General features: G+C 47.6%; 59 protein-coding genes, 3 tRNA genes and 1 other RNA gene. 19 read left to right on the top strand and 44 right to left on the bottom strand.

The window, feature by feature from the left end; genetic code table 11:
* Positions 1 to 255: hypothetical protein (locus tag NXS09_RS05970; RefSeq protein ID WP_259291648.1), on the top strand; the 255-nt coding region annotated here is incomplete at its 5' end.
* A gap of 279 nt (positions 256 to 534) precedes the next feature.
* Here the strand turns inward: NXS09_RS05970 and thiE are convergent.
* The 3 genes from thiE to NXS09_RS05985 form a co-directional block, all read right to left on the bottom strand.
* Positions 535 to 1197 carry a thiamine phosphate synthase gene (gene thiE / locus NXS09_RS05975; RefSeq protein ID WP_259291649.1) on the bottom strand — a complete coding sequence of 221 codons (663 nt, stop codon included), beginning with the start codon at positions 1195 to 1197 and terminating at the stop codon, positions 535 to 537.
* Between the two features lie 28 nt (positions 1198 to 1225).
* Entirely contained in the window at positions 1226 to 2902 is a 1677-nt protein-coding gene (locus tag NXS09_RS05980) for a pentapeptide repeat-containing protein (protein ID WP_259291650.1), read from the bottom strand.
* Between the two features lie 104 nt (positions 2903 to 3006).
* Positions 3007 to 3168 (bottom strand): hypothetical protein, encoded by a 162-nt coding sequence (locus NXS09_RS05985; RefSeq protein WP_259291651.1) that lies wholly within the window; start codon positions 3166 to 3168, stop codon positions 3007 to 3009.
* Here NXS09_RS05985 and NXS09_RS05990 point away from each other — a divergent pair.
* Positions 3143 to 3367: a hypothetical protein gene (locus NXS09_RS05990; RefSeq protein ID WP_259291652.1), complete on the top strand. Its 225-nt coding sequence runs from the start codon at positions 3143 to 3145 to the stop codon at positions 3365 to 3367. The genes NXS09_RS05985 and NXS09_RS05990 overlap by 26 nt on opposite strands.
* 177 nt (positions 3368 to 3544) lie before the next feature.
* Here NXS09_RS05990 and NXS09_RS05995 read toward each other — a convergent pair whose 3' ends face one another.
* Positions 3545 to 3820, bottom strand: a complete 276-nt coding sequence (locus tag NXS09_RS05995; protein ID WP_259291653.1) for a hypothetical protein — start codon at positions 3818 to 3820, stop codon at positions 3545 to 3547.
* Between NXS09_RS05995 and NXS09_RS06000 the strand changes: the two genes are divergently transcribed.
* Entirely contained in the window at positions 3795 to 4019 is a 225-nt protein-coding gene (locus NXS09_RS06000) for a hypothetical protein (RefSeq protein ID WP_259291654.1), read from the top strand. The two genes, NXS09_RS05995 and NXS09_RS06000, sit on opposite strands and share 26 nt — an antisense overlap.
* Positions 4020 to 4100: 81 nt before the next feature.
* Here NXS09_RS06000 and NXS09_RS06005 read toward each other — a convergent pair whose 3' ends face one another.
* Positions 4101 to 4904: a carbon-nitrogen hydrolase family protein gene (locus NXS09_RS06005; protein ID WP_259291655.1), complete on the bottom strand. Its 804-nt coding sequence runs from the start codon at positions 4902 to 4904 to the stop codon at positions 4101 to 4103.
* Positions 4905 to 5008: 104 nt separating this feature from the next.
* Here NXS09_RS06005 and NXS09_RS06010 point away from each other — a divergent pair, with 104 nt between their 5' ends.
* Positions 5009 to 5311 (top strand): porin family protein, encoded by a 303-nt coding sequence (locus NXS09_RS06010; RefSeq protein WP_259291656.1) that lies wholly within the window; start codon positions 5009 to 5011, stop codon positions 5309 to 5311.
* 32 nt (positions 5312 to 5343) lie between these two features.
* Here NXS09_RS06010 and NXS09_RS06015 read toward each other — a convergent pair whose 3' ends face one another.
* Complete coding sequence (locus NXS09_RS06015; RefSeq protein ID WP_259291657.1) at positions 5344 to 5529, bottom strand: hypothetical protein; 186 nt, start codon at positions 5527 to 5529, stop codon at positions 5344 to 5346.
* Between the two features lie 195 nt (positions 5530 to 5724).
* A complete protein-coding gene (gene cyaY, locus NXS09_RS06020) occupies positions 5725 to 6057 on the bottom strand; it encodes an iron donor protein CyaY (protein WP_259291772.1) in 333 nt (110 codons plus the stop codon).
* 75 nt (positions 6058 to 6132) lie between these two features.
* On the opposite strand from cyaY, the gene lptM reads away from it, so the two are divergent.
* The 4 genes from lptM to NXS09_RS06040 all read left to right on the top strand — a co-directional run bounded on the left by lptM (position 6133) and on the right by NXS09_RS06040 (position 8929).
* Positions 6133 to 6294 (top strand): LPS translocon maturation chaperone LptM, encoded by a 162-nt coding sequence (gene lptM / locus NXS09_RS06025; protein WP_259291658.1) that lies wholly within the window; start codon positions 6133 to 6135, stop codon positions 6292 to 6294.
* A 2-nt stretch (positions 6295 to 6296) separates the two neighbouring features.
* Positions 6297 to 7547 carry a diaminopimelate decarboxylase gene (gene lysA, locus NXS09_RS06030; RefSeq protein WP_259291659.1) on the top strand — a complete coding sequence of 417 codons (1251 nt, stop codon included), beginning with the start codon at positions 6297 to 6299 and terminating at the stop codon, positions 7545 to 7547.
* A gap of 66 nt (positions 7548 to 7613) precedes the next feature.
* Entirely contained in the window at positions 7614 to 8210 is a 597-nt protein-coding gene (gene rnhB, locus NXS09_RS06035) for a ribonuclease HII (protein ID WP_259291660.1), read from the top strand.
* A 200-nt stretch (positions 8211 to 8410) separates the two neighbouring features.
* The gene (locus NXS09_RS06040; RefSeq protein ID WP_259291661.1) at positions 8411 to 8929 is read left to right on the top strand and encodes an NADPH-dependent FMN reductase; all 519 of its coding nucleotides are present in this window, start codon (positions 8411 to 8413) and stop codon (positions 8927 to 8929) included.
* 322 nt (positions 8930 to 9251) lie between these two features.
* On the opposite strand, the gene NXS09_RS06045 is transcribed toward NXS09_RS06040, so the two are convergent.
* The 6 genes from NXS09_RS06045 to NXS09_RS06070 form a co-directional block, all read right to left on the bottom strand.
* The gene (locus tag NXS09_RS06045; protein ID WP_259291662.1) at positions 9252 to 10112 is read right to left on the bottom strand and encodes a hypothetical protein; all 861 of its coding nucleotides are present in this window, start codon (positions 10110 to 10112) and stop codon (positions 9252 to 9254) included.
* Positions 10109 to 11851 (bottom strand): bifunctional biotin--[acetyl-CoA-carboxylase] ligase/type III pantothenate kinase, encoded by a 1743-nt coding sequence (locus NXS09_RS06050; protein WP_259291663.1) that lies wholly within the window; start codon positions 11849 to 11851, stop codon positions 10109 to 10111. Before NXS09_RS06050 ends, NXS09_RS06045 begins: the two co-directional genes overlap by 4 nt.
* Positions 11848 to 12357, bottom strand: a complete 510-nt coding sequence (gene rfaE2, locus NXS09_RS06055; RefSeq protein ID WP_259291664.1) for a D-glycero-beta-D-manno-heptose 1-phosphate adenylyltransferase — start codon at positions 12355 to 12357, stop codon at positions 11848 to 11850. Before rfaE2 ends, NXS09_RS06050 begins: the two co-directional genes overlap by 4 nt.
* A 136-nt stretch (positions 12358 to 12493) precedes the next feature.
* Positions 12494 to 12569 (bottom strand) — tRNA-His (locus NXS09_RS06060).
* Positions 12570 to 12590: 21 nt separating this feature from the next.
* Positions 12591 to 12667, bottom strand: a tRNA-Arg gene (locus NXS09_RS06065).
* A gap of 45 nt (positions 12668 to 12712) precedes the next feature.
* Positions 12713 to 12790: transfer RNA gene (locus tag NXS09_RS06070), tRNA-Pro, on the bottom strand.
* 356 nt (positions 12791 to 13146) lie between these two features.
* Between NXS09_RS06070 and folD the strand changes: the two genes are divergently transcribed.
* Positions 13147 to 14004, top strand: a complete 858-nt coding sequence (gene folD / locus NXS09_RS06075; RefSeq protein ID WP_259291665.1) for a bifunctional methylenetetrahydrofolate dehydrogenase/methenyltetrahydrofolate cyclohydrolase FolD — start codon at positions 13147 to 13149, stop codon at positions 14002 to 14004.
* A 71-nt stretch (positions 14005 to 14075) separates the two neighbouring features.
* Here folD and NXS09_RS06080 read toward each other — a convergent pair whose 3' ends face one another.
* From NXS09_RS06080 to NXS09_RS06180, 21 genes are all read right to left on the bottom strand, one after another.
* Positions 14076 to 15239, bottom strand: coding sequence for an LD-carboxypeptidase (locus NXS09_RS06080; RefSeq protein ID WP_259291666.1), 1164 nt, complete (start codon positions 15237 to 15239; stop codon positions 14076 to 14078).
* A 190-nt stretch (positions 15240 to 15429) separates the two neighbouring features.
* A complete protein-coding gene (locus NXS09_RS06085; RefSeq protein ID WP_259291773.1) occupies positions 15430 to 15849 on the bottom strand; it encodes an HIT family protein in 420 nt (139 codons plus the stop codon).
* A 66-nt stretch (positions 15850 to 15915) separates the two neighbouring features.
* Positions 15916 to 17412, bottom strand: coding sequence for a ribonuclease G (gene rng, locus NXS09_RS06090; protein WP_259291667.1), 1497 nt, complete (start codon positions 17410 to 17412; stop codon positions 15916 to 15918).
* Positions 17413 to 17703: 291 nt separating this feature from the next.
* The gene (rsfS, locus tag NXS09_RS06095; RefSeq protein WP_259291668.1) at positions 17704 to 18096 is read right to left on the bottom strand and encodes a ribosome silencing factor; all 393 of its coding nucleotides are present in this window, start codon (positions 18094 to 18096) and stop codon (positions 17704 to 17706) included.
* 73 nt (positions 18097 to 18169) lie between these two features.
* Positions 18170 to 18778 (bottom strand): nicotinate-nucleotide adenylyltransferase, encoded by a 609-nt coding sequence (gene nadD / locus NXS09_RS06100; RefSeq protein ID WP_259291669.1) that lies wholly within the window; start codon positions 18776 to 18778, stop codon positions 18170 to 18172.
* Positions 18779 to 18890: 112 nt separating this feature from the next.
* Positions 18891 to 19469, bottom strand: coding sequence for a beta-class carbonic anhydrase (locus NXS09_RS06105; RefSeq protein ID WP_259291670.1), 579 nt, complete (start codon positions 19467 to 19469; stop codon positions 18891 to 18893).
* Positions 19470 to 19555: 86 nt separating this feature from the next.
* Positions 19556 to 20536: a 4-hydroxythreonine-4-phosphate dehydrogenase PdxA gene (pdxA, locus tag NXS09_RS06110; protein ID WP_259291671.1), complete on the bottom strand. Its 981-nt coding sequence runs from the start codon at positions 20534 to 20536 to the stop codon at positions 19556 to 19558.
* 146 nt (positions 20537 to 20682) lie between these two features.
* Positions 20683 to 21459, bottom strand: a complete 777-nt coding sequence (gene lpxA, locus NXS09_RS06115; RefSeq protein ID WP_259291672.1) for an acyl-ACP--UDP-N-acetylglucosamine O-acyltransferase — start codon at positions 21457 to 21459, stop codon at positions 20683 to 20685.
* A 62-nt stretch (positions 21460 to 21521) separates the two neighbouring features.
* Complete coding sequence (gene fabZ, locus NXS09_RS06120) at positions 21522 to 21977, bottom strand: 3-hydroxyacyl-ACP dehydratase FabZ (protein ID WP_259291673.1); 456 nt, start codon at positions 21975 to 21977, stop codon at positions 21522 to 21524.
* A gap of 5 nt (positions 21978 to 21982) precedes the next feature.
* Complete coding sequence (gene lpxD, locus NXS09_RS06125; RefSeq protein ID WP_259291674.1) at positions 21983 to 23035, bottom strand: UDP-3-O-(3-hydroxymyristoyl)glucosamine N-acyltransferase; 1053 nt, start codon at positions 23033 to 23035, stop codon at positions 21983 to 21985.
* A gap of 51 nt (positions 23036 to 23086) precedes the next feature.
* Positions 23087 to 23587 (bottom strand): OmpH/Skp family outer membrane protein, encoded by a 501-nt coding sequence (locus tag NXS09_RS06130; protein ID WP_434803012.1) that lies wholly within the window; start codon positions 23585 to 23587, stop codon positions 23087 to 23089.
* A 40-nt stretch (positions 23588 to 23627) separates the two neighbouring features.
* Positions 23628 to 26030 (bottom strand): outer membrane protein assembly factor BamA, encoded by a 2403-nt coding sequence (gene bamA, locus NXS09_RS06135; protein ID WP_259291675.1) that lies wholly within the window; start codon positions 26028 to 26030, stop codon positions 23628 to 23630.
* Between the two features lie 4 nt (positions 26031 to 26034).
* Entirely contained in the window at positions 26035 to 27378 is a 1344-nt protein-coding gene (rseP, locus tag NXS09_RS06140; RefSeq protein ID WP_259291676.1) for an RIP metalloprotease RseP, read from the bottom strand.
* Positions 27379 to 27577: 199 nt separating this feature from the next.
* Positions 27578 to 28768, bottom strand: coding sequence for a 1-deoxy-D-xylulose-5-phosphate reductoisomerase (gene ispC, locus NXS09_RS06145; protein ID WP_259291677.1), 1191 nt, complete (start codon positions 28766 to 28768; stop codon positions 27578 to 27580).
* A 322-nt stretch (positions 28769 to 29090) separates the two neighbouring features.
* Positions 29091 to 29888, bottom strand: coding sequence for a phosphatidate cytidylyltransferase (locus NXS09_RS06150; protein WP_259291678.1), 798 nt, complete (start codon positions 29886 to 29888; stop codon positions 29091 to 29093).
* Positions 29882 to 30640 (bottom strand): undecaprenyl pyrophosphate synthase, encoded by a 759-nt coding sequence (gene uppS, locus NXS09_RS06155; RefSeq protein ID WP_259291679.1) that lies wholly within the window; start codon positions 30638 to 30640, stop codon positions 29882 to 29884. The genes NXS09_RS06150 and uppS overlap by 7 nt, the downstream gene beginning before the upstream one ends.
* 132 nt (positions 30641 to 30772) lie before the next feature.
* A complete protein-coding gene (gene frr / locus NXS09_RS06160) occupies positions 30773 to 31330 on the bottom strand; it encodes a ribosome recycling factor (protein ID WP_259291775.1) in 558 nt (185 codons plus the stop codon).
* 352 nt (positions 31331 to 31682) lie between these two features.
* The gene (gene pyrH, locus NXS09_RS06165) at positions 31683 to 32402 is read right to left on the bottom strand and encodes a UMP kinase (RefSeq protein ID WP_151049725.1); all 720 of its coding nucleotides are present in this window, start codon (positions 32400 to 32402) and stop codon (positions 31683 to 31685) included.
* 324 nt (positions 32403 to 32726) lie between these two features.
* Positions 32727 to 33581, bottom strand: coding sequence for a translation elongation factor Ts (gene tsf, locus NXS09_RS06170; protein ID WP_259291680.1), 855 nt, complete (start codon positions 33579 to 33581; stop codon positions 32727 to 32729).
* A gap of 140 nt (positions 33582 to 33721) precedes the next feature.
* A complete protein-coding gene (gene rpsB, locus NXS09_RS06175) occupies positions 33722 to 34447 on the bottom strand; it encodes a 30S ribosomal protein S2 (RefSeq protein ID WP_259291681.1) in 726 nt (241 codons plus the stop codon).
* 162 nt (positions 34448 to 34609) lie between these two features.
* Complete coding sequence (locus NXS09_RS06180; RefSeq protein ID WP_259291682.1) at positions 34610 to 34813, bottom strand: hypothetical protein; 204 nt, start codon at positions 34811 to 34813, stop codon at positions 34610 to 34612.
* Positions 34814 to 34939: 126 nt separating this feature from the next.
* Between NXS09_RS06180 and NXS09_RS06185 the strand changes: the two genes are divergently transcribed.
* From NXS09_RS06185 to NXS09_RS06195, 3 genes are all read left to right on the top strand, one after another.
* Positions 34940 to 36112 carry an NAD(P)-dependent alcohol dehydrogenase gene (locus tag NXS09_RS06185; RefSeq protein ID WP_259291683.1) on the top strand — a complete coding sequence of 391 codons (1173 nt, stop codon included), beginning with the start codon at positions 34940 to 34942 and terminating at the stop codon, positions 36110 to 36112.
* Positions 36113 to 36431: 319 nt separating this feature from the next.
* A complete protein-coding gene (locus NXS09_RS06190; RefSeq protein WP_259291684.1) occupies positions 36432 to 36983 on the top strand; it encodes a gamma carbonic anhydrase family protein in 552 nt (183 codons plus the stop codon).
* Between the two features lie 387 nt (positions 36984 to 37370).
* Positions 37371 to 38786 carry an alanine/glycine:cation symporter family protein gene (locus NXS09_RS06195; RefSeq protein WP_259291685.1) on the top strand — a complete coding sequence of 472 codons (1416 nt, stop codon included), beginning with the start codon at positions 37371 to 37373 and terminating at the stop codon, positions 38784 to 38786.
* Between the two features lie 253 nt (positions 38787 to 39039).
* Here the strand turns inward: NXS09_RS06195 and NXS09_RS06200 are convergent, their stop codons facing one another.
* The 4 genes from NXS09_RS06200 to NXS09_RS06215 all read right to left on the bottom strand — a co-directional run bounded on the left by NXS09_RS06200 (position 39040) and on the right by NXS09_RS06215 (position 41291).
* Complete coding sequence (locus NXS09_RS06200) at positions 39040 to 39459, bottom strand: murein L,D-transpeptidase (protein ID WP_259291686.1); 420 nt, start codon at positions 39457 to 39459, stop codon at positions 39040 to 39042.
* Between the two features lie 8 nt (positions 39460 to 39467).
* A complete protein-coding gene (locus NXS09_RS06205; protein ID WP_259291687.1) occupies positions 39468 to 39929 on the bottom strand; it encodes an outer membrane protein assembly factor BamE in 462 nt (153 codons plus the stop codon).
* Positions 39930 to 39995: 66 nt separating this feature from the next.
* Positions 39996 to 40505 (bottom strand): YadA family autotransporter adhesin, encoded by a 510-nt coding sequence (locus NXS09_RS06210; protein WP_259291688.1) that lies wholly within the window; start codon positions 40503 to 40505, stop codon positions 39996 to 39998.
* 30 nt (positions 40506 to 40535) lie between these two features.
* On the bottom strand, positions 40536 to 41291 hold the full coding sequence (locus tag NXS09_RS06215) for a hypothetical protein (protein ID WP_259291689.1): 756 nt from the start codon (positions 41289 to 41291) through the stop codon (positions 40536 to 40538).
* 780 nt (positions 41292 to 42071) lie between these two features.
* Here NXS09_RS06215 and NXS09_RS06220 point away from each other — a divergent pair.
* The gene (locus NXS09_RS06220; RefSeq protein ID WP_259291690.1) at positions 42072 to 43076 is read left to right on the top strand and encodes a quinone-dependent dihydroorotate dehydrogenase; all 1005 of its coding nucleotides are present in this window, start codon (positions 42072 to 42074) and stop codon (positions 43074 to 43076) included.
* 85 nt (positions 43077 to 43161) lie between these two features.
* Here the strand turns inward: NXS09_RS06220 and rnpB are convergent.
* The 3 genes from rnpB to rsgA all read right to left on the bottom strand — a co-directional run bounded on the left by rnpB (position 43162) and on the right by rsgA (position 45249).
* Positions 43162 to 43526: RNase P RNA component class A (gene rnpB / locus NXS09_RS06225), an RNA gene on the bottom strand.
* 45 nt (positions 43527 to 43571) lie between these two features.
* Positions 43572 to 44303 carry a tRNA pseudouridine(65) synthase TruC gene (truC, locus tag NXS09_RS06230; protein ID WP_259291691.1) on the bottom strand — a complete coding sequence of 244 codons (732 nt, stop codon included), beginning with the start codon at positions 44301 to 44303 and terminating at the stop codon, positions 43572 to 43574.
* A 73-nt stretch (positions 44304 to 44376) separates the two neighbouring features.
* Complete coding sequence (gene rsgA / locus NXS09_RS06235) at positions 44377 to 45249, bottom strand: ribosome small subunit-dependent GTPase A (protein WP_259291692.1); 873 nt, start codon at positions 45247 to 45249, stop codon at positions 44377 to 44379.
* 216 nt (positions 45250 to 45465) lie between these two features.
* On the opposite strand from rsgA, the gene dinG reads away from it, so the two are divergent.
* A complete protein-coding gene (gene dinG, locus NXS09_RS06240; RefSeq protein ID WP_259291693.1) occupies positions 45466 to 47595 on the top strand; it encodes an ATP-dependent DNA helicase DinG in 2130 nt (709 codons plus the stop codon).
* A gap of 39 nt (positions 47596 to 47634) precedes the next feature.
* On the opposite strand, the gene NXS09_RS06245 is transcribed toward dinG, so the two are convergent.
* The 3 genes from NXS09_RS06245 to NXS09_RS06255 all read right to left on the bottom strand — a co-directional run bounded on the left by NXS09_RS06245 (position 47635) and on the right by NXS09_RS06255 (position 52406).
* Positions 47635 to 49257: a pentapeptide repeat-containing protein gene (locus tag NXS09_RS06245; protein WP_259291694.1), complete on the bottom strand. Its 1623-nt coding sequence runs from the start codon at positions 49255 to 49257 to the stop codon at positions 47635 to 47637.
* 36 nt (positions 49258 to 49293) lie between these two features.
* Positions 49294 to 52077 carry a DNA polymerase I gene (polA, locus tag NXS09_RS06250; RefSeq protein ID WP_259291695.1) on the bottom strand — a complete coding sequence of 928 codons (2784 nt, stop codon included), beginning with the start codon at positions 52075 to 52077 and terminating at the stop codon, positions 49294 to 49296.
* A 131-nt stretch (positions 52078 to 52208) separates the two neighbouring features.
* Complete coding sequence (locus tag NXS09_RS06255) at positions 52209 to 52406, bottom strand: CsbD family protein (protein ID WP_151049693.1); 198 nt, start codon at positions 52404 to 52406, stop codon at positions 52209 to 52211.
* Between the two features lie 559 nt (positions 52407 to 52965).
* Between NXS09_RS06255 and NXS09_RS06260 the strand changes: the two genes are divergently transcribed.
* The 5 genes from NXS09_RS06260 (at position 52966) to NXS09_RS06280 (ending at position 56749) form a co-directional block, all read left to right on the top strand.
* Positions 52966 to 53124, top strand: coding sequence for a DUF1328 domain-containing protein (locus tag NXS09_RS06260; protein ID WP_259291696.1), 159 nt, complete (start codon positions 52966 to 52968; stop codon positions 53122 to 53124).
* Between the two features lie 223 nt (positions 53125 to 53347).
* Complete coding sequence (locus tag NXS09_RS06265; protein ID WP_259291697.1) at positions 53348 to 53995, top strand: TIGR01621 family pseudouridine synthase; 648 nt, start codon at positions 53348 to 53350, stop codon at positions 53993 to 53995.
* 206 nt (positions 53996 to 54201) lie between these two features.
* Complete coding sequence (locus NXS09_RS06270; RefSeq protein WP_259291698.1) at positions 54202 to 54897, top strand: DUF8095 domain-containing protein; 696 nt, start codon at positions 54202 to 54204, stop codon at positions 54895 to 54897.
* A 52-nt stretch (positions 54898 to 54949) separates the two neighbouring features.
* Positions 54950 to 55663, top strand: coding sequence for a DUF8095 domain-containing protein (locus NXS09_RS06275; protein WP_259291699.1), 714 nt, complete (start codon positions 54950 to 54952; stop codon positions 55661 to 55663).
* Positions 55664 to 56047: 384 nt separating this feature from the next.
* On the top strand, positions 56048 to 56749 hold the full coding sequence (locus NXS09_RS06280; RefSeq protein WP_259291700.1) for a hypothetical protein: 702 nt from the start codon (positions 56048 to 56050) through the stop codon (positions 56747 to 56749).
* Positions 56750 to 56950 lie beyond the last annotated feature (201 nt).

Below are 56950 nucleotides of genomic sequence, written 5' to 3' on the forward strand. Positions count from 1 at the left end.
CAAACAAACGGGCGGATATACAATCCGCCCCTACACGCCATTCTGAGCTATCGCTTTTTTCCTATTCAATCCACACCGAACACAATTAAAAAACGCCGTAGGGTGTGTGGCATAGCCACGCACGCGGATTTTAAAATCCAAGTAACGCGTGCGTGCCGTCGGCACACACCCTACCCATGCCGATTACCGGATACGGTTTCAACCATTGTAAGCCGTCTGAAAAGTTTTCAGACGGCTATTGTAGGGGCGGATTAAATATCCGCCCGCGCCCGCATCCCAATTCATGTTGCCATTATTCAAACATAGCCCAAACCCAAACAAACGGGCGGATATACAATCCGCCCCTACACGCCATTCTGAGCTATCGCTTTTTTCCTATTCAATCCACACCGAACACAATTAAAAAACGCCGTAGGGTGTGTGGCATAGCCACGCACGCGGTTTGTAAAATCCAAGTAACGCGTGCGTGCCGTCGGCACACACCCTACCCATGCTGAGGCCGTCTGAAAAAAATCTTTCAGACGGCCTGATAAATTATGCTTGCGGCAACAGGCTGCGTACGGCTTCGCCAATATCCGATGCGTGGGTAATGGCTGTAATCACGGCGATGCCGTCGGCGCCGGCAGCGCGGATGGTGTCGGCGGCGTCTGCCTTAATACCGCCGATGGCCACCAGCGGACGGTCGAAACCTTTTTCACGGATGGCACGGACGGTATCAATGCCGACGGTCGGGTTCGGCTGCTCTTTCGATTGTGTGGAAAAAATCGGACCGATGGCGAAATAGCTTAAATCGGGGTTGTCGCGGTTTTTTTCGATTTCCGCCCAAGTATTGTTCGACAAACCCAACATCAGCTTGCCACGGCACAAGGCGGCGGCTTCTTCGACGGGCATGTCTTTTTGGCCGATATGCACACCGTCTGCGCCTAAGGCCAATGCCATCTCTATGTCGTCATCAATAAAAAACGGCACTTGATAGCGGCGGCACAAGTCGCGGCATTGTACCGCCAGTTGCTCGATACGCGCCGTATCCTGAATGGCGTTTTTACCTTTTTCGCGCAATTGAAAGCAGGTAATCCCTGCGGCTAATGCCTGTTCCAATACCGAAAGCAGGTTTTGTTCGGGTGTGCCGGATAGGTGGTTACAATCTTGCGTACCGGCGACTAGGTAGAGTTTTAGGAAAGAGCGGGGATTTTGCATTTTTTGAGTCCTTGGGGGATAGGGTTAGCTATATTTTCAATGAATCATTTATCTGAATGATTTCAATATTCCAGTCAGGATTTAATTCTTGGAATTGTTTTAATAATTCAGATTGACTCTCTTTTGCTATATTTAAACTATGGGTAAAAGAATCAACTGGTCGTTGTTTTTGAAATTTAAAGTAAACAGGCCACTCTTCAGAGGATATATTTATATCATCTGGTGTCAGTATCCAGTCAGTATTGGGTAGATTAAATTTTTTTTGTATGTATATTGCATCGTGCTGTTTCAATAATGTACCTGTCCAAGAAACTACTTGATCTAAATGTAAAGTTTCTAATATATCCGCATTGACTAAATCAGCCGCTTGTAAATTGGCTCCTTCTAAGTCTGCTCCTTGTAATTGAGTTTTTTGTAAGTTGGCATTCTTCAAATTAGCGCCTTGTAATTGAGCTATTGGTAACTGAGCACCTTGTAACTGGGCACCTTGTAACTGGGCATCTCTTAAGTCAGCATTGTGTAAGTGAGCCTTTTGTAATCGAACATAATTTAGTATAGCTCCTTGAAAATGAGCTGACCTTGAAAATATTGATTTTAAAATTGCTCCTTGTAAGTTAGCACCTTCTAAATGAGTTCCTTCTAAATTAGCATCTTCTAGATTAGCCATTTGTAATTTAGCGCCTTCTAAATGAGCCTCTTCTAAATAAGCACCTTTAAAATTAGCTTTTTGTAAATCAGTTTTTTGCAAATTAACTTTTTTTAAAAAAGCACCTTGTAATTGAATGCCTATACAATTTTTTTTATAAAATAATTGTTTGACCTTCTCTGTATCCAAGCCGAGTAAGTCTAAGTCTACATAAGGTAAATACAGATTAGGAAATACCTCCGGATGGAGGTGAAGATGTTTTCCTCCTTCGGCTAATAATACTTCGGTTAAAGCAATTGCCAATGAGCTTTTACGTAAACCCCGCAGTTTTTTGAGATTATCTTCCAATAAGGGGGCAGATGGGTCAGTTTTTAAATTTTCTTGTTCCTCAACCTGTTTAAATAAAGCCAACCATGCCGCTGTTAGCAGATTTAATGCCGGACGGCGAAAGTCATCGCCATGTTCACCACAAAAAAACGGTTTGAGCATATAGACTGCTGCGACTTGTAAGCCTACCGCGCCATCTTCACGGCTATGGCTGGGTAGATGGCGTTGATTACCTGCTTGGCCGTATTTCCGAGCAGTTTCAAGTTCTTCTAAAGCCGTGTTTGATATAGATTGGGTAGATTCTGAAGTAGGGTTTTCAATATTCGGCTGTTGTCCTGTTTGTTTGGTTTTTTCGGTAATTTCTTCTTCAACCAAATGCAAACCGCTTACCCATTCGGCGATTTTATGAAACTCTTTTAGATTAACGTCTTTGCGTTGGCTTTCAAGCTGTTTGATGGTGTTTTGGTCTCGGAAATGCCAAATACAAAAAGCAATAGGGGCGGAAAGAATAAGTGCGAACAGCGTCCAGAAGCCATTACTTCCGGCGGCTTTTCCCCAAAAGTCATCCACTGTGCATGATAGTACCCATAAAAAAATAAACAGAGATAACGCTAAGCAAGAGGCTATGATAATAATCACCTCTTCCCGCTGGCGTTTGAATAGCCAAGATAATAGTTTTTGTAATGGCTTCGATGGTTGGCTATTTTCAGATTGTTCGGATTGCTTGCTCATATTTATCTTTGATTTTTGAGGTGAATAAAAGAACCATGCACTATATTTTTCAGACGGCCTGCTTAAAAGGTTCGTATGGCGGTGATGATTATTGGGCAGGGTGATTATATAAAGGTTTGATGGTTTTGTGGGTTTGCTTTTTGCGGCCGGGCAATGGGCGGCATGGTTTGGGTGCGCGGGCGGATATGTAATCCGCCCCTACAATAGCCGTCTGAAAACTTTTCAGACGGCTTACAATGGTTGAAACCGTATCCGGTAATCGGCATGGGTAGGGTGTGTGCCGACGGCACGCACGCGTTGGTTGGTTTTTTAAAACCGTGTGCGTGGCTTTCGTCATACACCCTACACCTGTTTTTTAATCGTGTTTGGTTTTGGTTTGCTATGGAAGTAGCGATGGATTGGGACGGTTGTAGGGGCGGATTGTATATCCGCCCGTTTGTTTGGGTTAGGGCAATGTTTGGATAATGGCGGCATGGTTTGGGTGTGGGCGGATATGTAATCCGCCCCTACAAAGGCCGTCTGAAAACAATCTTATCTTTCAGACGGCCTTGATTATTCTATGGAAAGGTATAAGCCAATGTCGGTCGGATTCTTGAATCCGACATTGATACATCATCACCATGATGAAATATTTCAACAATATTAACCGTTTTGTCGGATACAAGTATCCGACCTACGTTTGTTACAGGTGTTTTTAACAGTGTTCGGCTTTGGTTGGATAGGCGAAATAGTGGTAGTTCGGGATTGTTTGTAGGGGCGGATTGCATATCCGCCCTTTTGTTTGGATTTGGGCAATGTTTGGATAAGGTCGGCATGGTGTGGATACGGGCGGATATTTAATCCGCCCCTACAAAGGCCGTCTGAAAGATTGTTTTCAGACGGCTTGAAATGATTGAAACCGTATCCGGTAATCGGCATGTGTAGGGTGTGTGCCGACGGCACGCACGCGTTGGTTGGTTTTTTAAAACCGTGTGCGTGGCTTTCGTCATACACCCTACACCTGTTTTTTAATCGTGTTTGGTTTTGGTTTGCTATGGAAGTAGCGATGGATTGGGACGGTTGTAGGGGCGGATTGTATATCCGCCCGTTTGTTTGGGTTAGGGCAATGTTTGGATAAGGTCGGCATGATGTGGATACGGGCGGATATTTAATCCGCCCCTACAATAGCCGTTTATTGGGTTTTATTGGCTCAAGCGGTTTATAAAATGCGGTGCATGATGGCGGGCAGGCGGTTGCGGACGCTTTTTAAGCGGGCGGCGTCGAGTTCGGCCATAACCATGCCTTCGCCTTCGGGCAATACGTCGAGGATTTCGCCCCACGGGTCGATAATCATGCTGTGGCCGTATGTGCGCCGCCCGTTTTGGTGTACGCCGCCTTGTGCGGAGGCGATAACGTAGCATTGGTTTTCAACGGCGCGGGCGCGCAGCAGCAGTTCCCAATGTGCTTTGCCGGTGGTGTAGGTAAAGGCGGCGGGCAGCATGAGGATGTCGAAAGGCTGTTGGATGCGGAAAAATTCGGGAAAGCGCAAATCGTAGCAGATGCCGGCGGCAAGGTGGATATCGTCGGCACTCAGGTGCGGCGGGGTGTGGCCGGCGAGTATGGTGTCGGCTTCGTCGTAGCGTTCGCCCAAGCCGGAATAGCCGAAGAGGTGCATTTTATTGTAGCTGCCGATTAATGCGCCGGTGCGGTCGTATACCTGCATGGTGTTTAATACTTTGCCGGGGTCGGGGCTTTGTAGGGGGATGGAGCCGCCGAATAAGACGATATTGTTTTCTTGTGCGGTTTGGCTGAGGGCGGTTTGCAGCGGGCCGTTGCCGTCTGCTTCGGCAAAGGCGAGTTTGTCGCTGTCTTTTTCGCCCATAATCGGCCAGTATTCGGGCAGCAATACCCATGCGGCGCCGCGTTCGGCGGCTTCTTTAACGAGGCGGTGCATGGTTTGGATATTGGCTTGGGGGTCGGTACCGGAAACCATTTGTATGGCGGCAACGCGAATGGTGTGCATGAGGGTTCTCCTTGTTTGTTTCAGACGGCCTTTTCATTTTTTAATGACTTTTAAACCGTGCTTCTGTTAGACTTTTCATGCGTTATTTTAAATGAGAACGGTTAATGAAAAAATGTATTTTAATCTTCTGTGCTGCGTTGCCGCTGGCGGCGTGGGCGGATGTGCGTCTTTACGGTGATATCCGCAGCGGTGTGACCACATCGCGCATTACTATGGACGGCGAACGCCGTTCCGGTACGTCTATTGATGATTTCGGCAGCTATATCGGTATGCGCGGTTCGCATCCGATTGGCGGTAATAATAATGTTATCTGGCAGTTTGAGCAGGGCGCGCCGGTGAGCAATAGCAGCGGATCGATGCGGGATTATTTCCGCAAGAAAAAAGAGAATAGTATGTTTAGCCGTTGATTGGGGTTGAAATGCTATTGGTACGGGCGGATTTAATATCCGCTCTTTTGTTTGGGTTTGGGCAATGTTTGGAAATGGCGGCATGAATTGGGATGAGGGTGTGGGCGGATATGTAATCCGCCCCTACAAAGGCCGTCTGAAAACAATCTTTCAGACGGCTTGAAATGATTGAAACCGTATCCGGTAATCGGCATGTGTAGGGTGTGTGCCAACGGCACGCACGCGTTGGTTGGATTTTAAAATCCGCGTGCGTGGCTTTCGCCACACACCCTACTGTGTTTTTAAGCGTATTCGGTGTGGATTGAATAGGAAAAAAGCGATAGCTCAGAATGGCGTGTAGGGGTGGATTAAATATCCGCCCCTACAAAGGCCGTCTGAAAACAATCTTTCAGACGGCCTAAACCATTTCATTCTTATTGGAAAGTATAAGGCTCGATAACAACATCTTCCCCGGCCGCTGCGCTGAGTGCCTGATTCAATACGCTGAAAAATTCGCTGCCGTCGCGCGTGGCCAGCCATCGGCCGTTGTTTTCGGCGAAATGGTAGCCGCCGCTTTTGGCTGCAATCCATAATTCCTGATTGGGGGTGTGGCGGTTGACAATAATTTGTGTGCCGTCGTCGGCTTCGATGGTTAATACATTGCCGCTTAGCAAGCAATCGAAACTCCAACCGCCTTCGTCTATTTGGTCTTCAATATGGTTAAATAAGGCATCGGTTTGCTGTAAAAATTCGCTTTCGTTCATGATGGGCTTTGTGCACAAGGGCTTTTTTGTTTAAGATACCGCATCTTGCCACATTAACGCATACAACGAAAGAGTATCATGAGAACCGCTGTATTTTTGCTGGCAGCCGCCTATTTATTGGCCGGCTGCGGTTATAAAAACGATTTATACCTGCCCGAAGAAGGCGATAAAGCCCGCTTCGGCGTGATTCAAACCGGATTGCAATTTGAATCCAGAGAACCTACCGCACCCACACAATAATCATGACCACACACCACAACCCCACCACGTTAACCAAACTGGCCGACACATTCGGCACCCCGCTTTATGTTTACCAACAATCGGCGCTCACCGATGCCTACCGCGCCTATACCGATGCTTTTGCGGCATTAACCCCTTTGGTTTGCTATGCGGTGAAAGCCAACGGTAATCTGAGCATTCTCAAGCATTTTGCCGCGCTCGGCAGCGGCTTTGATATTGTATCCGGCGGCGAATTGGCGCGGGTGTTGGCGGCCGGCGGCGATGCGGGCAAAACCATTTTTTCAGGTGTCGGCAAAAGCGAAGCGGAAATCGAATTTGCATTAAATGCAGGTGTTTTGTGCTTCAATGTCGAAAGCCTGCCCGAACTCGACCGCATTCAGGCCGTGGCCGAACGTTTGGGCAAAAAAGCGCCGATTTCATTGCGTATTAACCCCGATGTCGATGCCAAAACCCATCCTTATATTTCCACCGGATTAAAAGCCAATAAATTCGGCATTGCCTATACCGATGCTTTGGCGGCATACCGCCACGCGGCCGCGTTGAGTCATTTGGATATTGTCGGTATCGACTGCCATATCGGTTCGCAACTCACCGATTTAAGCCCGTTGGTAGAAGCATGCGAGCGCATTTTATTGTTGGTCGATCAATTGGCCGCCGAAGGCATTGTGCTGAAACATATTGATTTAGGCGGCGGTGTCGGTATTGTGTACGACAATGAAGAAGTACCCGACTTGGCAGCCTATGCCGATGCGGTTGCCAAGCTATTGGGCGGCCGCGAGCTGAAATTAATGCTGGAGCCGGGTCGCAGCTTGGTTGGCAATGCGGGCGTATTGCTGACCCGTGTCGAATTTATCAAGCACGGCGAAGAAAAGAATTTTGTGATTGTCGATGCGGCCATGAACGATTTAATGCGCCCCGCCCTTTATGATGCCTACCACCGCATTGAAACGGTTGGCGATAGCAATGGCGAAGCGTTTACCGCCGATGTGGTCGGCCCGATTTGCGAAACGGGCGACTTCTTAGGCCAAAACCGCCGCCTTGCCTGCCAAGCAGGCGATTTGCTGATGGTGCATAGTACCGGTGCATACAGCAGCAGCATGGCCAGCAACTACAACACCCGCAACCGCGCCGCCGAAGTATTGATAAACGGCTCGGATGTGCGGCTTATCCGCCAACGGGAAACCATTGAACAGCAATTGGCCAATGAGCAGGCTTGCTTAGACAGCCAACCCCAAGCGCTTGCTGATAACTAAAACTAAGGCCGTCTGAAACCGCCAACGGCTTGGTTCAACCACGCCAAGCCGCACGAAAGCCCCGATATGACCCAAACCCTAATCGCCGGTGTGGACGAAGCAGGCCGCGGCCCCTTAGTGGGCAGCGTGTTTGCCGCCGCCGTGATTCTGCCGCCGGATTATGAATTGCCCGGCCTAACCGATTCTAAAAAGCTGAGCGAAAAAAAACGCGACCAACTGGCCGTGCAGATTAAAGAACAGGCGCTGGCTTGGGCGGTCGCTTCTGCCGATGTAGACGAAATTGCCGAGCTGAATATCTTGCATGCCACCATGTTGGCCATGACCCGCGCCATACACGGCCTAGCCACGCCGCCGCAAAAAGTATTGATAGACGGCAACCGTATCCCGAAAAACTTAAATATCGAAGCCGAAGCGATTGTAAAAGGCGACAGCAAGGTTTTAGCCATATCGGCGGCTTCGGTGCTGGCCAAAACCGCCCGCGATGCGGAAATGTATGCCTTAGCCGAGCGTTATCCGCAATATGGTTTCGAGCGGCACAAGGGCTACGGCACGGCGGCGCATCTGGCGGCATTGGCCGAATTCGGTATTTTAAAAGAACACCGCTTGGGCTTCGCCCCTATCAAAGCATTGGCGGCGCAAGGCCGTTTGTTTGCCGATGATTAGCCAAACGAAACCATATAGGCCGTCTGAATAGGCCGTCTGAATAAATCGGCGGATAATTTGACAATATTGTCTGGTTATGCGCAAAATTTATACTTTACGCAAAAATCCGACCACAAATGGGTTTGCGCCATCGTACAGGCGGCAAACATTTGAATCAGCTTTATTTTTATGTACGACTATCTTTAAGGAATAACATCATAATGACTATTATCGCTTTCGCAGGCAGCAACAGTTCCACTTCCCTCAATCAGGCATTGGTAAATTATGTATCCGGTTTTTCATCCGATATCGAAGTGATTTGTTTAAAAGACTATCCCACGCCCTTATACAGCATGGATATTGAAAAAGCCGACGGCGTGCCGCAGGAAACTGTAGCTTTATATGAAAAATTGCAACCTGCCGACAAGCTGATTATCAGCGTATCGGAACACAACGGCAATATGACGGCCTTTTTTAAAAGCCACCTTGATTGGTTGTCACGCAAAGAGCGTACCTTTTTAAAAGATAAAAAAGTATTGCTGTTGAGCGCTTCACCCGGCCCGGGCGGTGCGGCTCATGCTTTGGAAATCGCCAAAACCACCCTGCCCCATTTCGGTGCCGAAATTGTTGATACCTACAGCATCAAAAAATTCAATGATGTTTTCCAAGACGGCAAAATTACCGACGAAACCATTGCCAATGAGCTTAAAGCATTGGTGAACAAACTGATCAACAGCTAATCATTTCAGCCCAATAATAGGCCGTCTGAAACCATCTTTCAGACGGCCTAAATAATTCCGGCCATATACAGTAATCAATATATGTAGGGTATTTGGCTATGGTATTTGGTGTTTATTGAATCTTGAAAAGATGGATAGATCAGGGCTGTTGGTAGGGGCGGATTAAATATCCGCCCGCATCCATCCCCAAAGCCATAGTGCCATTATTCAAACATTGCCCAAGCCCAAACAAACGGGGGATATTTAATCCGCCCCTACAAAAGGCCGTCTGAAAGATTATTTTCAGACGGCCTGTTTTATATAACTGCTTTGTGCGATTGATTTATTTGCACACCCCACGGCTTAATTTGCCATAGCGTTTGACAATATTTTGAATAGAAGCCGCATTTTTATCATCGATATTCATAAACACGACCTGCATTTTCGCCACGCTGAGCGAATTGTTTGCCGACGACGCACTTTGATCGTCCTGCTCGTCGATACGCGTTCCGCCGAAGCCCGCCGTTGCCAAACGTGAAATCAATACTTGGGCGGCCGAACGGCTGCGGGTAACGCCCACACTGATATCGCCTTCGTAAAACGTACCGCTGAAGCCTTTGGCGGCCAGATTATCCAACTGCGCCATCGCATCGCCGCCGGAAGGCACCAGTACGCGGTAGGTTTTTTGCGATTGGGCGGCGGCTTTGGGTTTGTCGCTGCGTTTTTCTACCGTACGCGAAGCCACATGCGGCCATTGTTTCAGCAGCCCTTTAATACGGTGGTAATCGTCTTCTTCCAAGGTGATGCTGGCATTGCTGGTACATTGGCGGTTTCTATTCGCTACCTCCGCTTCTTTGCGCTCGCGCTCGCGTTTGGCTTTTTCTTCCTGCTCTTTTTTCTCTTTGGCGGCTTGCTCTTCTTTGGCCTTTTTATCCATTTCGGCCAACAGCAATTCGTCGTCTACCGGCTCCGAAGCGGCAACGGCAGCCGTAGATTCGCTTTCATTTATCCAATCCAAAGCAGCGGTTTCAGATGCTTCTTTGCCCACCTCAATCATAGGCGGTGCCAATTCTTGTTGCGCTTCGGCAACAATAGGGATAGTCGGCGCGACGGTGGTTTTTTGTTTGTCCGCAATGCGGCCGGCAACCGTTGCGCCGAAAACAATAATATTCAATGCCACCAATACAGCAAAAAGCCATTTCATGGTTGTTGTATCCAGTTCAATAAGCCGAAAATGACAAGATTATCTACAATTTTCACCGTGTTGTCCAAAACAAACGACGGGGGTAACGCCTGTACGACTTTCGGTGCGCCGCCGCCGGTAATGATTACGTCCACCGGTTTTTCCATCCCGACTTTTTCGCGTAAGCGCGCGTGCATCAGCAATAGCGAACCGCATACCGCATCCATCATGCCGCTGGCCAAAGCGTTGGCGGTGGTGGTCGGGAACGGATAAACCCTGCCGTGCGGGCGGTTTAGATTGGCGGTTTTGAGTGCCATCGATTCTTTCATCAGGTGGAAACCGGGCATAATGGTGCCGCCCAGATAATGATTATTATCGGTGAGGGCATCAATGGTAACCGCCGTACCGCAACTCATCACCACGCATGCATTGGCAGTAAAACGGCGGCTGCCTAAAGCATTAAACCAACGGTCGGAGCCGTGTTCTTCAACATTGCGGTAATGGTTGCGTATGCCCAATGCCTGCGGCATCGAAGCTAGCCATTGCACCGGTTTGGGTAGCTGTTCGGCCACTTGCGCTTTTTTTACTTCGCCGCTCACAATACAACCGATAATCCGCACCGTATCATCGCCGCGTTCCTGCCATTCCATACCCAACGGGGCAAGATTGCGGTAAGGCGCGCGCCCGGTATGCCCGATAACGCCGTTTTCCACCCATGCCCATTTTAACTGGCTGTTGCCCGCATCCAAGAGCAGATAACGCTGGGAAGCGGCCGTCTGAACGGGCTGGGGGCGCTCATCGGGGCGCAGGCTGATTTCACCGCTCACCACCAAGCGTTCGCCTTGTTCGGTTTGCAAGCGCAACGCGCCCTGCTCGGTGACGCCGGCCACTACGCCCTCGTAAAGGGTTTCGCCGTTTTGAAACAGGCGCACATGGTGGTTGTGGTCGCGGTTGGCAGCCTGATAAGCCGCCATCAACGGCGCGAAACCGTGACGGCCGAATTGGGTTAAAACGCTGTCTAATTCGTCTAATACGGCCGACAATAATTCGTCAACGCTTAACGGCGCCGTCTGAAGCACCGCCTGCACCGAAGTGGCCTCTTCGACTTCTTTAGGCAACACAAAATTCAGGCCGATACCAATCACGGCAACGGTTTTGCCGCCGCTGCGTACCGTTTCAATCAGAATGCCGCCGAGCTTGCCGCGGCCGACCACCAAATCGTTCGGCCATTTAATCTGAGCGGCCACACCCAGCTTCACCAAAGCACGCTGGCAGGCCAAAGCCACGGCCAAAGCCAAAGCACCCAATTCGCTTTGCGGCTGTTCGAATACCTTGCCGAAGCTGAACATCAGGCACTCGCCCAAACGGTTTTGCCAAGTTTTGCCCTGCCGCCCGCGCCCTTTGCTTTGGTGATGTGCCACCACCAACAGACCGTCGGCTTTGTGATAATCGGTTTTTGCAGTTTCCAGCACAATATCGTTGCTGGATGTGCATTCATGATATAAGGCCGTCTGAAAACCATGTCGCGCACCGATTTGCCGCAGGCGCGTTTCGTCAAAAACCGCCAACGGCCGCACCAAGCGCCACTGCCCGTCGTGCTGGCGCAACAGGCCGCGGATATGCGGCGGCATTTGCTGCCACAAGCCGTTCATCTGTTGCGGCTTCAAACCGACTGCCCGCCCCAGTGCCGATACATGCTGCTGCCGGCCGTCTGAAAGCGTGGCCAACAGTTTCCAAAGCGGCGGTTTGAGTGCCGTCATGTGCGATCCGCCGTTTCTGAGGCGCGGATTTTCGCTAATGTTTGCGTTGTGGAAGTTTGGTGTAAAAAAGGAATGGAATACACTTTGCCGCCGCGCGCCAAGGTTTCCGCCGAGCCGACGATTTTTTCTATCGGCCAATCGCCGCCTTTCACCAGAATATCGGGTTTCACCAATTCAATCACATTGGCCGGCGTATCTTCATCAAACCATGTGACCAAATCCACACTGGCCAAAGCAGCCACAACGGCGGCACGGTTTTCCAGCGGGTTAATCGGGCGGTCGCTGCCTTTGCCCTGCCGCCGCACTGATGCGTCGGTATTCAAGGCCAATACCATAGCCGCGCCGGTAGAACGCGCCTGCGCCAGATAAGTGACATGGCCGCGGTGCAGAATATCGAAACAGCCGTTGGTAAACACCAGCGGGCGCGGCAGTTCGGCAAGGCGTTCGGCCAAGGCTTCGGGCGGGCAAATTTTGCTTTCAAATTCAGGCAGAGACCATTTTTCCATGATGCTGTTGCTTTCTTTATTGATATAGTGAGAATCATACCGAAGCGGTACGTTTTTAGAAAGATGGGGGCGGCACCGGCCGGATACAACTGATAAAAACCCCGTGTATTTTATGATACACGGGGTTTTTTTATATTGGGGTGGCTGATGGGGCTCGAACCCACGACAACCGGAATCACAATCCGGGGCTCTACCAACTGAGCTACAGCCACCACAAGAAAACTGATAAGACTTGGCGCGCCCGACAGGACTCGAACCTGTAACCGCCCGCTTAGAAGGCGGGTGCTCTATCCGGTTGAGCTACGGGCGCATTGCAGTTCGCATCTTTGCCAGACAAATGTCGGAACGGTAAATCTGGTCGGGGCGGTGGGATTCGAACTCACGACCCCCTGTTCCCAAAACAGGTGCGCTAACCAGACTGCGCTACGCCCCGACGAGAGAAACGAACTATACCGAAACGGGTATTTAACGTCAAGCCTGCCGCCCGACAATTTCAATATAAAACCGCTATCTGTTTCTTTTCATATAGGATTTACCCTTCGTCATACTTTATCCCGCCCTTATCCGTTGTCGTGCATATCTTCCAGAATCCGCCGCTTTAGCACCCGGTATTTTCAGACGGCCTATTCACAACGGCTCCCCCATACCGTTTGATTGATCGGATAGTCATCCCTTTTACGGCAACGGCCTCAAAAAATCCGCTGCCGATATCAAAGCGGATGAAATCAAACGCTAAAAATGCGATAATCCGCTTTTTTCTACTTCAACTCCAGCAAGGAACCTACTGCTATGAGCGCACAACTGATTAACGGTAAAGAAGTTTCCCAACAACGTTTGGAAGCGGTGGCCGAAAAGGCGGCCGAACGCCGCGAAGCCGGCCTGCATACCCCTTGTTTGGCCGTCGTATTGGTTGGCGACGATCCGGCCAGCGCGGTTTATGTCCGCAATAAAAAAATCGCTTGTGAAAAAGTGGGTTTCAAATCGCTTTCTTACGAACTATCTGCCGAAACCTCTCAAGACGAGCTGTTGAAATTGGTCGACGAATTAAACGCCAATCCGGAAGTAGACGGCATTTTGGTGCAACTGCCGCTGCCGCCGCAAATCAACAGCCAAGATGTGTTGGAGCGTATTCTGCCGCATAAAGATGTAGACGGCTTCCACCCTTATAATGTCGGCCGTTTGGCGGTGAAAATGCCGTTGATGCGCCCGTGTACGCCCAAAGGGGTAATGACGCTGCTGGAAGCCTATGGAGTCGACCCGAAAGGCAAAAAAGCGGTGATTGTCGGCGCATCGAATATTGTCGGCCGTCCGCAGGCCTTGGAAATGCTGTTGGCGCGGGCAACCGTTACCATTTGCCATAGTGCCACGCAAAATCTGGCCGACGAAGTGGCCGCCGCCGATATTTTGGTGGCGGGTGTCGGCATTCCGAATTTTGTGAAAGGCGAATGGATCAAACCCGGCGCAGTGGTGATTGATGTGGGCATCAACCGTTTGGAAAACGGCAAATTATGCGGTGATGTGGAATTTGATGTGGCCAAAGAACGCGCCGCGATGATTACGCCCGTGCCCGGCGGTGTCGGCCCGATGACCATCGCAACGCTGTTGGAAAACACGCTATACGCAGCCACGCTGCACGATAAAGCGTAATGCAATGCCAATAAACATCAAAGCCGTCTGAAACCTTTCAGACGGCCTTTTTATCAATATGCTTTTATCTTTTATTCCAAAACATTGTCTTCCAAAATATCAATCGGATCAGGGCTGATTTGCGGCAACAGGGTATCCAAAGTCAAACTGCCCGCATCCAAAGTGGGATAGCCGCTGAATGCAACCGAATAGCCGCCGTTGGACTCGCTGCGGATTTTCGCATGTGCGCCTAATGGGAACGTGACTTTATTGCTGATATGCCCGAACGGGAAGCCGGTCAATACCGGTACTTTGGCAACGCGCGCAACCGTGTTCACCACCGAGCTGAAATCATAGCTGCTGTCGTATACGTCGCGGGTGTTGCCCATGCGGAAATCGCCGAACACAATAGCCTGCTGTTTCGACAAAATTCCGGCCAGATGCAAGGTTTGCAACATGCGCTCAATGCGGTAGGGCTGTTCGCCTACATCTTCTAAAAACAGAATACCGTCTTGAATATCGGGCATATAGGGGCTGCCGACCAATGAGGCCAATACGCTGAGGTTGCCGCCCCAAAGCGTACCTTCCGCATTCACGCTTCTACGCTGGATATTATAAACGCTGACGGTATTTTCGGAATGGGTCGAACCACGGATAAAGGCATCCATCGTATAGGTGCTGGGTACGGCCTTGCCGAATCCGCTGTATATCATCGGCCCGGCAAAGCTGGGCATATTGCCTTTCGCCAACAAAGCCAGCTGCACGGCGCATACGTCGCTAAAGCCGAAAAACAAGGTACCGCGCTCACGCATACGGCCGCCGAGGCGGTCGAAATCGATATGCGGCAACAGGCGTATGGCGCCATAACCGCCGCGCAAACCCATCAATACTTTCGGGGTCGGCGCACGTCCGGTAGCGACATCTTGAAAATCGGCAATCCGTTCGGCATCGCTGCCGGCAAAACGTTGGTAACGGCGGAAGGCCGCTTCTTGGTTGGTGATGGTAAAGCCTGCGTTATATAAACGTGTTAAACCGGTTTGGGTGCGTTCGGTATTATCGGCAAAGCCCGACGGCGCGACCACGCGCAAGGTGGTATCGCCACGGCCACTTGTGCGTTTCGGCGGCACGGGTTTGGCCTGACCCGACGGTTTGCCGGATTGGGTTGTGGATACACTGCCGCAGGCAGCCAATACGCCTGCGCCTGCCATTGCTGCGGATGTTTTGAGAAAATTACGTCGGGAATGTTGCCAGCTCATTAAAGATTCCTTGTTTTTTCAGACGGCCTTAGCTTGAATAAGGCGACCCGTATGTTCGGATAAATATTGTCGCGCTATTGTAACGGCTTTAGCCCGCACAGTTAAGCGTTGCCCGTATATTGTCGGCGCTTGGTTTATATCCGGTAAAGTTTTCAGACGGCCAAAAGTAGTTTCACCCTACCGCTACGGTTTATGCCGCTGCACCGACTAACTGCGTTTTCACCTGCTCTTTCCAATTATCCGGCAGCACCACTTCCGCATCGCGTTCGGCGGCCGCCCAAATCGCGGCGGGGAAATTGGCATCGTTTTGAAAGCGGGCAACCACATGCCAATGCAGGTGCGGCACGAAATTGCCGAAGCTGGCCAAATTGATTTTGGTCGGCTTCAATACCTGCCGCATGGCAGCTTCGACACGATACACCATATCCATGATTTCATTGCGCTGTTCGCTCGGCAGATCGGTCATCTCGGCAATATGTTCCTGCCAAATCACACGGCATAAGGCGGGCGCATTCGGTTCGTTATCGACGGCTATCACCCGCAAACGCTCGGTTTGCAATAATACTTCTTCGTTTTGCGGATGGCACAACGGACAGTTCGGTTGGTTCATCATATTTTATATTCCGGTGTTCTCTGTATCAGTAAGCCGTCTGAAACGTTTCAGACGGCCTATCCATTACAGCAACACAATATCGTATTGTTCTTGTGTATAAGCGGTTTCTACCGCCAATGAAATCGGTTTGCCAATAAAGTCTATCAGCATGGCCAATGATTGAGATTCTTCGTCTAAAAACAAATCAATCACACTGGGCGCGGCCAAAATACGGAAACTACGCGCATCATAACGCTTGGCTTCGCGCACGATTTCGCGCTGTATTTCATAGCATACGGTTTGCGGGGTTTTCAGACGGCCCCTACCCTGACAGGTCGGGCACGGTTCGCACAATACATGGCTGAGGTTTTCGCGGGTGCGTTTGCGGGTCAGCTCGACCAAGCCGAGGCTGGTAAAGCCGTTCAGGGTAACCCGCGTACGGTCGAAGCTTAAGGCTTTGGCCAATTCCTGCAAGATGGCTTCGCGGTGTTCTTCATGCGCCATATCGATAAAATCAATAATGATAATACCGCCCAGATTGCGTAATCGTAATTCGCGGGCAATGGTATGGCAGGCTTCGAGATTGGTGCGGAAAATGGTTTCATCAAAATTGCGCGCGCCGACAAAACCGCCGGTGTTCACATCAATGGTGGTCATGGCTTCGGTGGCTTCGATAATCAGATAGCTGCCGAAATTCAGATTGACACGCGGTTGTAGCGAACGGTTGATTTCCTGCTCGACATTGTAGCTTTCAAACAGCGGACGGTCGCCCTTGAACAAGGTGATTTTCTCTGCTGCGCCCGGCACATACAGCTCTGAAAATGCTTTCATACGCTGATAGTTTTCAGTGGAATCGATTAAGATTTGGCGGGTATTGTCGCTAAACATATCACGCAACACGCGCAAACTCAGCGGCAAATCGTGATACAGCAGGGTTTCGGGAGGCAGGGTTTTCGACTGATGGCAGATGTTTTCCCAAACTTTGGTCAAATAGTGGATATCGGCCTGCAACTCGGCATCGGTCGCCGTTTCGGCACTGGTGCGGATAATATAACCGCCGCCCGAACCGTCGGCCGGCAATAGGTTTTCCAAACGGGTACGCAGGCTGTTGCGCTCTTCTTCGTCTTCGATACGCTGCGAAATGCCGATATGTTCTTCTTGCGGCAGGTGAACCAAAAAGCGGCCGGCCAGTGAAATTTGGGTGGAAAGGCGCGCACCTTTGCTGTTAATCGGGTCTTTAATTACCTGCACCAAAACCGACTGCCCTTCAAACAGCATATGTTCTATGCGTTGGGTTTCGTCGGGGTTACGCCGCTGTTCCAATACATCGACAATGTGTAAAAACGCCGCGCGTTCCAAGCCGATATCGATAAACGCGCTCTGCATGCCGGGCAATACGCGGCGTACCACGCCGAGATAAATATTTCCGACCAGACCGTGGCCGCTGTTGCGCTCGATATGCAACTCGCAAACGTTGTTTTCTTCCAAAACGGCCACACGGGTTTCTTGCGGCGTGATGTTCACCAATACGGTTTCGGGCGGGCGTATGGTGTCTTTAGGCAAAGGGATACCGTTTAACATGATTACTCTTTAAATATGAAAATACTTTTGCAATAGATTCTCTGTTTTGAAAACCGATTGCAAAAGTTTTTTGAACGAAATATTTTAACCTTTATGGCGTAAAATGGCTTTGAAATCAATTGTAAAAAAATTTAATCCGGGTTTGAAAGCATAGAGCCGAACGCCCCCGTTACAAACGGAACAATCATACGCTAAAGGTATGGTTTAGGCAAAGCGAAAACATGATGAAAAGGCCGTCTGAAAACGGTTTCAGACGGCCTATATAATTTGTTTGATGAAATAATGCGGTTCTTAGTTGTCGGCCGCATGCCAAGGCTTTTGCATGCCCTCATGGAAAGAGGGTTTTTCGCCACCCCACAAAGTATCGATATCGTAATAATCGCGTACCGCCGGCAGCATTACATGCACCACCAAATCACCGGCATCCACCAATGCCCAGTCGCCGCTGTCCTGCCCTTCGCTGCCGAGAATCTCAAAGCCGGCTTCTTTTAAGTCAACAGCCACACTGTTGGCCAGCGCTTTGACTTGGCGGTTGCTGTCGCCGCTGGCAATAATCATACGGGCAAACAGCGGGGTTTTTTCGTGCGTTTCCAATACGGTAATATCTTTGCCTTTAACGTCTTCCAACGCATTCACGGCGATATCGACCATTTTTTGCAAATCATTCAATTCTTGTTCGTTCATAAAGTTTCCTGTTTGTTAAGGTTTTCAGACGGCCTTAGTATTCAATAACCGCTGTCTGAAATAATGGTCTGCCTTAGCGGCGGTAAAGACCGTGTTTTGTTATATAAGCCTCTACTTGGGGGGCTATCAATCCTTCGGTGCTTTCATGATTGCCCAAGCGGCGGCGTATTTCGGTGGAGCTAACATTGTACATCGGCGTTTTCAGCAGATGCAGGCTGCCGTTTTGTAAGGCATCACCCAACCAGCCATGTAATTCGCGGGGGGCACGGGCAAGGTTGTCACCCTCTCGCGCGGCAACGGCAATATGAATCTGGCGAACTAAAGTCTGCCATTTTTTCCATGTATGCAACTGAAGCAGGCTGTCGCTGCCGAGCAGCCACCACAATTGTGCCGCCGGAAACTGCTGACGGAAAATCTGCACCGTATCAAACGTATAAGTTGCCCCTTCGCGTACGATATCACAATCGCTCACGGCAAAACGGCTATCGGCTTGGGCGGCCAGCTCGGTCATGGCCAAACGGTGCTCGGCTGCGGTTTGGGTGGTTTCTTTATGATACGGGTCGCCCGCCGGCAAAAAAACCACCATATCCAAACCTAATTCGTCGGCAAACGCTCGGGCAATGTGTATATGACCATTGTGTATCGGGTCGAAAGTGCCGCCGAAAAGTCCTATTTTTTTCATAAATCATCAAGGCCGTCTGAAAGAAGGATACCGTTATAACGAAGAAAACGTATTAAGACAAGACAATCAACATTATTCAGCCATCGGCCTACGTTTGATAACGCGTTCTTGCTTACGGATTAATCGCACATTCTTGTTTACCGTTCACAATCACTGTTAATTTACCGGTTGTCGGGTGAATCACCAAACCATGCACGGCCACATTTTCCGGCATCAGCGGATGGCGGCGGATAATGCCGACGGTATGGCGTACGCTTTCTTCAACATTATCAAAGCCTGTTAGCCAGTTGTCTAAATCAATACCCGCATTACGCAATGTCGTAATACGGTCTTCGGGAATATCGTGCTGCCGGACACTACTCAAAAATGCATCGGGATTCAATCCGCGCATACCGCAATCATGATGGGCAACCACCATAATTTCTTTAACTTTCAATTCAAACACGGCCAACAACAAACTGCGCATCACCGAACCCCAAGGATGGGTCACCAATGCTCCGGCATTTTTAATCAGTTTGGCATCGCCGTTTTTCAAACCCAATGCGCGCGGCAGCAATTCGACCATACGGGCATCCATACACGATAAAATTGCCAATTGCCGTTCGGGGTATTTATTGGTAAAAAACTGCGAATACTCGCCGGATTCTACAAATTCTTGATTAAATGAAAGAATATTATCAAGTTCACTCATGATGTTTCACATGCTTTTATCAAAACAATTTTTCATTATAACGCGTTCGGGCAAAGAGTGTTTGAACCAAAACCAGTACCTTATGATTAACGTTGCCAATGCCGCGCCATTTCCAATGCGGTTTGGGCGGCTTCCATCAAACTGCCCGAATCGGCACGCCCCGTACCGGCCAAATCCAGCGCCGTACCATGGTCAACCGATGTTCGGATAAACGGCAGCCCCAAGGTAATATTCACACCCTTGCCGAAGCTGGCATATTTCAAAACCGGTAAGCCCTGATCGTGGTACATCGCCAATACCGCATCGCCATCTTTTAAAATAAACGGCTGAAACAGCGTATCGGCAGGATACGGCCCGCGCACATCCAGCCCCTCCGCCTGCAATGCGGTTAAGGTCGGCGTAATCACTTCGATTTCTTCACGCCCCAAATGCCCGCCCTCTCCGGCATGGGGGTTTAAACCCGCCACCAAAATACGCGGTGCGGCGATACCGAACTTGGTTTGTAAATCCGTATGCAAAATCCGCAATACCGATGCCAGCAGCGGTCGGGTAATGGCGGCGGCAATGTCTTTCAAGGACAGATGTGTCGTAGCCAAAGCCACGCGCAAGCCACCGCCTGCCAACATCATCACCACTTGCGGGGTATGGCTTTTTTCGGCCAAGTATTCGGTATGGCCGCTAAACGGAACTCCGGCATCGTTGATAATGCCTTTGTGCAACGGCGCGGTTACCATCGCTGAAAATTCACCGCGTTGAACGCCCTCAAACGCCGTATCCAATAATTCAAGCACATACGCCGCATTTTCAGCATTCAGACGGCCTGCCTCACACGGTGCGCGCAATGGAATAGACAAAACATCCAACACCCCTTTTTCAGGTGTCTGCCCCGCCCGATAGTCGCGCAAACGAATATTCTTACCCAATTTCTCGGCACGTTCGTGTAATAAATCTTTATCGCCCAGCACCACATAGCGGCAGGTCGGTTCGGCAAAAGCCAAATCCAAACAAATATCCGGGCCGATACCTGCCGGTTCGCCACTGGTTACCGCCAATACGGGAAGTGTCATCACCCATTTCCTTTAGCCAATACAAGGTTTGTATTCTACACCCATGCCGCCCAAAATATTTCAGACGGCCTTCAGTAAAATATGGCAACACCACATTCACTTAGGCCGTCTGAAACAATATTTTATTATCGGTTAAATATCAACAATCAACGCACAATGCCGCGTGTCGAGGTTTGAAAGAAGTCTTTGAATATTTCAAGCTCAGGTGCGGTTTCAGCCAGTTTCAATACTTCGGCTTTGGCTTCGTCCAGCCCTAAGCCCTGACGATATAAGATTTTATAAACCTGCTTCACATTGGCAATTTGTTCGGCGGTAAATCCGTTTCGGCGCATGCCTTCGGAGTTCAACCCTGCCGGCTCGGCACGGTATCCCGCTGCCATCACATAAGGCGGAATATCTTTATGAACACCTGCGGCAAATGCGGTCATGGCATAGTTACCAATCTGGCAAAATTGGAACACTAAGGTATAACCGCCCAAAACCACATAATCGCCAATCACCACATGCCCTGCCAATGAGGCATTATTGGCAAAAATAGTATGGTTGCCGACGATACAGTCATGCGCCAAATGCACATACGCCATAATCCAGTTGTCGTCGCCGACTCTGGTTTCCCCTGCACCGGTTACCGTACCGGTATTGAAGGTGGTAAATTCACGGATGGTATTGCCATTACCGATAATCAGTTTGGTTGGCTCATCTTTGTATTTCTTGTCTTGCGGCTGCGCGCCTAACGAAGCAAACTGAAAAATTTTATTGTTTTCGCCAATGGTGGTATGCCCATCTATCACGGTATGGGGGCCGATTTCAGTATGGGCGCCGATTTGTACATTCGGCCCGATAACGGTATAAGGCCCAACTTTAACACTAGAATCCAGTTCGGCTTTCGGATCAATTACTGCGGTAGGATGAATTAAGCTCATGTAGGCTTTCTTTCCCTTATAAGGCCGTCTGAAAACATTAAATTCAGACGGCCTTTTTAAATTTATAGTTCTACTGCACGCTTAGCACACATAATTTCGGCTTCGACGGCAACCTGTCCTTCAACGGTAGCAACGGCTTTAAATTTACCGATACCGCGTTTATTGGCCATTAGTTCCACTTTCAGCAAAAGCTGATCACCCGGAACCACCTGCCGTTTGAAACGGGCATTATCAATACCGGCAAAGAAATAAATCTCTTCCGGATTGCGGCCGCCTTCACTCAAAATCGCCAACGTGCCGCAAGCCTGCGCCAACGCCTCGATAATCAACACGCCCGGCATTACTGGAAAATCGGGGAAGTGGCCTTGGAAATGCGGTTCGCTCATGGTCACGTTTTTAATGGCCGTTAGGCTTTTCATAGACTCGAATGAAGTAATACGGTCGAGCAATAAAAACGGATAGCGGTGCGGAATGAGTTTCTGTATGTCTTTGGTTTCAATCGGGAGCTGGATGTCCATGTATTTTATTCCTTATTGTTTTTAATAGATTGCATTGTTTCCAACGTTTTTTCTAGCTGCTTGATACGTTTGTTCATTTCACTTAAATGCCGGATATGCACCGCATTACGCGCCCATTCTTTATGCGTTTGTAGCGGATAGCAAGTCGCATAATAGCCGGGCTCGTGAATCGAATGGGTCACGGCCGTACCGCCGCCAATAGTGGTTTTATCGCAAATTTCGATATGGCCGACAAACATCGCCGCCCCGCCGATAATACAATAAGAACCGATTTTGGTGCTGCCCGAAATGCCGGCACATGCGGCAATCACGGTATGTTCGCCAATCTGACAGTTGTGGCCGATTTGTACCTGATTGTCGATTTTGGTACCTTGGCCGACAACCGTATCCGACATGGCACCGCGATCTATCATACTGTTGGCACCGATTTCCACATCGTCATGCAATACCACCCCGCCTGTTTGCGGGATTTTAAACCATGATGATCCGGTAAATGCCAAGCCGAAACCATCGGCACCAATCACACTACCGCCATGTATTTCAACCCGATCACCCAGTTTGCAGCCATGGTAAATCACGGCATTCGGGTGAATCACCACTTCATTGCCCAATACGCAATCATGTTCGACAACGGCACCGGCCAAAATACGACACCCTTCGCCTAAAACCGTATTACCGCCGATATAAACATGGGCGCCTATTTCGCAACTTGCCGGCACATTCGCTGTCGGCTCGATAATCGCAGTAGGATGAACGCCTGCAACGGCTTTTTGAATAGGCGAAAACAAACGGGCGACACGGGCAAAATATAAATAGGGATCTTGTGCCACAATCAGATTGCGGCCGCTGAATTCATCGGCCATTTTCTGGCTGACAATAATGGCACCTGCGTTGCTGTCGGCAACGTCGGCCTTATATTTCGGATTGGCCAAAAAGCTGATATGGTCGGCTGTTGCATCAGCCAACGGCTGCACGGCGGCGATACTGATATCGTCGCCGCGCCATTCGCCGCCTAATTCGGCCACAATTTGCGATAAGGTATAAAAAGCTGGTTTCATAGAAAAGGCCGTCTGAATTTTTCAAAGTGAATCATTAAACCTAAGTTAGGCTTAATGTGCATTCATGGATTTAATCACACTGTCGGTAATATCGTATTTACTGTTAACATAAATCACATCTTGCAAAATCAGATCATAGCCCTCTTTTTTCGCCAATTCGATAATGACCTGATTGGCATTTTGCTGTAAAGAAGCAAATTCTTCATTACGGCGCAGATTATATTCTTCTGCCAATTGGGCTTGCTGGACACGGTATTGACGCACCAACTCGTTAAGTTCCCTAACGGTTTTTTCACGGTCGGCACCGGACAACTTACCGGAGGCCAAAGTTTTCTCTACACTTTCACCCTTACGGCGAAGTTGCTCTAAAGCCTCATGGCGGCTACTGAACTCTTTTTCCAATGTTTTTTGAATATTTTGAGCTTGTCTGGACTCACGATAAACCCGCTCGGTATTGATAAACCCGAGTTTTTGGATACCGTCGGCCACCGCACTACCCATCAAACCCAGGCTCAATGTGGCAGCCACCAAACCATGCATCAAATATGGCACTGCTTTATTCATAAAAATCCTTTTCGAGCATTATGCCGAATTAGAACGTTGTACCCAATTGGAATTGGAAACGTTGTATTTCATCGCTCGGTTTTTTCTTAATCGGATAAGCGTAACTGAATTTCATCGGGCCTAATGGAGACAACCATGTTACCGCCGCCCCTGCCGAATAACGCAATTCTTCTTTAAATGTCGATCTGTGTGACGTACCTAATCCGTAAACGTTTTGCGTCGCATTGCTGCCGTTACGGAAGTCACTACTGTCATCATCATATGTTTTACCGTCCCACACACTACCGGCATCGGCAAACAAGCTCAAACGTACTGTTCTGGAGTCTTTAATGCCCGGCATCGGGAAGAGCAATTCTGCGGTAGCACTGGCTTTTTTATTACCGCCATAGCTGATTTTGTCGCCGTATTGGTCGTAAACTTTAGGCCCTAAGGTGCCGCTTTCATAACCGCGAACCGAGCCTAAACCACCGCCGTAGAAGTTTTCAAAGAACGGCATGGTTTTGGTTTTACCGTAGCCATTACCATAACCGACTTCACCACCCAACATCAGCGTTAAATCGTTAGTCAGCGGGAAGAACCAGGTTTGATTGTGTGTCAGCGTATAGTATTCAAGCTTACTGCCCGGCAAACCGATTTCACCGTTAATACTGGTCAGGTAACCGCGTGTCGGCCATAGCGCGCTATCGGTTTTATTGCGTCCCCAACCGATATTGCCTTTATAAATCCAGCCTTTAAATTTACCGATACCGTTTTCGCCTGCACCGACATCATCAATAAACTCACGATAACGTTTGGGGGCACCGTCATAGGTATTCACAGTCATGTGTTCCGCACCCAAACCGAAATTCACACGGTCGTATTCGGTAACCGGCACACCGATGCGGAAGCCGGTACCCAGCGTGGTGGTTTTATATTGATAGGTTGTGCTGGTGGTTAATTTACGCGGATCATAAACCCTGCCGTAAATATCGTAACCCAAGCTGACGCCATCGGGCGTGAAATAGGGCTCGGTAAACGAAAGCGAAGCATTTTGCGTGGTTTTACTGCGCGATACACGGGTGGAAACGGATTTACCCGTACCAAACAAGTTATCTTGCGCCACACCCACCGACATCACCAAACCGGTATCCTGTACCCAACCGGCACTGACATCAAGCGAACCGGTGGAACGTTCTTTCAACGATAAATCCAAATCTATCTGGTCGGGCGTATTTTCAACCGGCTTGGCATCAAATTGCACATCGTCGAAATAGCCCAATAACTCAATACGCTCTTTAGAACGTTGAAGTTTGGAAACATCATAAGGCGCCGCTTCCATTTGGCGCAATTCACGGCGAACTACTTCATCGCGTGTTTTGTTGTTACCGGAAATATTGATTTCATTCACATAAACTTTACGGCCGGGCTCGACATTCAATACGAAATCAACCGTTTGTGTTTCCGGATTCGGAATAGGTTGGACATTGATTTCGCTAAACGCATAACCGGCACTGCCCATTGCATTTTGCATAGCCTGTAAGCTGTCGACCATTTTTTGCCGTTCGTAACGGCGGCCTTCTTTCATGGTCAACGCTTTATATAAATCTTCTTTGGGCACTTCACGGGTATCGCCTTCGATTCGAACCTTACCCCAGTTATAGCGCGGGCCTTCATGAACGGTAACGGTTATGGTCTGCTTCGTTTTATCGTCATTGGTTTGAATATTGGTATCCAATATACGCGCTTCAAAATAGCCGTTATTTTGATAAAAATCAGTCACCCGCTCCATATCTTGAGCAAATTTTTGCTCGTTAAAAACATTACTCTTGGTCAGCCAAGTGAAAAGCCCCCGCTCGCTAAGCGACATCTGATGGCGCAGCTTGCGATCCGAATAATGTTCGTTACCTTCGAATTCGATATCGGAGATGGTTGTGCTTTCACCCTCTTCTATTTTGACATCAAGCGCAACACGGTTGCGCGCCAATCTGGTTACAGTGGGCGTAATCTCTACCGACTGTTTACCCCTGCTCATATATTCTTGTTTCAAGCCCATTAAGGCTTCATTCAAGGTTGCCTGATTGAAAGGCTGGGATATGCCCAAACCGAACGCATCAAAATTTTGTTTGATGGCATCGTTTTGCAGCAGCTTGGCACCGCTGATATTCAAGCTGCTGATGGTCGGACGCTCTACCACTGTCAGCAAAACCTGATTACCTAAGGTTTCAACACGGATATCTTCAAAAAATCCGGTTGCATAAAGATTTTTAATAATCTCTTCACTTTTGGCATCACTGAAAGTATCGCCTACCTTAATCGGCAAATAATTGAAAACAGTGCTGGGTTCCGTGCGTTGCAAACCTTCTACGCGGATATCCTGAATGGTAAAGTCTGCCATTGCCAGCGGCGACAAACCGATTAACATTAAGGTAGAAGCAATTTGTTTCAGTTTCATAACATTATCCAAACAAACGGGTTATATCGTTAAAGAAAGCCACCATCATCATCAAAAGCATGACAGCAAGACCGAATCGCAAGCCAATGGCTTGTATACGCTCACTCAGCGGTTTTCCGCGTATCCATTCGGCGGCATAATACACTAAATGACCGCCATCCAAAACAGGAACGGGTAATAAATTCATGATTCCTAAGCTGATACTAACCAAAGCAAGAAATTCTACATAGCTTTGAAAACCATGTGCCGCCGTTTTACCGGCGATATCGGCAATCGTCACCGGGCCGGAAATATGCCTTAAAGAAGCTTGACCGGTAACCAGCTTACCAAAGAATTTTACTGTCATGACAGAATAATTAACGGTTTTGTTCCATCCCATCTGAAAAGCTTCACCGACAGAAGGGGTATAACGGTGGGTAATCATTTCATGCCACGCCTTGTCATCACTGGGCGCTACGCCCACTTTACCCACCAAAGTACCATCAGGCAACTCTTCGGAATTCGGACGCACCTGTGTTTCGGCAACCTGCCCGGCGCGCCGGTATTCTATATTCATTTTTTTACCGGGGCTGTTTCGGAAAAGTACCGCCCATTCCGACCAACTATGAATAGCGCGTCCGTCTGCCGCCAACAAGGTGTCGCCTGCTTTCAAACCGGCTTTATCGGCAGGGCTGCCGGCCACCACTTCGCCGAGCGTATTGGTAATCTTCCAAGGCATTAAGCCGATATAGCCTTGCTGCTTGATAACCTGATCCGCTTCCGGCGTGCCCGCAATATTGATGTTTCGCGCAGCTGTTTGACCGGAGGCCGTCTGAACGGCAACCTTGACTTCGCTTGACTCTAAATTCAATACCATTTCATTGCGTGCATCGGCCCAATCGCTTACCGGCTTGCCGTTAACCGACAGGATTTTATCACCCGGCACAAATCCGGCACGGGCTGCGATACTGGCCGGTTCGACAGTGCCGACGAACGGGCGCAACTCGGTCACACCGAGTGAGAAGCTCAGCCCATACAATAAAACCGCCAAAATCAAATTGGTTAGAGGGCCTGCCACAACAATGGCAATCCGCTTGGCCGGATGTTGTTTATCAAAAGCATAAGGTAAGTCTTCTTCGGCAACACTGCCTTCACGGGTATCGACCATTTTCACATACCCGCCCAACGGTATCGGTGCCAAGCACCATTCGGTATCGCCGCGTTTCTTTTTGAAAAACGGCTTGCCGAAACCTACCGAAAAACGAACCACTTTAACACCGCACAAACGGGCAACCAAATAATGGCCGAATTCATGCAGGCTGACCAAAATTAAAATTGCGGCAACAAAAGCCAATATGGTAGTTAACATAAATTTCCTACTGATTCCCTATAATGAGTAATACCGTTTTTCAGACGGCCTGTTAGCAACAAACCGGACAGCTATCTTAAACAACCTATGCTCGATAACGATTCTGTCACAATGGCCTGTATTTTATCGAAAGAAACCCCTGTTCCAAATATATTTCTACAAAGATTACAGAACTTTATCCGTACTATAATATTTTATATTATTTTCCTGACAAGGCGGCTATGCCTTTTTGAGCCTGCGCGCGTGCCTGCTTATCCTGCTCCAGCAAACTTTCAATATCACTGAAGCCGTCTGAAAACCCTTGTTCCAAACCATGTGCGACAACACGGGCAATATCGGTAAAACGGATACGGCCACCTAAAAAGGCCGCAACAGCTTCTTCGTTGGCCGCATTCAAAACACACGGTGCACCGCCCCCCGATTTCATAGCATCATAAGCCAGCTTCAAACAGGGAAAACGTTGAAAATCGGGCTGACGGAAAGTTAAAGCCGATAAAGTACCGAAATCCAATGCGGGCACACCTGACTCAATGCGATCCGGCAAACCCAAACAATACGCAATCGGCGTGCGCATATCGGGATTACCCATCTGCGCCAATACCGAACCGTCGCGATAACGTACCATACTATGGATCACGCTTTGCGGGTGAATGGTCACTTCAAGTTTTTCAGGCGGACAATGAAACAGCCAATGTGCTTCAATGAGCTCCAAACCTTTGTTCATCATCGTCGCCGAATCAACAGAAATCTTCTGCCCCATAGACCAATTCGGATGTTTCACCGCCTGAGCCGGCGTAATATGATTAAATTCGTTTAAATCGGTATCCAGAAACGGGCCGCCCGATGCGGTTAAAATAATCGACTCGATACCGTGTTGATCCAAGCCGCCCGCATAATCTCGAGGCAACACTTGGTAAATAGCATTATGCTCGCTGTCTATCGGCAATATTTTGGCACCATTGGCACGGGCGGTTTCCATAAATAACGCACCTGAAATCACCAATGTTTCTTTATTGGCCAAATAAATGGTTTTCCCTTTTTTCGCAGCGGCCAATGCCGAAGGTAGGCCTGCCGCACCCACAATCGCCGCCATCACGCCGGTGACTTCATCGGCAGCCGCGACATCTGATAAAGATTGAACACCGTAAAGCACTTCGGTACGGCAATCGGCAGATTCCAACAGCTGCTCAAGTGCGGCGGCATGTTCCGCATCGGCCACTACGGCAAACTGCGGATTAAACCGTTTACACTGCTCCGCCAGTTTGTGTATCTGCTTATTGCCGGCCAACGCAAAAATACGAAATTTCTCAGGATGGCGGGCAACCACATCCAGCGTACTCTCGCCTATACTGCCCGTGCTGCCTAAGATAGTTAATACTTGTTGAGTCATGTTCGTGTTCTTTTAATATACCAAGCCGTCTGAAAATATTTTTCAAAAAGCAATATATTATTCTTTTTTAAAATTATACCATTTTAATATCTACAGACTGCCGGCGACACGGGCAGTGGGCTTATATAACTTTATCGTTATTGCCAATACTTAAAAACCCGCCCATACCGCCCAATTAAAGTATTCATTCTAAAATGAAAAATATCTCACCGTCTAGGGGCGCCGCCTATCATAGGCCGTCTGAAATATCTTTGCCATTTTGAAAAAACCGTTACCAAACCCACCATAAAGCAATAATAGGTTATTCCCTCAAAAAACGGATTTATCCCAGTACGGCCATAATCGCCGCATAAACGCTCACTACGGCAATCAAACTATCCACACGATCGAAGACACCACCATGACCGGGCAAAAGATGGCTGCTGTCTTTCACATCGGCAGAACGTTTGAACCAACTTTCCAATAAATCACCGCCGATACTCACTGCCGTCAGCACCCAACCGATTAATATGGCGCCCGGCCACGACACGTCGAATGCCAGCCAACCGGCAGACCATACCCAAAACATATAAACAGCCACACAGACGGCACCGCCAATAGCACCCTCCCAGCTTTTACCCGGGCTGATAGACGGCGCCAACTTACGTTTACCAAAAGCCTTGCCAAAGAAATAAGCAAAAATATCCGCCACCCAAACCAAACCCATAATGGCCAACAGAGAAGACGCAGATTCACCATCGGGGCGTAATCCGGTGAGCGCAAACCAAAACGGCAACACCAGCATCAATCCCGTAGCATAGGCTGTCCAGTCGGGCTTGAGCGTCCATTTTTTATACAGCCATAGCGGCATAACAACAAACCAAAAAGCCAGCACCATCAGCCAAGAAATGGTCGGCAACATCCAACCGCCTGCATAAGCCGTAATACCGAACACGGCCGTTGCCGCCAAAAAATGATGATTTTGTGTTTTAGCCATACCGCAGAGGCGGCCGTATTCCCATAAAACCAATAATGCAATCAGGCCGCAGAATATCGCCCATAGGCCGTCTGAAGCCTGATACAGCATGCCCAGCATAATAGGCAGCAAAATTAAGGCAGTGATTACTCTTTGTTTTAACATGACGACCCGTCTCGCTGCTGTTCGATAGGAAGCTGCTCGGAAGTCCGCCCGAAACGTCGTTCCCGTGTTTGGAAAGACTCGATGGCCGTATTCAGTGCATCCCTGTCAAAATCCGGCCATAAAGTATCGGTGAAATAAAGCTCGGCATAGGCCATTTGCCACAATAAGAAATTACTGATGCGGGTTTCCCCGCCGGTGCGGATAAATAAATCCGGTTCGGGCGCATACGACGACATCAGGCTACCGGCCAACATTTCTTCGCTAATTTCTGTTTCGCCTTGTGCAATCAAATGGTTCACTGCCTGCAAAATATCCCATCGGCCGCCATAATCCACGGCGATGGTGAGTGTTAATCCCGTATTATTCGCCGTTACCGCTTCGGCTTCTTCAATACCGCGATAAATCACTTCATTAAAACGGCTGCGGTTGCCAATCACTTTGACACGCATATTGTTTTCATGCAGACGACGCACCTGCTTTTGCAAAGCCTGCGCAAACAAGCCCATTAGAAAAGACACTTCCTCTTCAGGGCGGCGCCAGTTTTCGGTAGAAAAAGCAAACACGGTCAGATACTGCACACCCAACTCCGCACAATTCTTTACCATATTTTCAAGCGCATCCAATCCACGTTTGTGGCCGGCAACGCGCGGTAAAAAACGCTTTTTGGCCCAACGGCCGTTACCATCCATAATCACCGCGATATGGCGTGGAATCTGCGTATACTCCAAAATCGCTTGGGTACTGCTGGTCATGTTTGCTCCCTTACCGGCAACCCATCACCGGCTATTTGAAACGAAAAATACGACTGCTGTTTCTTTACATATCCGTATCGGCCGTCTGAAACCGATACGGGTACTGTCTAATCTAGTTGTTAACCAAACAAATTAGATAGCCATTAAATCTTCTTCTTTTGCAGTCAGCATTTTATCTACTTCAGCAATATATTTATCTGTCAGCTTTTGAATCTGCTCTTCACCACGACGGGCATCATCTTCAGAGATTTCTTTATCTTTCAACAAACGTTTGAAATCATTATTGGCATCTCGACGTACATTGCGGATCGCCACACGGCCTTCTTCCGCTTCCGAACGCACCACTTTAATCAAATCTTTACGGCGCTCTTCGGTCAGCATCGGCATCGGCACACGAATCACATCGCCCATTGCCGCCGGATTCAACCCGAGATTGGAATCGCGAATGGCTTTCTCAACCGCCGCCGCCATATTGCTTTCATAAACTTTTACGCCAATCGTACGGGCGTCCAATAATGTCACGTTGGCAACTTGGCTCACCGGAACCGGGCTACCGTAATATTCTACTTCAACCTGATCCAACAACCCCGTATGGGCGCGGCCGGTGCGGACTTTAGCTAAATTTTCACGCAACACTTCAAGGGACCGCTGCATTTTGCCGTCGGCAGTTTTTTGAATGTCGTTAATCATCATCAATACTCTCAAAACGATTAAAATCAATTAAATAAATACACAAGCCCCTAAAAACCGTTTTTCAGACGGCCTGTATGAAAGAATAACTGATTATAGTACCGTGCTTAGGCGTTTCCGACAAGTTTACCCGCCCGCAAGCACAAGCTGCAAATCAATGCCATATGATTATTTAATAACCAGTATAATCACGCTAAGCATTTATTTTTAAAATATAAACTTGAAATATATAAAAAATATATTGCTGCAAAAGCACATCATCGGAATATATTTTACCCTACCTGTTATCAACCTTAATAAATAAATAAAAAGCCGTCTGAAACATTTCAGACGGCCTTAGCAATGATTTATTTTAACAGTGTACCAACGTACCTTCATCTTCACCGGCAATCACTCGTTTAAGCGCACCCTCTTTGGCAATCCCGAAAACCACGATATTCAGGTTTTGCTCACGGCACAGGGCAAAAGCAGTCGCATCCATCACCCGTAAATTTTTACTGATGGCTTCGTCAAAAGTAATCGTTTGATAGCGTGTTGCGGTCGGATCTTTTTTCGGATCGGCCGTATAAACGCCATCGACATTGGTTGCTTTCAGCATAATATCGCAATTCATTTCCGCACCGCGCAACGAAGCGGCCGTATCGGTTGTGAAAAACGGATTGCCCGTACCGGCGGCAAAAATCACCACTTTACCCTCTTCAAGATATTGAATCGCTTTCGGACGGGCATAGGTTTCGGCAATCTGCTGCATACTTAAAGCAGATTGCACCCGTGCTTTAAGTCCCAATGATTCAAAGGCATCTTTCAATGCCAATGCATTCATTACCGTGGCCATCATGCCCATATAATCGGCAGTGGCACGATCCATACCTTTGGCCTGAGTCGCCACACCACGGAAAATATTGCCGCCGCCAATCACAACGGCAACCTGAACGCCCATATCAACAACTTCTTTAACTTGGCCGACAATCTGCATAATGGTTTCACGGTTAATACCAAAAGCGTCTTTACCCATCAGGGCTTCACCGGATAATTTCAATAAAACGCGGTTATATTTGGTTTTTTGTGTCATGAGATACCTTGCTTTCTTCAGATTGGTAGAAAAGAGGCCGTCTGAAACCATTTCAGACAGTCTTATATGTTTATAAAAATTCTTAATGTGTTTATATAAGCGTTTTCATCATCAGTACAATCCATTTAAGGAATACTTAACGATGCCAACCATGAATGATTTATCCAAATAGCTTTTAAATTATCTAGTTTATTTTTAACAACGATAAAGTATATTGGCTATTTATCAATACCGTTTAACAATAGGTCAAACTTTTCAAAAAAAGTTCTCAAAAAAAAGCACCCCGATTCAATTGAATCCGAGTGCTTTTCTTTAAATCATGATTTACACCTTAGCTGCAGCAGCAACTTCAGCGGCGTAATCGACTTCTTTCTTCTCAATACCGTCACCGACTTTGTAACGAACGAAAGATAAAACTTCAGTATTATTCTCTTTCAAGAATTGCGCTACGGTTTGATCAGGGTTCATCACAAAAGACTGACCGTTCAAAGTGATTTCGGCCAAGAATTTTTTGATGCGGCCTTCCACCATTTTGGCAGCAATCTCGGCAGGCTTGCCGGATTCGATAGCTTGTTGAGTGTAGATATGGCGTTCTTTTTCAATAGTTTCCGCATCCACTTCGCTTTCAGAAACGCATTGCGGTTTAGCAGCAACAATGTGCATGCCGACTTTACGCGCAACATCTTCGGCACCTTTGAATTCAACCAATACACCTTCGGTAGCCAAAGCACCGTGAATATAGGCAGTCAGGCTATTGGCTGTTTCAATAATTTGGAAACGGCGTACAGACATGTTTTCACCCAGTTTGGCGATAATCGCTTTACGCTCTTCTTCCACCAATGCGCTTAATTCTTCAAGCGTAGCCGGTTTTTTCTCAACGGCTGTTTGGGCTACCGATTTGGCAAATGCCACAAAACCGGCATCTTTTGCTACGAAATCGGTTTCGCAGTTCACTTCAACCAAAGCGCCGACATTGCCTTCGATCACATAAGCCAACACACCTTCGGCAGCAGTACGGCCGGCCAATTTACCTGCTTTGGCACCGGATTTAATACGCAGAATTTCTTCAGCTTTTTCAATGCTGCCTTCGGCTTCAACCAAAGCTTTTTTACACTCCATCATACCCAAACCGGTAGCGGCGCGCAGATCGGCAACCATTTTTGCAGTAATTTCTGCCATTTTAACTCTCCTAGAAATTGGGGAACACGGTTCTACCGTGCTTGAAAATCTGTGAGACCGTTTGATTTACTTTATGTAGTTTTCAGACGGCCTGTGATGATTTAACGAAGGGGCTATACAAGCCCCTTTGAATACAAGCCTTACTCAGCGGCAGCTTGGGCGGCTGCTACGGTTTCTTGAATGGCTTGGTTTTTGCCTTCCAATACGGCATCGGCAATACCGCGGCAATACAGACGAATGGCTTTTGCCGAGTCATCGTTACCCGGAATAATGTATTTCACGCCATCGAAGCTGTTGTTGCTATCTACCACGGCAATCACGGGAATACCCAGTTTTTCAGCCTCAACCAAAGTACCTTTTTGGTAACCGGTATCGATAACGAAAATCGCATCCGGCAGGCCTTTCATGTTTTTAATGCCGCCTAAAGAACGTTCCAGTTTTTCAACATCGCGTTGCATTTCCAGAATTTCTTTTTTGCTGTAACCGCTCTCAGCCGCATTTTCCAAGGCTGCGGTTTTTTCTTCCAAGCGTTTGATAGACTGTTTTACTGTTTTGTAGTTAGTCAGCATGCCGCCCAACCAGCGGTGATCAACATACGGCATACCGGCACGGGTCGCTTCTTCGCGGATAATTTCACGCGCTTGGCGTTTGGTACCGACAAACAATACGGTGCCTTTATTGGCTACCAAGCGTCGTACGGCTTCTTGCGCCTCTAAGAACATCGGCAGGGTTTTTTCCAAGTTGATGATATGGATTTTATTGCGCGCACCGAAAATATACGGCGCCATTTTCGGGTTCCAGTAACGAGTTTGGTGACCAAAGTGAACGCCTGCTTCCAGCATTTGGCGCATAGTAACTTGAGACATAAAATTTCCTTGATAAAGGGTTAAGGCATACACTCCGTCGCATAGAACCTGCTGCTTGGCAGGCACCCTTTCGCGCAGAGTGCGGGCATTGGTTTATAAAAAATTTCCCAAATGAAGGGAAACTGTAGAATTATATAAGGGAAACGGCCGTCTGAAAAGAGGTTAACCGGCCTTATTTCGGTTTATCTGTTGTTCATGCCGTTTCATCTGCCGATTACGCCGCCAAACCTTGACTACCCAAAAAGTAAACAAACTGGGCAGTACCGACCAAAATATAAAATAAATCAGCGCTCTTGGAATACTCGGCTGGGCGGCAGAAAATAATATGGTCACAAACAAATATCCGATGGCAATAATATACCACATCGTTTTAACTATCCCTTAAACTAAATTTTCGTCCTAAATTCTTAATATAGAATATAATTTATATTGTCAACCAAAGTTTAGTTATCCTAACTATTCATGACGTATAACCGATAAGGAGTATCAAAAATGAATACACATAGTCATGCTCATTCAGAAAGCACACCCATTAATCCCGCCGACTTACTGGATATGAAAGCTGCTGTTGTTTCAGGGAAAGGCGCTGATTTTGAAATCCAATCTCTAAAAATACGTCAGCCTAAACATGACGAAGTGTTGGTCAAAATCGTGGCAACGGGTATCTGCCATACAGATGTTAGCGCACGCAATCAATATTATCCGGTACCTTTACCCGTAGTGTTAGGCCATGAAGGCGCGGGTATCATCCAAGCAGTAGGAAGCGAAGTTAGGGATCTCGAAGTAGGCGACCATGTGATTCTGACCTACGGCTATTGCGGACATTGTGAAGAGTGCTATACCGGCAAACAACCTTTCTGCGTGGAATCTTATGAGCGCAACTTCGGCGGTAGCGATATGGACGGCAGCCATGCCATTTTTGATGCTCAAAACAATCCGATTAACGACCACTTCTTCTCACAATCTTCTTTTGCCACTTTGGCCATAGCGCATGAAAGTAACGCCATTAAAGTTCCTAAAAATGCGCCCATCGAATTGCTCGGCCCGTTAGGTTGCGGTATCCAAACCGGTGCCGGTACCGTGATGAACGCTTTAGAAGTAACACCCGCCAGCAGCTTTGCCGTATGGGGGGCAGGTTCCGTTGGTTTGAGCGGATTATTGGGTGCCAAACTACTGGGCGCATCCACCATTATTGCCGTTGATATTGTCGACTCGCGCTTAGAGCTTGCCAAAGAATTGGGGGCAACGCATGTTATCAACAGTAAAAAACAAGATCCGGTTGAGGCCATTAGAGAGATTACCGGCGGCGGGGTAAAATTTGCCTTGGAAACCACCGGCATACCGGCCATACTTACCCAAGGCGTCAACGCATTAGGCCGTTTGGGAAAAATCGCGGTAGTCGGCGCACCGCCGATGGGTACACCTGCCGAATTTGATGTTAACGATTTACTGATTTACGGTAAAAGCATTATCGGCAACGTTCAAGCCAGAACAACACCGAAAAAATTTATTGCCGACTTGGTCGACCTCTACCTCAAAGGCGATTTCCCATTTGACAAATTAGTCAAATATTATGATTTTAAAGATATCAACCAAGCAGTGGCAGACAGCCATAGCGGCGTGACTTTAAAACCGATTTTAAAAATCGCCGATGCCGCACTCTGATAACGTATCTTGAGTTTACGTTAAAAAAGAGTAGCGACAGCAAACCCATGCCGACCCGACAGAATAACGCTGTCGGGTCGGCATTTTATATTGCTATCGGGTTTACAAAATATTCAGACGGCCCCATATCCAATCTACTTCCAGCCTGACACGGCAACATAAACCTTATCAGTGGAATCATTCAAGCACTTTGCTATACAATAAAACCCAAGCAAGCTTTTTCAGGCTTGCTTATTTTGTATAACCAATCAATTTTAAAATGAAATTGCAGGCCGTCTGAAACGGTATATTTTAATAAACAAAATAACGGAGAAACAAAGTGAACATCCGCCCCTACCTCAAACATTACCCCCAGATTCACGAAAGCTGCTATATCGACCCTGTTTCTACCGTTATCGGGGAAGTATCCTTAGCCGAAAATGTCTCTATTTGGCCGTTTGCCGTATTACGCGGCGACGTCAACAGCATTACGATTGGCGCGCGTAGTAATGTACAGGATTTAAGCATGGTACACGTCTCACACAAAACGCCTGAAAAGCCGGAAGGCTCGCCATTGGTGATAGGTGAAGATGTAACCATCGGCCATAAGGTTATGCTGCATGGTTGTACGATTGGCAACCGCGTATTGGTCGGCATGGGCACGATTATTCTGGATGATGTGGTGGTAGAAGATGATGTGATGATTGGTGCGGGCAGTTTGGTGCCGCCCCGCAAACGCCTGCAAAGCGGTTTTCTTTATGTCGGCTCCCCGGTTAAACAAGTTCGCCCGCTGAGTGATGAAGAAAAAGCCTTTTTGGTTTATTCCGCCGAACATTATATGCGCGTTGCCGCCAACCATAAGCAAACCATACAGAAACAAGAATCAGTTTAAAATATTAATAATTTCAAAGAGCTGTTGATTTAACAGCTCTTTCTTCAACCAATACAACATAAAATAATGTTTTAAATATATTTCTTATTTTTTATAAATACCTAACTTTTTACGCTTGATAAAATACTCTGCATTTTATTGTAATATCATTTCAATCATAACCATTCAAGCTGCTTATTCCATTCCTCTATATCATATTCAATACAATAAACTTTCCAAATCAATGCTGATATAGCAAACATTAAATTTTTGTTATTTTCCTACGTAAATTCCTACCCTATTTGTTAAGGCTATATTAGAATGGCCTTTCCGAAAGGCTTTATATGACATCACTTTGTCTACTAATGCCGAAAATACACTAACTCAACTAAAAGAATAGTGATGATTATGGATATATCAGTATTTCACGAATTTATTAATTATGTGAGCGGGCATTTATGGAATGGGTTAATCTTCCTATTACTGGGTACCGGCTTATTTTTTACGCTGGCAACCGGCTTTGTTCAAATCAGATTGTTTGCCCGCAGTATTAAAGAAATGTTGGGCGGCCGCGAAGTCGGTGATGATCCCCACGGCATCACACCGTTTCAAGCCTTTGTTACCGGTCTCGCCAGCCGCGTAGGCGTGGGCAATATCGGTGGCGTAGCCATTGCGATTACACTCGGCGGCCCCGGCGCGGTTTTCTGGATGTGGGTAACCGCTTTAATCGGCATGAGCTCTGCTTTTGCCGAATCTTCATTGGCTCAGTTATTTAAAATCCGCGACCATGAAAACGGCCATTTCCGCGGCGGCCCTGCTTATTACATCAGCCAGGGCTTAAAACAAAGATGGGCGGGCATATTGTTTGCCTTGAGTTTAATTTTCTGTTTCGGTTTGGTCTTTAACGCCGTCCAATCCAATTCCATTGTTGCCGCAACCGAAGTGGCTTGGGGCTGGAACAAACACGCGGTAGGCGTTGGTTTGGTGATTTTCACCGCACCGATTATTTTCGGCGGTATCCGCCGTGTTTCACGCGTAGCAGAAGCCATTGTTCCCGCTATGGCGCTCATCTATCTGCTACTGGCCTTCTATGTGATTATTATGAATATCTCCGAAGTACCCCGCGTATTCGGTATGATTTTCGGCTCCGCATTCGAACTCAAAGCAGCCGGCGGCGGCTTGGTCGGCGCTATTTCCGCAGCCATGATGAACGGTATCAAACGCGGCTTATACTCCAATGAAGCCGGCCAAGGTTCTGCACCGAATGCAGCGGCAGCGGCAGATGTGAAACACCCTGTATCACAAGGTGTGATTCAAATGTTGGGTGTGTTTGTCGATACCATTATCGTGTGTTCTTGTACTGCCTTTCTGGTGTTGCTCGCCAACTTCAATCCGGGCGAACTCACCGGCGTACAACTTACCCAAGCGGCCATTGTCAACCACGTCGGCGCATGGGGGGCGGATTTCTTAGCCGTTGTCCTGTTCTTATTCGCATTTTCCACCATTATCGGCAACTATTCTTATGCGGAATCCAATATCCAATTTATCAACAGCCACTGGCTGCTGTTGGCCATCTTCCGTATGTGCGTATTGGGTATGGTGTACTTTGGTGCCGTAAACAGCGTACCGCTGGTATGGGATATGGCCGACTTGTCTATGGGCATTATGGCTTTAATCAACCTGATTGCGATTCTGGCCCTCAGCCCGCTGGTTTTCCTCTTGCTGAAAGACTACAACGGCAAATTGAAAATGGGCAAAGAACCCGTATTCAAACTTTCAGAACATCCCGTATTGAAACGCCGCTTTAAATCAGATATTTGGTAAACCAACCAAGCCAATATGCTGCGTAAACCGGCAATTTAAATAAAAACAGGGCGGATAATATCCGCCCTGTTTTTATTGCCTCAATCTCTTACCTTCGTACTAATTGACATCTGCTTTTAAAAACATTCACTTTGACCTCTATACCCTATCCTGCTTTCAGACGGCCGTCTGAATCTACACTATGCCATTCATATCCAATAATAAAGGCCGTCTGAAAACGTTTCAGACGGCCTCATCAGCTCATTTGCAATAGCTAAACCACTTCCAATACAAAATAAGCTTTGAGTTGCTCATAAACATCATTGGTCACATTGATACAGCCATTGGTCATGATCCGGTCTTTCACCCGTGAAGAAGCGATCCTTTCCATCCGCCGCTCTTCCGGTTTTAACGTCCATACCCGGTGAACCGCAAACATAAAGTTACCCTCTTCCTTAAATTTCATCACATCACCGCCATAGCCGCGATAATGGGTTTTGACGATATTTAAGTCGAACACACCTTTCGGCGTTGTCTTTCCGATAAGCACGGGGTAACAATGGTTATCTTCCAAACACATTTCTGCCCTGTCCAGATAAACCGTTGCTTTACGTTTTTTCAACTGATCAATATTGCCGGCCTGTGCAACCATAGTCAGGCCGAGCAACATACTCACCAAAATCTGTTTTTTCATCACTATATTTATTGACGGATACGTTTCGGAGAAGTTTCCACTTCACGGATAATCACTTCGCGCACCGGCTCTTGTGCACGCGGTCCGCAACCTTCCGGCAGCCAGAAGAAGCTTTGCGCATTCATATTTTTATCAAACAAGATTTTGTATTGGCAAGTTTTAAGTTCGCCATCTTCACGGTAATTAAACAAATAATCCCATTCGCGTACAGAATACATGCCTTCGTTAAAGTGCGGACGACCAATCAGGTTATAGATTTGATCTTTGTTCATACCGGCTTCGATTTGACGCACATTATCCCAATTCGGCCATGAACCATGTTGGGTACCGCTATGGCGGAATGTGGTTTTTTCAGGATTCGGCCATACCGGGTTATCGGTCATACCTTCATCATTTACTTGGCTTAAATTACCACAGGCAGCTAAAGCAAATGCGGCTACTACGGGCAAAATCATTGCAGACAGTTTCATTATATATTTCCTTTCAATTATTCTGTTCTCGATAGGCCGCCCGGTTTCAGACGGCCTCAGCAGTTATTACCACTGGTAGCCCACGCTGGCACCCCAGTTCACATCTTTTTGGGTATTGAAGCCAACGCCAAACTTAGTCGACCATTTATTGTTGTCCGAATTATGGGCGTATCCCAATGCAATGGCCTGTTCGTCTTTATAACCACCAACTGCGGCAGATACCAAGCTTTTACCCGGCTCGTTCGGACGTTGCAAGAAGCCAATCGCGGTCGCTCCGGCAATACCGGCACGCAAATCTTTTTTGATGTCGTCAACATGGTTTCTCAGTCCTTCCACATCAGCGGCATTTTGATTGGCCTGCTCGGCAACACGGAACAATTGGCTGCCGTTAATCGCATCGGTACTGGTTGCATTAATACGGCCGGCGGCAACATTGGTTACCGTACGTTCCGCACCAGTGGAACCCACACTAACCGTACCCACCGGAGCCGTACCGGCAAATCCGCCGTAAGTATAGCCGCCGACAGTGGCAGAAGTCGTACCCACGGCAGCAGCTGTTCTGGAAGCGCTGCCCAAAGCAACAGAACCCGGCTCAGACGCATTTGCTTACGTACCGATAGCAACAGCGTTCAACGCAGAAGCCCGTGCACCGGAACCTTGAGCGATACTGTTTGCAGAAGAGGCATTGGCATTGCGGCCGATTGCAATCGCTTCACTACCTGTCGCCTGCGCTCTGTTACCCAAAGCAGTTGCGGCAAATGCAGTTGCTTTCGCGCCTGCACCAATACCGGTTGAAGCCACTTCGGTAGATTGGGCATAAGTACCCATTGCAATAGAAGACTGACCGCTGGCTTGCGAACGGGTACCGATCGCGGTTGACACACGACCCGAACCTTGAGCAGCAGTACCGATAGCAACCGAATAGTTTTCAGTCGCCTGTGCATTTTGACCCAAAGCAGTGCTTGAGCCGCCACTAGCCAATGCCTGACGACCGACTGCAGTATCGGCATTGTTTACCGCTTGTGACAAATTACCTACTGCAGTAGATGAAATACCTGTGGATTTCGATATAGGGCCGATAGCAATCGAACCGTTTTTAGTAGATTCGGTATCGGTACCCACCGCAATCGAACCTTGGTCCGCTGCCATAGCATTAATACCGGCGGCAATCGAATAACGACCAACCGCACCTTCACCCATAGCATTCTTTGCCACACCACCCGGATTCGGGTTAATACCCATATAAGCGCCGACCATATCGGCTTGGGCCTGAGCAGCAAAACCTAATAAAACAGCAGCAACCGAAGCAGCAATAACATGCTGTTTGGATTTTTTGTAGGCGACTTTTATATTTTGGTTCATGATTTTCTCCACATAAAGAGTATCGTTCCGGCCTATTATTAAAGACATTTGCCCCAACGGCACAAGTTAGTATCTGCGCAATAACCAACCTGACTTTACGATACGGTTAAATAAAAGTTGTAAGTAAAAATTGATACGGTTTAATTTAAGAATTAAATTTCTTAATTCGCTCTTATGATTCATCATATAACTTTACTGCATCAGACCAAAGTAAAATTTAACAATTAAAAATTTTGATTAACAAAAAATTTTATAAAATAACTTAATTAATTATTTAAGTTATTATTATATATAATATAGTTTTTATATTTTTCTTTACATTTAGATAACACTTGAGATTATTTAATTTACATTTATTTTTTAAAACTAAAAAAAATAAACTTTTTTTGATTAAATTAATTATTTATCATGAAAAAATAGGTTCTCAATTTAATTTAATAAATGAAATATTATATTTGTTTATTTATGAATATTGAATATTTCCAAATTACATATTAAATTTTTGCAATACCTTATTTTGCAAGAAACTGTTGCATTTTTTACACTTTAATAGCATCTACCTCCACAATCGGATTTCTTTTCACTACATCAAAAATTAATTTTTTTGTATAAAATATTTATATATCATTTTTATTTAAATAAATTAACTTTTAATGAATCCCTCATTATGTTGGATTACCATTTATTTAGCCTATCCCAATGCCTGATAGAAACTTTCACGAAAAACTTTACCTTCAGGTAAAATAATCACATCAAAACAAAACCGGCTCTAAATTTCTTATGTATTCATTTATCCGCCCCCTATTATTTAAAGCAGACCCTGAAAAATCGCATTACCTAGCATTACACAGCTTAAACTATGCTTACCGTTTGGGGGTATTGCCTAAAGTCAACCCGCAAACCCACCCCGTGCAACTAATGGGGCTAACCCTGCCCAATCCGGTCGGGCTGGCGGCCGGTTTGGATAAAAACGGCGAATATATTGATGCGCTGGCCGCACTCGGTTTCGGATTTATCGAAGTCGGTACCGTGACCCCGCGCCCGCAAAGCGGCAATCCGCAGCCGCGTTTATTCCGCCTGCCCGAACACAAAGCGATTATCAACCGCATGGGCTTCAATAATCACGGCATCGATGCCATGATCCGCAACATTACCCAAAGCCGCTATCAAGGAATTCTCGGTATTAATATCGGTAAAAATGCCGATACCCCGATAGAACGGGCGGCAGATGATTATCTGATTTGCTTGGAAAAAGCCTATCCCCACGCCAGCTATATCACGGTGAATATTTCATCGCCCAACACCAAAAACCTGCGCGACTTACAAGGCGGCAACGAATTGGCGGCGTTATTGGGCAAATTAAAAGACAAACAGCAACAGCTTGCCGCTGCAGCCGGCCGTTATGTGCCGCTGGCGGTGAAAATTGCGCCGGATTTAGAAGACAACCAAATTGCCGACATTGCCGAAGTGGCGGTGCAAACCGAAATGGATGCGGTGATTGCCACCAATACCACCATTGATAAAACCATCTTGGGCGCACATCCGTTGGCGCAAGAACAAGGTGGTTTGAGTGGTGAACCGGTGCGGGAAAAAAGCAACCGTGTGTTGGCGCAACTTGCTCATGATTTAGCGGGCAAGCTGCCGATTATCGGGGTTGGCGGAATTGGCAGCGGCGAAGATGCCGTAGAAAAAATGCGTTTGGGTGCAACCGCCGTTCAACTATACAGCGGCTTGATTTATCAAGGGCCGGACTTGGTGAAAGAATGTTTGAAAGCCTGCGTTTAAATCCTGATTTTTCAACCCTAATAAAACCAATAGAATGAAATAGGCCGTCTGAAAACATTTTCAGACGGCCTATTTTTCAAACAATCATACAGGTCGGGCGATAAGCCGGGTTCTGTCGTTGGACAGCCATTCCTCTAGGCACACCATTGCTGATGCACTCCAGCAACCTACCCGAACACTCGGCGAGCAGCGTTATCGTGTTCTGTTTGGTCTTGCTCCGAATGGGGTTTAGCCTGCTGCGCCTTGTTACCAAGTGCACGGTGCGCTCTTACCGCACCTTTTCACCCTTACCTGTACCGCCTTTTCAGACGGCCATCGGCGGTTTTGCTTTCTGCTCCACTTTCCGTCGCATTACTGCGCCCGGCCGTTAGCCGGCATTCTGCTCTTCGGAGCCCGGACTTTCCTCCCCGCATGCCTGAAGCATGGCGCGGCGGCTGTCTGCCCGGCCTGTAAGCGGCGGATTATAGCACGCCCAAGCTTTCGGCGCGGTTATATTCACGTTTGCAAAATATCCGCCCAACCAAACGCCGCTGCCAACTGCTGCCAAGCATGATCAACAGGTGCCGAAACCCGAACCGTTTGGCCGGTTTCCGGGCTGCAAAACACCAGCGTGCGGGCGTGCAGCATTAATCTTGTGCTGCCGATATGGGCGGCAACGGCACGGTTTTGGGCATTATCGCCATGCGTGGTATCGCCGACAATCGGGTGAAAAATATGTTTTAGATGACGGCGCAACTGATGCTTGCGCCCCGTATGCGGAACCAGCGCCACCCATGAATAGCGCGAAGTGGGATAACGGCGCGAAGACGCAAACGGCTGCTCGGTTTGAGCAATACAGCGATAATCGGTAATGGCGGTTTGGGCGGGTTTATCCGGATCGGCCAAGCGGTCGGCAATTTTATCGGCCTCTTCTTTCAGCGGATAATCAATGCGGCCGCTTCCGTGCAGATGGCCGCGCACCACCGCCCAATAGGTTTTTTGAATGCTTTTTTGCTCGAACTGCTGCGTTAAAACGCGCGCACTGTCGCTGTCGAAAGCAAACAACAACACCCCTGAAGTCGGGCGGTCGAGCCGATGGACGGGGAAAACATGGCGGCCGACTTGATCGCGCAGGGTTTGCATCACAAAACGGGTTTCATGGCGGTCGAGCCAGCTTCGGTGCACCAACATACCGGCCGGTTTATTCACGGCAATACACAAATGATCTTGATAAAGGATTTCCAGCATAACGGCTTCTATAAGAAAAAAGAGAAAAGGCTTGCCGCTGCCGAAATATTTTCAGACGGCCTTGCAATAAAGATTACGACGAACGCAGCAGTTCATCGGTTATCCGCTGTAAAAACGCCACGCGCTCCTTGCGGATATCGCCCGCTTCCGCCGCCGCTTTAACCGCGCAACCTGGCTCCGCGCGATGGGTGCAATTGTGAAAACGGCACTGCCCGATCAGATGGCGCATATCGGGGAAATACTGCAACAAGATACTGACATCAAGATGGTGCAGCCCGAATTCCTGCAAACCCGGCGAATCAATCAGCTTGGTTTCCGCATTCACATCATACAAACGCGCATGCGTGGTTGTGTGTTTGCCCGAATCAAGGGCGGTTGAAATTTCGCCGACGCGGGCGGTATCGCTGCCCAATAGCGCGTTGGTGAGCGTGGATTTACCCATGCCGCTCTGCCCCAAGAAAATATTGGTATGCCCCTGCATCAGCGGCCTGAGCACATCGGCACTTTCCAGCGCACGGGTTTGCACCACCGGATAGCCCAAAGACTCATAAAAACGAAACTTTTCATACCAGCTTTGCGCTTCGGGCAAATCGGCTTTGTTTAACACAATAACCGCTTCAATGCCCGCCGCTTCGGCAGCCAGCAACGCCCGCTGCAACAGCATTTCATTGGGCGCGGGCGATGCCGCCGTTACAATAAACAGCTTATCGACATTCGCCGCAATCAACTTGGTTTTCCAATTATCCTGCCGATAAAGCAGGCTTTTGCGCGGCAGAAAATCCTCGATTACCGCCTGTTCGCCATTGATTAACTGAATATGCACCCAATCGCCGCAGGCAAAATCGACACGCTTTTTGCGGGTTGTCGCATCAAACGTGCTCCCCTCCTGCGTGCGGACAATATAGCGCCGGCCATAGCTGGCGGTGATTTGGGCGGTTTCGGGCATAGATAGAATAAACGTGATAAATAAGTGAACGGCTTATTTTACAGGTTTTACAGGATTTGTCAGGCCGTCTGAAAACCTTATTACCGCCAAACCGATACTTTTCAGACGGCCTCTTATCCCTATTCCGCCGTGCACCGCTGCCGTGTTTTAACCAGCTTCCACCCCAAACAATGCTAAAATAGCCCTTTTCCGCCCACCCTTTTTCAGACGGCCTTCATGCTCACCGATTTAGAAAAAACCGCCATCCGCGAACACTACCAAAACATCGGCAAAAACCTGCCGAACTTCCGCCCGCGCGCCGCGCAGCGGGAAATGATAGCCGCGGTTGCCAACGCCTTTTCGCGCACGCAAACCCGTGCTGAAGGCGGCGAACCCCCGCAGCGCGAAGGCGAAAGCATTGTGGTGATAGAAGGGCCGACCGGCGTGGGCAAAAGCTTGGCCTATCTGCTGGCGGGCGGCATTATGGCGCAAACGCGCAACAAACGGCTGATAGTGAGCAGCGCCACCGTTGCCCTGCAAGAACAGCTTATTGACCGCGACCTGCCTTTTTTAGTTGCCCAAAGCGGGTTGGAACTCACCTTTGCACTGGCCAAAGGCCGCGGGCGCTACCTCTGCCCCTACAAACTCTATCAACTCACCCAAAACAACGCCCAACAAAACCTGCTCGGCTTCGAAGCCCCCACCGTATTGTGGGACAGCAAACCCAAGCCCGAAGACCTGAAACTGCTGCACGAGCTTTCCGACGCCTTTTCCGCGCGCCGCTTTAACGGCGACCGCGACACATGGCCGGAAAAAATCGACGACACCCTCTGGGCAAAAGTGAATAACGACAACTACGGCTGCCTGAAAGCCGCCTGCCCCAACCGCCCCGAGTGCCCGTTTTACCTTGCCCGCGACACCCTCGAAACCGTAGACGTGGTCGTAACCAACCATGATTTGCTAATGGTCGATATCAGCATGGGCGGCGGCGTGATTCTGCCCGCCCCGGAAAACAGCTTCTACTGCATCGACGAAGCGCACCACCTGCCCAAAAAAGCCCTCAACCAATTTGCCGCCGAACACTCATGGAACCAAGCCGTGTGGGTGATGGAAAAGCTTCCCGCCCTCACCGACAAAATCGCCGCCGTTGCCGACAAAGCGGAGCTCGCCAACCTTGCCGACGAAGCCGCCGCTTCACTACTCGAAAGCCTGCAGGAATGGCAGTTTCACTTAGCCGAAGAACCGGCACTGAGGCCGTCTGAAAGCAACGAATCGGTATGGCTCTGGCAAGACGGCAAAATCCCCGAAGCGCTCGCCTTAACCGTATCCAATACCGCCGTTGCCGCCCGCAGCCTCTACAAACACATCAACAGCCTCAACGATGCCCTAGCCGCCGCCCGCCGCGACAAAGAACAAGACAGCGCGCAAATCGACCGCCTCAGCACCGAGCTCGGCGTTTTCCGCGCCCGCGTCGAACAAATCAACGACACATGGGATTTACTCGCCACCGTACCGGCGGAAGAAGAAGCCCCGCTCGCCAAGTGGATAAGCCGCCGCATCGGTGACAAAAACGATTATATTTTCCACGCCAGCCCCATCAGCAGCGCCGCCTATTTAGCCAACAACCTATGGCGCAAAGCCGCCGGCGCCGTGCTCACCTCCGCCACCCTGCAATCGCTCGGCAGCTTCAGCCTGATTCTGCGCCAAACCGGCCTGCAATGGCTGCCCGAAACCACCACACTGGCACTGGAAAGCCCGTTTGATTTCGACGCACAAGGCGAGCTCTATATTCCGCCGCTGAGCGCCAGCCCCAAAGACCCGGCCGCCCACACCGCCGCCATTGTCGAATGGCTGCCGAAGCTGATTTCCGCCGAAGAAGCCATCGGCACTTTGGTTTTATTTTCTTCGCGCAAACAAATGCAAGATGTCGCCCTGCGCCTGCCTGCCGACTATCTGCCCTTATTATTGGTACAGGGCGAACAGCCCAAAGCCGTATTACTGCAAAAACACCATCAGGCCATTTCAGACGGCCGCGCCAGCATTATTTTCGGCCTCGACAGCTTCGCCGAAGGCTTAGACCTGCCCGGCATCGCCTGCGTACAGGTGATTATTGCCAAGCTGCCGTTTTCCATGCCCGACAACCCGATTGAAAAAACCCAAAACCGTTGGATTGAGCAGCGCGGCGGCAATCCCTTTATAGAAATCACCGTGCCCGAAGCCAGTATCAAACTGGTGCAGGCGGTCGGACGGCTAATCCGCACCGAACAAGACTACGGCCGCGTGACCATACTCGACAACCGTGTGAAAACACAAAACTACGGCAGACAGATGCTTGCCTGTCTGCCGCCGTTTAAGAGGATTGGGTGAAGGATTAAAGTGATATTGATTATTGAGAAAGCTGCAATATTATTCTGGATTGACTATGGTAACTTCCCAATTTGGGTTTAATTCTTGGAATTCTTTCAAAACTTGATTTTGGGTTTCTTCTAGTATTCTTAAAGTATGTTTAACTGAATAATCTGATAATTTATTTGTAAACTGAAAATAAATTTCCTTTAAAAGAAATTGTTCACCTACAGACCTTTTCATTTTATATATTTTATCTATTTGATCTATTACTAATAGACAATCCATATTAAATAATTCAAATTTATTTTTTATAGCTTTAGCATCTTCTAATCTTATTAACACTCCTTCCCAATCCTGTATTTCATTCATATGCTTACAAGTAAGCAGCCCTTGAGTATCTAATAAATTGGCTCCTCTCAAATTAGACCCTCTCAAATTAGCCTCTCTCAAATCAGAACTACTCAAATTAGCCTCTCTCAAATCAGTTCCATCCAAACTAGAACCAATCAAATTAACCCCTTCCAAATTAGAACCAATCAAATTAGATCCCCTAAAATCAGATTTACTTAAATTAGACCATCCCAAATCAGAACCATTCAAATTAGACCATCTCAAATCAGAACCAAACAAATAAGACTCATTCAAATTAGCCCCACTCAAATTAGTTTCAATCAAATAAGATCCACTTAAATTAGACCCACTCAAATCAGACCGACTCAAATTAGACCCACTTAAATCAGACATAATTAATTTGGATCCACTTAAATCAGACCTAATTAAATTAGAACCTTGCAATTGAATCCCCGTACAGTCCATATCTTTAAATAACCCAAAAACCTTCTTATCCAAACCGGGTAAATGTAAATCTAAATAAGGCAGATACAGATTAGGAAATACCTCAGAGTGATAACGAAGATGCTCACCACCATCGGCCAATAATACTTCGGTTAAAGCAATTCCCAACGGGCTTTTGCTTAATTTTTTAGCACAAGTTTTATTTTTCTCAACCTGTTTAAATAAAGCCAACCATACCGCGGTTAGCAAGTTTAATGCAGGCTTACGAAAATCATCCCCATGCTCGCCGCAATAAAAGGGCTTTAACATATAAACCGCTGCTACTTGCAAACCAACCGCGCCGTCTTCGCGGCTATGGCTGGGCAGATGGCGTTTTGCCCCTGCTTGGCCGTATTCCCGAGCATTTTCGATGTTTAAAGGTATTTCTGATACGGTTTGCTCCGATTCGGCAGCCGCTGTTTCATTATTTGGCTGCTCGCTAGGTTTGGTTTTTTCGGTAATTTTATCTTCCACCAAATGCAAACCGCTTACCCATTCGGCAATTTTATGGAACTCTTTCAGATTAACATCTTTGCGTTGGTTTTCAATTTGATGCACGGTATTTTCATCTCGGAATAACCAAAGAAAAAAAGCAATAGGTGCAGACAGCAGTAACACTAAAAAAGTCCAAACACCGCTGCCTTTTAATACGTCTGCCCAAAATGGATCTTCTTTGAGTATGGGCAATCCGTACCTCCATAAAAAATACAGAACTTCTATTTCTAAAATAGCAGTTAGGAAAACCAATTTCCCTCTAGGTTTTTGATTGAGTTGCTCACGCTTTAGCTTTAACCAATCAAACCCTTTCTTTTTTGTCTTTTTTGTTTCACCTTTATTTGTCGCCATATCTTTTTCTCACAAGCAAAACTCACCAAACCGCCATCAATGCGCTTCTTCCCAATTCGCCCCCGTGCCCACTTCGGCCACCAGCGGCACCGACAGTTTGCCGTCGGCTACGGCGGCCATAATGGCGGGTAGGTTTTGCTCGACGGCGGCTAATTCGGCTTCGGGCACTTCCAATACCAATTCATCATGCACCTGCATAATCAGCTTGCTTTTGAGGCCGTCTGAAACCAACCAGTCGGCCACATGAATCATGGCGCGTTTAATCAGGTCGGAAGCGGTGCCCTGCATGGGGGCGTTAATGGCGACGCGTTCGGCGCCGGCGCGGCGGTTGGCGTTTTTGGCGTGTATATCGGGCAGATAGAGGCGGCGGCCAAACAGGGTTTCGACAAAGCCTTCGCGGGCGGCCTGCTCTTTAATGCGCTGCATATAATCGGCCACGCCGGGATAGCGGGCGAAATAGCGGTCGATAAAGTTTTTGGCGGAAAGGTTGTCGATGCCTAATGATTTGGCCAAGCCATACTGCCCCATGCCGTATATCAGGCCGAAGTTGATGGTTTTGGCATAGCGGCGCTGCTCGGCATTTACGCTTTCGGGGGCGACGCCGAATACTTCGGCGGCGGTGCGGCGGTGAATGTCTTCGCCGTTTTGGAAGGCATCTAGCAGGGTTTTATCGCCGCTGAGGTGCGCCATAATGCGCAATTCGATTTGGGAATAGTCGGCGGATACAATCCTGCTGCCTTCGGGCGCGGCAAAGGCTCGGCGCACGCGGCGGCCTTCTTCGGTACGGATGGGGATGTTTTGCAGGTTGGGGTTGCTGCTGGCGAGCCGTCCGGTAATCACGACGGCTTGGGCGTAAGTGGTGTGCACGCGGCCGGTTTGGGGGTTGATCATTTCGGGCAGTTTGTCGGTGTAGGTCGATTTGAGTTTGGCCAAGCTGCGGTTTTGCAAAATGATTTTCGGCAGCGGGTAGTCGAGTGCCAATTGTTCGAGCACGGCTTCATTGGTTGAAATGCCGCCGCCGGCGGTTTTTTTCAGCCCTTTGGTGGGAATACCCATTTTGCCGAAGAGGATTTCTTGCAGTTGTTTGGGGGAATTGAGGTTAAACGGCTGGCCGGCGATTTCGTAGGCTTCGGTTTCCAATGCCAATAGTTCGCTGCCTAATTCGTGGCTTTGTTGCGTTAGTTCGTTTTTATCAATCAATACGCCGTTGCGCTCCATCATAAACAGCACTTGGGCGACGGGCAGCTCCATGTTTTGATACATATCGCGCTGTTTGTCGTCCATTTGTTGCACCAGATGGCTTTCGATACGCAGGGCGAAATCGGCATCTTGGGCGGCATATTCGACCGCCTGCTCCAGCGCCACATCGGCAAAGCTGATTTGCTTGGCGCCTTTGCCGCATAGGGATTCGTAGGTGATAGTCGGCAAGCCTAAATGGCGTTCGGCCAGTTCGTCCAAGCCGTGCCCCAAATGGCTTTCGAGAATATAGGAAGCCAGCATGGCATCGCCGCTGATGCCGTTGAGGGCGATATTGTAGTTGGCAAAGATGTGTTGGTCGTATTTGAGGTTTTGGCCGATTTTTTTCAGGGCGGGGTTTTCAAGGTGCGGTTTCAGACGGCCTAATACATTATGCAAATCCAGTTGTTCGGGCACGGCGGTGGGCGTATGCCCCAAAGGAATATAAACGGCTTCGCCGGGCTGAAAGGCAATGCTGATGCCGACCAACTGCGCCTGCATAGCGTCTAGGCTGGTGGTTTCGGTGTCGATACCGATGGCTTCGGCTTGTTCCAGTTTGGTTAATAAATCGGCGAAACGGGCTTCGGTGGTTATGGCCTGATAATCGAGTTTTTCAGGCGCTTCGGCAATCGCGGGGGTGTTTTCAGACGGCTTCTCTTCGGCTAAAGCGGCCTGCTCGCCGATATGGGCGGCGCCGAATAAATCGCCGTTGCCTTCGTGTAGCCGCTCTTCGGCTTCTTTCAGCCATGTGCGAAAATTGAGGCGCTTGAATTCAACGGCCAGTTGCGACCATTTTGGTGTGGTGCGGCGCAGGCTTTCGAGGCCGTCTGAAAGTTCGCTGTGTAAATCGAGATCGGTTTTGATGGTCACCAATTGATAAGAAAGCGGCAGTTGCGGCAGCGCGGCTTGTAGGTGTTCGCCCACTTTGCCTTTAATCTCAGAGGCATGATCCATCACGTTTTGCAAGCTGCCGTATTGCGCCAGCCATTTGGCGGCGGTTTTGGGGCCGCATTTTTCAACGCCGGGCACGTTGTCCACTTTGTCGCCCATTAAAGCCAGATAGTCGATAATTTGGTCGGGGCGTACGCCGAATTTGTTTTGCACGCCTTCGGTGTCGAGCGTTTCGTTGCTCATGGTGTTGACTAGGGTAACGTGTTGGCTCACAAGCTGCGCCATGTCTTTATCGCCGGTGGAAATCACCACGTCCCACCCTGCGGCTTCGCCCTGTTTGGCTAAAGTGCCGATAACGTCATCGGCCTCAACATCGGGCACCACCAATACCGGCCAGCCCATCAGCCGCACCAAGTCGGGCAACATTTCCGCTTGCGGGCGCAATTCATCAGGCATCGGCGGGCGCGTGGCTTTGTAGTCGGGATACATTTCGTGGCGGAAGTTTTTGCCTTTGGCATCAAACACTACCGCACAATAATCGTGCACATAATCGGCACGCAGGCGGCGCAACATATTGAGTACGCCGTATAGGGCGCCGGTGGGTGTGCCGTCGGGCGCGGTAAGCGGTGCCATAGCGTGAAAAGCGCGATAAAGATAGGAAGAACCGTCAACAAGAAGCAGGGTTTGAGACATAATAATAGGCCGTCTGAAAAGATAAAAGATACCGGATTATAAGGGATATAAGCGGCGGTGTATTTGCACTCGCCTTGAGAATGCGAAAAACCCGCCTGATGGCGGGTTTCGTTGTTTAATGCGTTTGGTGATTAGTTATTGTTTGTCCAATCATCCAATTCTTTTTCGGCCTGCTCTTTGGTATAGCCGTAGCGCTCTTGGATTTTACCAACCAATTGGTCGCGTTTGCCTTCGGCTACTTTCCAATCGTCGTCAGTTAGTTTGCCCCATTTTTCTTTGGCTTTACCAACAAATTGATCCCACTTGCCTTCGATTTGATCCCAATTCATATTTTTTCCTCTCATTATTTTGTTTCATTAAACATTAAATTTTCACGCATATAATATTCGCGTTCAATGCGTATTTTTATATTACATGATTTATTTTTATTTTCAACGGTTTAAAACTTACAAAAAATTAAAATATAAACGAATCAAAAAGTTAAGCCTGAAATTTAACGCTTATTTTTCATATTTTTAAATAATTTCAATAAGATATGGTTTTTATTTTTTTAATTTAATAAATTTCAATTCCTATGGTTTTTTTATTTTTGAAAAACAAACTATATATCATAAAAAAACAATTGTTTATTTAATAACTAAAGATAAAACCTTAATCAATTAAGTGGCAAAAAATTTACCATTGCTATAACTAATTATTTTCTTATTAACAATATATTTATCATTCATAATAATTTGTAAATTTATGCAATTGGTAAATCTTGGCTAACATGTTTTAATAGAGCCGGATATTACTGCTTATATCTTTAAATTATTTCTAAGTTAATAAAATAACTTTAACAGCAATATCTTTCCACCACATATCAATTAATGAATAAAGGATAAAAATATGTTACGTTATGCCGTTATCTTTTTTGTGATTGCCATTATTGCTGCGGTTTTCGGGTTCGGCGGTATTGCCGGTACTGCGGCCGGTATTGCTAAATTCTTATTTATCGCTTTCTTGGTATTAGCCGTATTGTCATTGATTTTCGGCCGTCGTAAATAAAACCTCCGAATTTCTTTCTTCGTTTGATAAATGACAGGCCGTCTGAATATGTTTCAGACGGCCTATAATCATTTCAGCTATACCCTTTTTTATATTTCCTTAATCAATACTTCTCTTTTTCATTAGGCCGTCTGAAAACTTAAAGTTCTTATACAGCAACCATCTAAGGTTTAAACCAATATGCTGTAAAATAGTCCGCTTATTGATTAAGCCGTCTGAAACCATGTTTTCCATATTGCTCCGCCATGCAGATTTTATTGCCATCAACAAACCGCCGGGTATAGGCGTTCACCAAGATAAAGATTCAGACGGCCTCACCCGACTCTTGGCCGCTCAACTCGGTTTAGAACGCGTTTGGCTGGTACACCGCTTAGACAAGCCCACCAGCGGCATTTTGCTGTTTGCCCTAAACGAGCAAGCCGCTTCCCAACTGGCACAACAATTCGCCGCCAAAACCATCCGCAAAACCTATCTGGCTTTAAGCGATCGCAAACCTTCCAAAAAGCAAGGCTGGATAAAAGGCGGCATGGCCAAAGCCCGGCGCGGCGCATGGAAACTCACCCGCGAGATGGAAAACCCTGCCGTTACACAATTTCACTGCATGAGTATTGAAACGGGTTTGCGCCTATTTGTTTTACAGCCGCACACAGGCAAAACCCACCAACTGCGCGTAGCCATGAAAAGCATCGGCAGCCCGATTCTGGGCGACAGCCTATACGGCGGCACTCAAGCAGCAAGACTTTATCTGCACGCATGGCAGCTTTCTTTTGATTTCAACAATCAACGCCACTACATCACCGCCCCGCTTGATGAAAACTGGCCGAACCAAATTCAAACGCTCTTAATCGATACCGCATACCGCTACAAATAAGAATAAAAAGTCATTCATTCCATAAAAAGTAGCATAAAAACAGTAAATTATCTTTATTTTGGTTTTTTTCGTCCAAATATCGGCCATTACATCGTTTAAAGAGGGTAAAAATTAATTTTATATTGTATTATTAAGCAAGAAAAACTAATTTTATATAGTGTTTACAAGAAGATATAACCCATATTAAATAAAAGAGGGAGGCAGTGATGTTGAGAAAATTTGTATTCGGATTAGGTTTATTGGCTCTTGCAAGTTGCAGCTCCATGAGTGGAAACACAGGAAAAGATAAAATGACTTGGCTTATTTATAAAGATATTGATAAGTCTATGCAGGCAATATCTTTTGAGAGAAAACCAAGCGCAAACAATGGCCAAACAGATCCACTTTACAATAGTCACGGAACGGCGTTAAAAAGAAACGGAACGGATAATGACTACTCTACATTGGGCGACCTCTATTATTTAGTTGATAATGACGGAACTAAAATGTCGGCATTATTCTTACTGGGCAATGAATCGTTAAATCCCAGAAATAAAGAGGATATGCGTAAATTGGCACAATCCAAACAATTTGATTTTTATGAGTTTGGCAAAGGCCGCACTGCCCATGCGCAATATTCCGCCAAAGACAATATCTGTAAAAGCTTCAGGTCAAGACAGGGCGTTAATGTGGAAATGGCAACCAGTTATTATGTAGGAGATAACTATGCGAATTTCTATACCAGCTTTATTTCCGGAAATATCAGCCGAAGAGATGTGAAAGTCAATAACTACACGCATAGTTTTTCAAATAGAGAAACTCAAGAAGGCCTTAAAGAAACAGCGGAAAAATACGGCAGAAATTTAGCCCGAAGAAACTTGATTGAGAAAGCCACGCTATTGATTAATGTTGTTTGTCAATAAATTAACCATTTATAGGAAGAAGTACCCCATATTGAATCAAAGGAGGGAGACAATGATGTTGAGAAAATTTGTATTCGGATTAGGTGTATTAGCTCTTGCGAGCTGCGGCTCCATAGGGGGAAACATGGCGGGAAACAACAATGACGACCAATTAACGTGGTTTACTTATATAGATATTGATAAGTCTCCGCAAACAATATCGTTTATGCGGGAAGTAAGTGTAAGCGACGATGGTGCCATTATCATTCACAATACTCCGGGGATAGTATTAAGAAAAACCGGAGCGGGTAATGAACGCGAGAAGCTGGGAAACCTCCACAATTTGGATAACGGCAACGGGGAAACAATGTTAACCATATTTTTACAGGATCAGAAACAATCATTGAATCCTAACAATAAAGATCATATGCAGCAGTTGGCACAATCCAAGCAATTTGATTTTTATGAGTTCGGTAAAGGCCGTGCGACGCATGCGCAATTTTCTGCCCAAGATAATATTTGCCAAAGCTTTAAATCCCGACGGGGTGTTAATGTGAAAATGGCAACCACTTATTATGCAGAAAATAATTATGCTAATTTCTACACCAGCTTTACTTCCGGAAATATTCGCCCCAAACAGGTGAAAATTACTAACTATGAGCATAGTTTTTCAAATCAGGAAGCACAGCAACAATTTCAAGAAACAGCAGAAAAAAATGGCAGAAATTTAGCCCAAAGAAGTTTGCGCGGGCAAGCTAATATATTAGCTAATGTGGTTTGCCAATAAGCTATCTATTTATAAGCTGTAAAATGTAGGGCGGAATGAAATGAACTAAATAGGTTCATCTTATTCCGCCCTATCATTTAAGGTTTGATATGCAAATATTGTTTATTTTTAGAAAGAAATATAAATGTTAAAGAGCAATAATCATTGCAACTTATCATCCGTTTTTTGCGGTAAGCTATTTAACAAGCTTTCGCCTATCTTAAATTAGGCCGTCTGAAACCCAATGACAACCAACACCATAACCGCCCAAACCCTAACGCACCGGCTCTTTTTTAGCCAGTTTTCTATTTTAGCGAGATATAAAACCGTTTAACCGCCCAAACTTATTTTTACACATAATCCCGTTATAATCGGCAAATGACTCTTGATAACCGCTATTTATTCATGAAACCGCTTTTATACTGCATGGCACTCGGCATCGGCCTCAGCGCCCCCTTGCCCGCTCATGCCGTAACCTATATTTGTAAAGACGGCAACCGGGCCGTTTTTTCTACCGAAAAACTCAATGCCAGCTGCCAACCGTCGCAAATGAGCGGTTCGGATCGTAATGCCCCCAAATCGGTTTCTTCCGAAGATACCACAGTTATCGAATCGACGGCCCCCAAAAAACCTTCGAATAGCCCTGCTGCTAAAAATAGCGGTATGCCTAAAAAAGTCAGCCCGCCTGCAACAGCGGCACCGCAGGCTTTCGAAGCGCATGAAATGGATGATATCTTCAAAACCATACCGCCCATTCCGAATGACGATATTAAAATTGCGCCGTCAACACCCAACACCAGTATCACCAATACCATTGACGCGGCTTCCCAAGATATGGAAATCAAACTGCGCAATGAAAAACAAAAGCGGCGGGCGCCGGTAATTGTGGTGCCGAAAATTTCCACACCGCCTGCCGAACAACAGCTTTCACGCCAGCAGATTATAAAAAACGAAATCCGTGATCAACAATCGGCCTTAACCAAAACACGCGCCCAACTCAACGCCGCGCGTAAAAAAGGCGATAAGGCCAAAATCAACAGCCTACAACTTGACATACTCGACTACGAAGCCAGCATCAAGGCTATGCAATTTGAAATGACCCATTAATCAGCCATATTTAAAGCCAAAGGCCGTCTGAAACCTTTTCAGACGGCCTTCAAAATAAAGCGGCGAACCCTATCGGTCTAACTCATACCGACACATTACACTGCGTTTTTATATCCCAAACAACGGGCGGATATACAAGCCGCCCTCTAAACACCTAAGGCCGTCTGAAAATAAAGCTGAGCTTGCATACGATTGCTTTAG

The sequence above is a fragment of the Neisseria montereyensis genome (genome assembly GCF_024834045.1).
GTDB lineage: Bacteria > Pseudomonadota > Gammaproteobacteria > Burkholderiales > Neisseriaceae > Neisseria > Neisseria montereyensis.

Excerpts from the sequence above, each read along its gene's own strand:
- folD (WP_259291665.1), top strand. The coding sequence starts at position 13,147 with ATGAGCGCACAACTGATTAACGGTAAAGAAGTTTCCCAACAACGTTTG.
- rsfS (WP_259291668.1), bottom strand. The coding sequence starts at position 18,096 with ATGAACGAACAAGAATTGAATGATTTGCAAAAAATGGTCGATATCGCC.
- ispC (WP_259291677.1), bottom strand. The coding sequence starts at position 28,768 with ATGACTCAACAAGTATTAACTATCTTAGGCAGCACGGGCAGTATAGGC.
- rpsB (WP_259291681.1), bottom strand. The coding sequence starts at position 34,447 with ATGTCTCAAGTTACTATGCGCCAAATGCTGGAAGCAGGCGTTCACTTT.
- NXS09_RS06185 (WP_259291683.1), top strand. The coding sequence starts at position 34,940 with ATGAATACACATAGTCATGCTCATTCAGAAAGCACACCCATTAATCCC.
- NXS09_RS05995 (WP_259291653.1), bottom strand. The coding sequence starts at position 3,820 with ATGCCGATTACCGGATACGGTTTCAATCATTTCAAGCCGTCTGAAAAC.
- NXS09_RS06245 (WP_259291694.1), bottom strand. The coding sequence starts at position 49,257 with ATGGCGACAAATAAAGGTGAAACAAAAAAGACAAAAAAGAAAGGGTTT.
- rseP (WP_259291676.1), bottom strand. The coding sequence starts at position 27,378 with ATGTTAACTACCATATTGGCTTTTGTTGCCGCAATTTTAATTTTGGTC.
- rng (WP_259291667.1), bottom strand. The coding sequence starts at position 17,412 with ATGTTAAACGGTATCCCTTTGCCTAAAGACACCATACGCCCGCCCGAA.
- NXS09_RS06040 (WP_259291661.1), top strand. The coding sequence starts at position 8,411 with ATGACTATTATCGCTTTCGCAGGCAGCAACAGTTCCACTTCCCTCAAT.
- NXS09_RS06220 (WP_259291690.1), top strand. The coding sequence starts at position 42,072 with ATGTATTCATTTATCCGCCCCCTATTATTTAAAGCAGACCCTGAAAAA.
- NXS09_RS06265 (WP_259291697.1), top strand. The coding sequence starts at position 53,348 with ATGTTTTCCATATTGCTCCGCCATGCAGATTTTATTGCCATCAACAAA.
- lysA (WP_259291659.1), top strand. The coding sequence starts at position 6,297 with ATGACCACACACCACAACCCCACCACGTTAACCAAACTGGCCGACACA.
- lptM (WP_259291658.1), top strand. The coding sequence starts at position 6,133 with ATGAGAACCGCTGTATTTTTGCTGGCAGCCGCCTATTTATTGGCCGGC.
- polA (WP_259291695.1), bottom strand. The coding sequence starts at position 52,077 with ATGTCTCAAACCCTGCTTCTTGTTGACGGTTCTTCCTATCTTTATCGC.
- NXS09_RS06205 (WP_259291687.1), bottom strand. The coding sequence starts at position 39,929 with ATGAAACTGTCTGCAATGATTTTGCCCGTAGTAGCCGCATTTGCTTTA.
- dinG (WP_259291693.1), top strand. The coding sequence starts at position 45,466 with ATGCTCACCGATTTAGAAAAAACCGCCATCCGCGAACACTACCAAAAC.
- pyrH (WP_151049725.1), bottom strand. The coding sequence starts at position 32,402 with ATGACACAAAAAACCAAATATAACCGCGTTTTATTGAAATTATCCGGT.
- NXS09_RS06050 (WP_259291663.1), bottom strand. The coding sequence starts at position 11,851 with ATGACGGCACTCAAACCGCCGCTTTGGAAACTGTTGGCCACGCTTTCA.
- NXS09_RS06270 (WP_259291698.1), top strand. The coding sequence starts at position 54,202 with ATGTTGAGAAAATTTGTATTCGGATTAGGTTTATTGGCTCTTGCAAGT.
- NXS09_RS06080 (WP_259291666.1), bottom strand. The coding sequence starts at position 15,239 with ATGAGCTGGCAACATTCCCGACGTAATTTTCTCAAAACATCCGCAGCA.
- nadD (WP_259291669.1), bottom strand. The coding sequence starts at position 18,778 with ATGAAAAAAATAGGACTTTTCGGCGGCACTTTCGACCCGATACACAAT.
- NXS09_RS06010 (WP_259291656.1), top strand. The coding sequence starts at position 5,009 with ATGAAAAAATGTATTTTAATCTTCTGTGCTGCGTTGCCGCTGGCGGCG.
- NXS09_RS05985 (WP_259291651.1), bottom strand. The coding sequence starts at position 3,168 with ATGCCGATTACCGGATACGGTTTCAACCATTGTAAGCCGTCTGAAAAG.
- lpxA (WP_259291672.1), bottom strand. The coding sequence starts at position 21,459 with ATGAGCTTAATTCATCCTACCGCAGTAATTGATCCGAAAGCCGAACTG.
- NXS09_RS06195 (WP_259291685.1), top strand. The coding sequence starts at position 37,371 with ATGGATATATCAGTATTTCACGAATTTATTAATTATGTGAGCGGGCAT.
- rnhB (WP_259291660.1), top strand. The coding sequence starts at position 7,614 with ATGACCCAAACCCTAATCGCCGGTGTGGACGAAGCAGGCCGCGGCCCC.
- NXS09_RS06275 (WP_259291699.1), top strand. The coding sequence starts at position 54,950 with ATGATGTTGAGAAAATTTGTATTCGGATTAGGTGTATTAGCTCTTGCG.
- thiE (WP_259291649.1), bottom strand. The coding sequence starts at position 1,197 with ATGCAAAATCCCCGCTCTTTCCTAAAACTCTACCTAGTCGCCGGTACG.
- NXS09_RS06260 (WP_259291696.1), top strand. The coding sequence starts at position 52,966 with ATGTTACGTTATGCCGTTATCTTTTTTGTGATTGCCATTATTGCTGCG.
- pdxA (WP_259291671.1), bottom strand. The coding sequence starts at position 20,536 with ATGACACTTCCCGTATTGGCGGTAACCAGTGGCGAACCGGCAGGTATC.
- NXS09_RS06005 (WP_259291655.1), bottom strand. The coding sequence starts at position 4,904 with ATGCACACCATTCGCGTTGCCGCCATACAAATGGTTTCCGGTACCGAC.
- rsgA (WP_259291692.1), bottom strand. The coding sequence starts at position 45,249 with ATGCCCGAAACCGCCCAAATCACCGCCAGCTATGGCCGGCGCTATATT.
- NXS09_RS05980 (WP_259291650.1), bottom strand. The coding sequence starts at position 2,902 with ATGAGCAAGCAATCCGAACAATCTGAAAATAGCCAACCATCGAAGCCA.
- tsf (WP_259291680.1), bottom strand. The coding sequence starts at position 33,581 with ATGGCAGAAATTACTGCAAAAATGGTTGCCGATCTGCGCGCCGCTACC.
- lpxD (WP_259291674.1), bottom strand. The coding sequence starts at position 23,035 with ATGAAACCAGCTTTTTATACCTTATCGCAAATTGTGGCCGAATTAGGC.
- NXS09_RS06045 (WP_259291662.1), bottom strand. The coding sequence starts at position 10,112 with ATGAAATGGCTTTTTGCTGTATTGGTGGCATTGAATATTATTGTTTTC.
- NXS09_RS06150 (WP_259291678.1), bottom strand. The coding sequence starts at position 29,888 with ATGTTAAAACAAAGAGTAATCACTGCCTTAATTTTGCTGCCTATTATG.
- frr (WP_259291775.1), bottom strand. The coding sequence starts at position 31,330 with ATGATTAACGACATTCAAAAAACTGCCGACGGCAAAATGCAGCGGTCC.
- NXS09_RS06200 (WP_259291686.1), bottom strand. The coding sequence starts at position 39,459 with ATGAAAAAACAGATTTTGGTGAGTATGTTGCTCGGCCTGACTATGGTT.
- NXS09_RS06280 (WP_259291700.1), top strand. The coding sequence starts at position 56,048 with ATGAAACCGCTTTTATACTGCATGGCACTCGGCATCGGCCTCAGCGCC.
- bamA (WP_259291675.1), bottom strand. The coding sequence starts at position 26,030 with ATGAAACTGAAACAAATTGCTTCTACCTTAATGTTAATCGGTTTGTCG.
- NXS09_RS06105 (WP_259291670.1), bottom strand. The coding sequence starts at position 19,469 with ATGAGTGAACTTGATAATATTCTTTCATTTAATCAAGAATTTGTAGAA.
- NXS09_RS06180 (WP_259291682.1), bottom strand. The coding sequence starts at position 34,813 with ATGTGGTATATTATTGCCATCGGATATTTGTTTGTGACCATATTATTT.
- NXS09_RS06215 (WP_259291689.1), bottom strand. The coding sequence starts at position 41,291 with ATGAACCAAAATATAAAAGTCGCCTACAAAAAATCCAAACAGCATGTT.
- rfaE2 (WP_259291664.1), bottom strand. The coding sequence starts at position 12,357 with ATGGAAAAATGGTCTCTGCCTGAATTTGAAAGCAAAATTTGCCCGCCC.
- NXS09_RS06085 (WP_259291773.1), bottom strand. The coding sequence starts at position 15,849 with ATGAACCAACCGAACTGTCCGTTGTGCCATCCGCAAAACGAAGAAGTA.
- truC (WP_259291691.1), bottom strand. The coding sequence starts at position 44,303 with ATGCTGGAAATCCTTTATCAAGATCATTTGTGTATTGCCGTGAATAAA.
- uppS (WP_259291679.1), bottom strand. The coding sequence starts at position 30,640 with ATGACCAGCAGTACCCAAGCGATTTTGGAGTATACGCAGATTCCACGC.
- fabZ (WP_259291673.1), bottom strand. The coding sequence starts at position 21,977 with ATGGACATCCAGCTCCCGATTGAAACCAAAGACATACAGAAACTCATT.
- NXS09_RS06255 (WP_151049693.1), bottom strand. The coding sequence starts at position 52,406 with ATGAATTGGGATCAAATCGAAGGCAAGTGGGATCAATTTGTTGGTAAA.